This window comes from Nocardioides maradonensis (assembly GCF_054777115.1).
Genome location: NZ_BAAHAZ010000003.1, coordinates 1 through 55,336, shown reverse-complemented (window position 1 = coordinate 55,336; position 55,336 = coordinate 1). Strand labels below are relative to the sequence as shown.

Below are 55,336 nucleotides of genomic sequence, written 5' to 3'. Positions count from 1 at the left end.
GCTGGTGACCAAGGACGTGCTCAGCGCCGGGTCCACGCAGTGGGCCCAGGGCGGGATCGCGGCCGCGCTCGGGCCGGGCGACACCCCTGAGCAGCACGAGCACGACACCCTCGTCGCCGGGGCGGGCGTGTGTGACCGGGAGGCCGTCCGGGTGCTGGTCACCGAGGGGCCGAAGGCGGTCCGCTACCTGCTCAAGCAGGGCACCAACTTCGACCTCGACGCCGCCGGCGACCTGTCGCTGACCCGCGAGGGTGGCCACCACCGCGACCGGATCGCCCACGCCGGCGGCGACGCCACGGGCGCCGAGATCCAGCGCGCCCTGATGAAGGCCATCGCCGACGCCCCGCAGATCGAGGTCATCGAGCACGCGCTCGCCGTCGACCTGCTGCTGGACGCCGACGGAGCGGTCGCGGGCGTGACGCTGCACGTGCTCGGCGAGGGCCAGCGCGACGGTGTCGGCGCGGTGCACTGCCGGGCGGTCGTGCTCGCCAGCGGTGGCCTCGGCCAGGTCTTCGCGCAGTCCACCAACCCGGCGGTGTCGACGGGCGATGGGATGGCCATCGCGCTGCGCGCCGGCGCGATCCTGCGCGACCTCGAGTTCGTGCAGTTCCACCCGACGGTCATGTATGTCGGTCCCGACTCGCACGGCCAGCAGCCGCTGATCTCCGAGGCGGTGCGCGGCGAGGGGGCCTTCCTCGTCGACGACGACGGCAACCGGATCATGCAGGGCGTGCACGAGCTCGCCGACCTGGCACCCCGCGACGTCGTCGCCAAGACGATCATGAAGCGGATGCTCGAGACCGGCCGTCCGCACCTGTGGCTCGACGCGCGCCACCTCGGCGCGGAGTTCTGGGAGAGGCGCTTCCCCACGATCCTCGCGACCGCGCGCCGGTACGGCGTCGACCCGGTCACCCAGCTCATCCCCGTCGCGCCCGCCCACCACTTCGCCTCCGGTGGTGTCGCCACCGACCTGCACGGGCGTACGACGGTCCCGGGCCTCTACGCCACCGGCGAGGTGGCCTGCTCCGGCGTGCACGGCGCCAACCGGCTCGCCTCCAACTCGCTGCTCGAGGGCCTGGTCTTCTCGCGCCGGATCGCGAAGGTCCTGCCCGGGGAGCTGCGGCCGTGGGCCGAGCCCGCCGCGGACCCCCGCGCCGCGGGCCTGGTCTCGGGATCGGTGCGGGACGAGATGCAGGAGACGATGAGCGGACGGGTCGGCGTGCTGCGCACCGCCCCCGGCCTGACCGAGGCTCGTGCCGTGCTCGACAAGCTGGCCGGCGTGGCCGCCGACGAGGTGGGCCCCGACGCCTGGGAGACCACCAACCTGGTCACCATCAGCACCGCCTTGGCCGCGGCCGCCCTGCTCCGCGAGGAGACCCGCGGCTCGCACTGGCGCGAGGACTTCCCCGAGCGCGACGACGCCGACTGGGCCGGTCACTTCGACGTGGTGATGGCCGACGGCGCCACCGCGGTGTCCTTCCACCCGGCGCCCGCCACCGACGGGGAGGTCTGAGCATGGGGATCGCCCGGACGCCGTACGACGAGCTGCCCACCGCCCTCGTCGACGAGATCGCCGCCGCAGGGCTGGACCCGCGGGCGATCTACACGCACGTCGCGCTCGCGTTCGACGAGGACCTCCCCGGCGGCGTGGACGACGTCACCAGCGCGGCGATGCCGGACATGGGGGTCGCCGTCGGCGACTTCGCTGCCCGCGAGCCGGGCGTCGTCGCGGGGCTCGCGATCGCCGAGCTGGCGTTCCGCTACGCCCTCGGCGACACCGTCGAGCTGACCGGACGCATCCCCGACGGCACGCACGTGAAGCCCGGTGACGTGGTCCTGACCGCGACCGGCCCGGTCCAGGGCGTGCTCACCGCCGAGCGGACCGCCCTCAACTTCGCCTCGCACCTCTCCGGCGTCGCGACCGCGACCTCGCTCTGGGTCGAGGCGCTCGAGGGCACGAAGGCGCGGGTCCTCGACACCCGCAAGACGCTCCCCGGCTGGCGCGCCCTGCAGAAGTACGCCGTGCGCTGCGGCGGCGGGGTCAACCACCGGTTCAGCCTCGTCGACCGGGCGATGGTCAAGGACAACCACGCGGTCGCCGCGGGAGGTGTGGTGCCGGCGTACCGCGCCGTCGTGGCCGCCAACCCCGGCCTGCGGGTCGAGGTCGAGGTCATGGACCTCGACGAGCTGCGCGCGGTGCTCGAGGCCGGCTGCGTCGAGGTGCTGCTCGACAACATGTCGATCGACGCGATGACCGAGGCCGTCCGCATCCGGGACGGGCTCGCGCCGACCGCCACCCTCGAGGCATCGGGCGGCCTGACGCTGGAGCGGGCGCGGGCGGTCGCCGAGACCGGCGTCGACTTCATCTCGGTGGGCGCGCTCACCCACTCGGTCAAGGTCTTCGACCTCGGCCTCGACTTCAGAGACGGAACTCCGTGAGTTGGGGGTCTGGGGGCGGAGCCCCCAGCGGGGGGATCTCGGGGGCGCAGCCCCCGAGCGTCCTCCTGGCCGCCGACATCGGGAACGCGCACACCGTGCTGGGTCTGGTCAGCGACGGCGAGGTCGGCGCGCACTGGCGGGTGTCGACCGACGCCCGGCGTACCTCCGACGAGTGGGCCGTCCTGCTGCGCGGCGTCCTCGGTGCGGCCATGGGGCAGGTCGACGGGATAGCGGTGTGCTCCACGGTGCCGTCGGTGCTCAACGAGTGGCGCGACATGCTCTCCCGGCATTTCGCCGATATCCCGCAGGTGATCGTCGAACCCGGTGTCCGCACCGGGGTCGCGATCCAGGTCGACAACCCGCGGGAGGTCGGCAGCGACCGGATCATCAATGCGCTCGCCGCCGCCGATATCGCGACTCCGAGCATCGTCGTGGATTTCGGTTCGACGGCGACGACTTTCGATGTCCTCGACGCGCAGGGACGGTATGTCGGCGGCGCCATCACCCCCGGTATCGAGGTCTCCCTCGCCGCGCTGAGCCGCTCCGGCGCCCAGCTGCGCCAGGTCGAGCTGGTCCGCCCCAAGGGCGTGATCGGCAAGAACACCGTGGAAGCGCTGCAGTCCGGCATGGTCTTCGGCGTCGCCAGCCAGGTCGAGGGCATGGTCGCGCGCCTCACCGCCGCGCTCGGCGCGGAGCCGGGATCCGTCGCGATCATCTCCACCGGATATCTCGCGCCGCTGGTCGTTGACGAGTGCGACTGCTTCACGACGCACCGGCCCTTTCTCACCCTCGAGGGGCTGGCGAAGGTTTTCGCCCGCAACGCCCGCTGAAATCGTGGAGTGACGCCGACTTAGTTCTCCGAATTCGGTGGATATGACACTATTCATCGAAATGCGGTCACATATCGGGCCGCTGTCCTCAACGCATTCGAGCGGAGAAAAGCAGATGGCGCAGAAGGTCAACATCGTCCTCGTCGACGACATCGACGGCAGCGACGCCACCCAGACGGTCGTGTTCGGGCTGGACGGCAGCAGCTACGAGATCGACCTGAGCGACGCCAACGCCGCGGCGCTGCGTGAGGCGCTGGCGCCCTACGTCGGCCACGGCCGCAAGGTCGGTCGCGCCGCCCGTCGTACCGCTCGCGCGGCCGCCGCCTCCTCGACCGCCGGTGCCTCCGCGCGGGAGATCCGCGAGTGGGCGAAGTCCAACGGCCACTCGGTGCCCGAGCGCGGCCGGATCCCCGCCGACGTGCGCGAGGCCTACGAGAGCGCCAACTGAGCCTGTTCGCTGTGAGCGCACGCGGATAATCCCGCTGGCGGGAACGCGTAGGCTGCTCGTGGGGTTGTCTGGGAAGTGACCCCCGAGTCTGGAGGAGCGAATATGTTCGAGCGGTTCACCGACCGAGCCCGACGCGTTGTTGTGCTGGCCCAGGAAGAGGCCCGCATGCTCTCGCACAACTACATCGGCACCGAGCACATCCTGCTCGGCCTCATCCACGAGGGTGAGGGCGTCGCCGCGAAGGCGTTGGAGTCGCTCGACATCTCGCTGGAGGCCGTGCGCGCGCAGGTGGAGGAGATCATCGGCCAGGGCCAGCAGGCCCCGTCCGGGCACATCCCGTTCACGCCGCGCGCCAAGAAGGTGCTCGAGCTGTCCCTGCGCGAGGCGCTGCAGCTCGGTCACTCCTACATCGGCACCGAGCACATCCTGCTCGGGCTGATCCGTGAGGGCGAGGGCGTCGCCGCCCAGGTGCTGCAGAAGCTCGGCGCCGACCTCAACCGGGTGCGCCAGCAGGTCATCCAGCTGCTCTCCGGCTTCCAGGGCAAGGAGTCCGGCCAGCAGGCCGCCGGCGCCACGACCGGTGCCGGCACCGACGCCCCGTCGTCGTCGCTGGTCCTCGACCAATTCGGTCGCAACCTCACCCAGGACGCGCGCGAGGGGAAGCTCGACCCGATCATCGGTCGCCACCAGCAGATCGAGCGGGTCATGCAGGTGCTGTCCCGGCGTACCAAGAACAACCCGGTGCTCATCGGTGAGCCCGGTGTCGGCAAGACCTCGATCGTCGAGGGCCTGGCCCAGGACATCGTCAAGGGAAACGTCCCCGAGACGCTCAAGGACAAGCAGATCTACACCCTCGACCTGGGTGCCCTGGTCGCCGGCTCCCGGTACCGCGGTGACTTCGAGGAGCGCCTGAAGAAGGTGCTCAAGGAGATCCGCACCCGCGGCGACATCGTGCTGTTCATCGACGAGATCCACACCCTCGTGGGTGCCGGTGCGGCCGAGGGCGCCATCGACGCGGCGAGCATCCTCAAGCCGATGCTGGCCCGCGGCGAGCTGCAGACGATCGGTGCGACGACCCTCGACGAGTACCGCAAGTACCTCGAGAAGGACGCCGCGCTGGAGCGCCGCTTCCAGCCGATCCAGGTGCCGGAGCCGTCCATCGCGGACACCATCGAGATGCTCAAGGGCATCCGTGACCGCTACGAGGCGCACCACCGCGTCACCATCACCGACGAGGCGCTCGTCTCCGCGGCCACCCTCGCCGACCGCTACATCTCCGACCGGTTCCTGCCGGACAAGGCCATCGACCTGATCGACGAGGCCGGCTCGCGGCTGCGGATCCGCCGGATGACGGCGCCCGCCGACCTGCGTGAGTACGACGAGAAGATCGCCGAGGTCCGCCAGCGCAAGGAAGGCGCCATCGACGGCCAGGACTTCGAGGCCGCCGCGCGCCTGCGCGACGAGGAGAAGCAGCTCATCCTGAAGAAGGCCGAGCGCGAGAAGCAGTGGCGCGCGGGCGACATGGACGAGGTGGCCGAGGTCGACGAGGAGCTGATCGCCGAGGTGCTCGCCGTGGCGACCGGCATCCCGATCGTGAAGCTGTCCGAGGAGGAGTCCACCCGGCTGCTCAAGATGGAGGACGAGCTGCACAAGCGCGTCATCGGGCAGGACGAGGCCGTCAAGGCGCTGTCCCGCGCGATCCGTCGTACCCGTGCCGGCCTGAAGGACCCGAAGCGTCCCGGCGGCTCGTTCATCTTCGCCGGCCCGTCCGGTGTCGGAAAGACGTGGCTGTCCAAGACGCTCGCCGAGTTCCTGTTCGGCGACGAGGACGCGCTGATCCAGCTCGACATGAGCGAGTTCGGCGAGAAGCACACCGTCTCCCGGCTGTTCGGCTCGCCTCCGGGCTACGTCGGCTACGAGGAGGGCGGCCAGCTCACCGAGAAGGTGCGCCGCAAGCCGTTCTCCGTGGTCCTCTTCGACGAGGTCGAGAAGGCGCACCCGGACATCTTCAACAGCCTGCTGCAGATCCTCGAGGAAGGTCGCCTGACCGACTCGCAGGGCCGCGTCGTGGACTTCAAGAACTGCGTCATCATCATGACCACCAACCTCGGCACCCGCGACATCGCCAAGGGCATCAACCTGGGCTTCCAGCAGTCCGGCGACGCCGCGGGCTCCTACGAGCGGATGAAGGCGAAGGTGTCCGAGGAGCTCAAGCAGCACTTCCGCCCCGAGTTCCTCAACCGCGTCGACGAGATCATCGTGTTCCCGCCGCTGTCGCAGGAGCAGATCATCGCGATGGTCGACAACATGATCGCCGCGGTGGAGGTCCGGCTGAAGGACCGCGACATGCAGCTCGAGCTCACCCAGGCCGCGAAGAACCTGCTCGCCGAGCGGGGCTTCGACCCGGTCCTGGGCGCCCGCCCGCTGCGGCGTACCGTCCAGCGCGAGATCGAGGACATCCTCGCCGAGAAGATGCTGTACGGCGAGGTCGGCCCCGGCCAGATCGTGCTGGTCGACGTCGAGGGCGAGGGCCCGGCCGCGAAGTTCACCTTCAAGGGCCAGAAGATCGCCGAGCTGCCCGACCTGCCGCCGTTCGAGGCGGTGGCCGAGGGTGGCGAGGCGTCCGAGGAGAACCTGAGCTGACCTGCTGAAGCACCATCGCACCTGGCGATCTGGTCGAGGATCCTTGCGGATCCCAGCCAGAACGCCAGGTGCGATGTGCTTTTTCGATCAGTGGGCGGTGCCGGTGAGGTTCAGCAGCACGACGCCGAGCACGATCAGGCTCAGCGCGGCCAGCTTCATCGGGTCCAGCCGCTCCCCGAGGAAGAGCACGCCGACGACGGCGATGCCGGCCGTGCCGAGGCCGGCCCAGACGGCGTACGCGATGGAGATGGGGAGCTGCTTGACGACCACGGTGAGCAGCCAGATCGACAGCGCGTAGCCGCCGACGACCAGCACGGTCCAGAACGGGTCACGGAAGCCCTCGGTGCGGGACAGCGCTGCGCTGGCCGACACCTCGACCCCGATCGCCGCGAGCAGGAGCATCCAGGCGAACATTCACAACACCTCCTTCCGATGGGTTTGTAGCAACTGCTACAGAAATGTAGCACCTGCTACAGTGAAAGCCAAGCGGGAGGTGGCGACAGTGGCGAAGGACACGGAGAAGCGGGCGCGGCTCGCCGAGGCGGCGACGGACTACGCGCTCGACAACGGGCTGATCGGCCTCAGCCTGCGCCCCCTCGCGGCGGCGATCGGGACCAGCGACCGGATGCTGCTCTACCACTTCGCGGACAAGGACGACCTGGTCGCGACCGTCCTGCACACGGCCAACCAGCGCTCGATCGAGCTGGTCCGCGCACTCCCACGGGCTCGCTCGGTACGCCGTGCGGTGCTCGACCTCTGGGCCGCCTGGAGCTCGGGCCACCTCGAGCGGTGCCAGCGCCTGTACGTCGAGGCGGCCGCGCTCGGTCTCTTCGGCCAGGAGCCGTACGCCGGCGTCGTACGCTCCGCCAACGAGGTCTGGGTCCAGGCCCTCGGCGAGTGGCTGGTGGCCGCGGGCTGTCCGCCGAAGGTCGCGCCGCGCGCCGTGCTGCTGATGGACTCCGCGATGATGGGCCTCCACCTCGACCTGCCCCTGGACCGTGGCAGCCGGGAGCTCACCCGCGCCGTGGAGGACCTGGCCGACGCCGTCCACGCCATCGCGAGCCCGTGACCCTGACCCGCGAGTTCGGACTTCTGGTCAGCCGAATCCAGGGCTTCGGCTGACCAGAAGCCCGAACTCGCGGGTCAGACGGGCTGGAGGTCGGCGATCTTCCAGGTGTCGCCGGTGCGCTGCAGGGTGACCTCGACCCGGCTGCCGGAGACCGACTGGCGCTGTGCCTTGTTGGTGGTCGTCTGGGTGAGGAAGACCAGGACGACCACGCGGTTCGCGTCGCCGGAGACCACGCCGGCGGAGGAGACCTCCGCGTCGGTGCTGATGCCGTTCTTCGTGGCGGTCGGCTTGACGACGGTCGCGAGGATCTTGGCGTAGTCGGCGGCGAAGCTGCCCGTCGTCTGCTGGTTCGCGACGGCGAGGTCGGCGGCGAGGCTCTCGACGCGGTAGGAGAGCAGGGCCGGGACGCGGGTCGTCGCGGCCTCGAGCGCGGCGGTGCGGGCGTCGGCGGTCGCCTGCGCGCCGTGGGCGCCCACGAAGGTCGTGACGGCCGCGGCGAGCGCCAGCACCACCACAGCGGCCAGCACGAGGAGGCGGTTGCGGGGGTTGTTCATGACACCAGCTCCAGTCCCGACACCAGCCAGGTGCCGCCGGTCTTCTGCAGGCTGACCTGCACGCGGTAGTTGCGCGGTTGCGCCTGGGTGGTGCTGCGGTTCTTCACCGTGCCCGCCGCAGCGACGATGACGGTCGCCCTGTCGTCGCCGTACGACGTGATGCCGGCCGAGACGACCGAGCTGTTGGCCGTGACGTGGTTCTTGGTGAGCCCGTTCTTCAGCGTCTCCGACTGCTTGCCGAGGTCGGACTTGAAGCCGGCCGTGGCTCGGGCGAGCAGCGCGTCGATGTCGGCCTCGGAGCTGCCCGCGCTGAGGCTGGTCAGCCCGGTGACCTCCGCGGAGGCGACCGAGATCGCCGAGGCCCGATCGCTCTGCTGCTGTTCGAGGTGCCACCAGGTGGAGCCGCGCCAGGCGGCGACGGCGAGGAGCGCGACGGCGAGCACGCCGAGGGTGAGCTCGCGCCAGTGCGCGCCGAGCCGGGTGGAGACGGCGGCGGCGGCGGACGTGGTCAGGGGTTCGGTCATGGTGTCGCTCACGGGGTCAGTCCCAACGGTCCGAGGACGAGGATCTTCCAGCTGCTGCCGGAGGGGGAGGTCGCGGAGGAGGTGCCGCGGCCCAGGGCCAGGTCGTAGGCGGTCGTCGCGGACGGCGAGACGAGCTGGCGGGCGCCGCGGAAGCGGATCCCGCACGAGGACGGGAGCGGGCCGCGGGCCGAGGAGTTCGGGCACGGCAGGTTGCGTACGCCGCGGACGACCATCGGGTTCGACGGCGCGACGTTGCAGTGCGCGAGCGTGTCGACCCGCCGGGTGGTGCGGGCGGCGGGGCTGCGGCGGTCCTTCGACGGCAGGTAGCCGGTGGTGCACGTGGCCGGGTCGTCGAAGGTCGAGCGCAGGTCGAGCTGCACGTCGCCCTCGGACGCTCGCGGGTTGACCGCCGACTGCAGGGAGGCGACGGTCGCCGGGTAGACGACCAGGGTCTCCTTGAGCTCGGGGAGGTAGGTCCTCAGCACCGAGGCGTCCGTGGTCAGGTTCGTGAGCAGGGTCGGCAGGATCGGCTGCAGGCTGTCGATCGTCGAGCTCAGCGAGCTCAGTCCCGGAGCGCCGTGGGCGAGCAGCCCGCGCAGGTCGCCGTCGTGCGTGGCGACCGCGGTCGAGAGGGCGTTGAGGGAGCGGGCGTACGCACCGGTGAAGCGGCTCAGCGCGACCTGGGTGCCGAGGACCGGCTGCAGCGAGGCGATCAGCGAGGTCGTCGCGTCGATCTGCTGCTGGGCCGTCGAGAGCAGCGAGCCGGTCGAGTCGATGACCTGGCCGAGGTCGCGGCCCGAGCCCCCCAGCCCCTGGCCGACCTCGTTGAGGACCCGGGTCGTCTGCTGCTTGGGCACGGACTTCAGCAGCGCGTTGAGCTTGTCGAGCACGGGCGTGATCTGGGGCATCTCGATCGCCCTGTCCGGCGGGATCACCGCGCCGTCAGCCAGGTACTGACCCGTGCCGGTGCCGGTGAGGTCGACGTACTGCTCGCCGATCGCGGACGTGCTGTGCAGGTGCGCGACGGCGTCGGACGGGATCAAGGTGTCGTTGTCGATGCGCAGCACCGCGACCGTGCCGGTCGGCGACAGCTTGAGCGAGGAGACCTGACCGACCTTCACGCCCTGGTAGGTCACCAGGGCCTTCGGGTAAAGGCCGCTCGCGTCGCGGAAGTCGACCGAGACGTTGTAGACGCCGAGGCCGGCCATGGCCGGGATGCGAGCGTAGACGAAGACCGTCATGCCGATCGCGAACGCCGCCAGGACCGCGAAGATGCGCAGCTGGTTCTTGACGAGTCTGGTGAGGATCATCAGCAGAGTCCGATCAGCTGGAGGAGGCAGGACGAGCCCGACGAGGCGCTCGGCGACGCGCTCGGTGTCGGGGAGGCCGGGGACTGCGAGGAGCGGTGCTTCTTCGCGCCACCGCTCGTGCCGGTCGTGCCCGTGCCCGCGGAGAGAGGGGCCTGCACCGGGTCGGTGAGCTGGTTGGCGATGGGTAGGCCGCCGAGGAGCTGGCCGACGTCGGGGAGGCTCTGGGTCCGCAGGTCCAGGGTGAGGAAGAGGTTGGCGTAGTCACCACGGACCGCGTTCATCGACGTCATCACCGGGAACGGGATGGTGAGGCCGATCTTCAGGGCCTCGGGAAGCCTGCTGCTGGCCCTGCCGAGGTTGGTCAGGATCGGCACCAGCGCGTCGAGGTTGCCGAGCAGCGCCTCCCTGCTGGCGCGTACGACGCCCACGGCCCGCACGCTCGCGTGCCCGGCAGCCGTGACCGCCCGCACCAGACGCACCCGCTCCTGCTCGAGAACCCTCAGGCCCGGGGCGATCCGGTCGATGGCCGTGCCGATCCGGTCCTTGTCGTTGCGCAGGCCGCGGCTGAGCCGGTCGAGTGAGTTCAGGGCCGTGACGACGGCGCCCTTGTTGTGGTCCAGCACGGCGAGCAGCTGGTTGGCGTCGCGCACGAAGGCCCGGGTGTCGGGCACGCGGTAGTGCAGCGCGGTCGAGAGCTCGCCGGTGATCGTGCTGATCTGGGAGAGCCCGCCGTTGTTGAGCAGCAGCGCGACGCCGCCGAGGACCTGCTCGGTCGACGGGTAGCTGCCGGTCTGCGAGGCCGGGACGACGGTGCCGTCCGCCAGCTGCTTCGCGCTGCCGCGCGACGGGGCCGTGACATCGACGTACTGGGCGCCGAGGAGGGTCTTCTGCCCGATCGAGAACATCGCGTCGGCCGGGAGGTGCACGTCCTTGCGCAGCCGCAGGGTGACGACGGCCTGCCAGTCCTTCTCGTCGATGGAGGCGACGGTGCCGATGGTGACGTCGTCCTTCTGGACCGTGGAGTTCGGGACCAGGTTCTCGACCTGGTTGAAGTGCACGGTGACCGTGTAGCCGTCGCTGCCGACCGCCACCTGCCCGGGGAGGGTGTTGTCGTTGGGCTGGATCTGGCAGCCCGAGGCCGTCAGCCCGACCAGGACGGCACCCGCGGCGGCCCAGCGGCGCCAGGTGTGTGTGCGCTTCATCAGTTGCCTCCCGTGCCGAGCAGCCCGGACAGCAGGCCGTCGAGGCCGCCGGTGGTGCTCTGGACCAGACCGCCGAGGCCGCCCTGCTGGCCGCCCTTCGCGGTGCTGGTGCCCTTGGACGTCGTCGGGTGGGGGATCCCGGGGATCGTCAGGTTGGACAGGCCGAGCAGGTCCAGCAGCGGCTGGAGCGTCGCGCTGCACTGGGCGGCGGTCCCGCCCGAGCCGAGGATCGCGCCGCAGATCAGCTGCGGGACGTTGTCGAAGTTCGCCAGCGCGGCGCGGGCGGTGAGGGCCCGGTTCTGGATGATGTTGTTGAGGTCGACGAGCGAGTGGGGTGCGACGTGGAGGACGCCGGCGAGCTGGTTGGACCGCGACGCGACGGTGGCGGCCGTGGTGTTGAGCCCGCGCAGCGACCGCGTCAGCCGCGCGCGGTGGTGCTGGAAGAAGACCGAGGTGGTCCGCAGCACCGTGCTCAGGTCGCGCATCACGCCGGTGAGGTTCTGCCGGTTGTTCGCGAGCACGGCGCTGGCGCCGGTCAGCTGCTGGGTGAAGCCCCGCACCGCGGCGTCGTTGATCGCCAGGTTGCGGGTGAAGGTGTTCAGGTTGGCGATGGTCGAGAATAGGTCGCCCCGCCCGTTCGACAGGGAGCCGGCGGCCCCGCGCAGCTCGGCGATCGCCTGCCGCAGCTGGGTGGAGTTGCCGTGGTGCAGGCTGCGATCGATGGCGTTGATCGCCGTGGCCAACGACCCCTTCCGGCCACCCCGCGGACCGAGGGCGCCGGTGAGGTCGATGAGCTGCTGCTTGACCTCGTCGAAGCTGAGTGGCACGGCGGTGCGGGCCTCCGGGATCGCGTCGCCGTCGCCCATCTTCGCGCCACCGGCGTACGCCGGCGTCAGCTGGACGAAGCGGCCGCTCACCAGGCTCGGCGACACGATCGCGGCCTTGGCGTCCTCCGGGATCGGCTGGCCGGAGTCGACCGCGAGCGTGACGACCACGCCGTCGTCGGTGGGGTCGACCTGGGTCACCTTGCCGACCTTCACCCCGAGGACCTTCACGTCGTCGCCGACGTACAGGCCCTCGCCGGAGGCGAAGGTGGCCTTGATCGTGGTCGTGCTGCCGTCCTTGAACAGCTGCCACCCGACCGCGGCGACCAGGGCGATCACCACGATCGTGATGATCCGCTTCGGCGACAGGATGCTGGAGAGCGCGTTCACTGGGTCACTCCCGACAGGCCGGGCACCAGGGTCCCCGGTGAGGTGATGTTCTGGACGTAGGCGTCGAACCACGGCCCGCTGCCGATCGCGTCACCGAAGGCGGTGGCGTAGCCGCGCAGCCCGGTGATGGCCTGCTGCAGGTTCCTCCGGTTCCTGTTGAGTACGCCGAGCAGCTTGTCGAGCTCGTCGAGGGCCGGCCCGAGGCGGCCGTCGTTCTGGGACAGCACCAGCTGCAGCTGGTGGGCCAGGGTCCGGCCGTCGCGGAGCAGCGCGACGACCACGGACTGACGGGCGGTGAGCTCGGCGAGCAGCGCGCGTCCGGAGGTCAGCAGGGGAGTGATCTGCTTGTTCCGGCTGGCCAGCACCGCGGTCACCCGGTTGGCGTGGCCGAGCAGCGAGCGCAGGTTCGCGTCGTTGCCGGCGATCGCCGAGGACAGCGACGTGATGCCACGCAGCGCCGGTCCGATGCTGTGCTGCGAGGTGTCGAGGGTCGTGGACAGCTGCGCGAGCGCGTTCGTGAGCTTGGCCTTGTCGATCGCCGAGGTCTTCACCGTCAGCTCGTTCAGCGCGCTGGTGATGTTGTACGGCGACGACGTCCGCTCGACCGGGATCGTGTCTCCGGCCTTCAGGTCACCCGTGCCGGCGGGCGTCAGCTGGACACCCGCCCGACCGAGCAGCGTGATCGTGACGATCGCCGCCGTGGTGTCCTGGCCCAGCCGGAGCTTGCTGTCGGTGATGACGGCGTCGGCGACGACGTGGGTGCCCTCGATCTTGATCGAGCGGATCTTGCCCACCTGTGCGCCGGAGACCAGGACCACGTCGCCGGCCTTGAGCCCGCCGGCCTCGGCGAAGTCGAGGTGGATGACGTCGTTGTTGCCGATCAGCGGCAGCTTGTTGAGGTTCATGCTCGCGAGGACCGCCAGCACGATGACGAGGGTGCCGATGACGCCGCGGACGGCGAGGCTGCCGGCGCTCATGATCTTCATCGGGCGCACCTCGCCGCTCCGGAGGTCGTGATCGGGATCGTGCCGGTGACGTCGGTGATCACCTTCACCCCACAGAGGTAGAAGTTGAAGAAGCTGCCGAAGGACGCGGTGTCCTGGATCATCGCGTAGTGGTGCGGGAGCAGCTCGAGCACCTTGTTGAGCGTCGCGGAGTTCTTGTTGACACTCCGTGCCGCGACGGTGAGCTGGGTCAGGTCGGTGCCGAGGTCGGCGCGCGAGGACTGGAGCAGCGACGCCGCCTGCCGGGCGAGGGGCGCGATCTGCCCGGCCGCGTCGAGCACCTGCGTGTCCTGGTGGTGCAGCCCCTGGACGAGCTGGGAGAGGTTCGTGATCAGCTGGCCGAGGGTGCCACGGCGCTGGTCGACCGTGCCCAGCACGGCGTTGAGGTTGTCGATGACCTGGCCGACGACCTGCTCCCGGTCGCCGATGGCGGTCGTGAAGGAGCCGACGTGGCTGATCAGCGTGTTGACGGCCGACTCCTGGCCCTGCAGGACCTGGATGAGCTCACCGGACAGCTCGTTGATCTGCGCGGTGCTGAGCCCGGCGAAGAGCGGCTTGAAGCCGTTGAGCAGGTCGTCCAGGTCGAGAGCCGGCTTGGTGCGCGACACCGGGATGGTGCCGCCCGTCGGGAGCGCCGGGGCGTTGCGGTTGCTGGTGCTGAGCTGGACCACGCGCTCGCCGATCAGGTTCTTGTACTGGATGGTCGCGTCCGTCGCGGCGTTCAGGCCCTGCGACTGGGCGACGTTGAAGGTGACCTCGACGGTGTTGTCGGGCTGCACCTGGATGTCCTGCACCTTGCCGACGTCGACGCCCGCCACGCGGACCTCGTCGCCGACCTTCAGGCCGGACACGTCGTTGAAGATCGCGTGGTAGGAGGTCCGCGAGCCCGGTCGGTACGACGCGGTGATGATGCCCACCCACACGGTGAAGATGGCTGCGACGACCAGGAAGATCGTGAACTTGATCAGGTCCGCGCGTTCCTTCTTGCGCAGCGCGCTGCTACCCCTCATCGCGTGCTCCCTCCTGCCAGCTGGCCGAACAGGGCGCGGAGTGAGGCCTGCTTCGTGGCGGTCGACGTACCGGTGGCGTAGGGGTTGGCGCCGGTGTGGAACACCGGCTGCGGTCGCGATGCCTCGGCCGGCGTGACGTACGGCAGGCCGAAGCAGTGCGGGCCGCTGTCCTCGCCGAGCAGCGGCAGGTTCTTGGCGTAGGTGTACGGGTCGGCGCCGGGGACGAGGCGGGTGATGGTGGTGACGCCGGGGTTGGTGCCGCCGACTGCGCCCTCGGCCAGCTTGTTCGCCGAGGCGAGCCCGAAGACCAGGCAGGGGAGCTCGGGGGAGTAGCGGGCGAGCACGGCGCTGACGGGCTGCGTCGTGGTGAGCGCGGCGACGATGCCGTGCCGGGTCTGCTTGAGCAGCGTGTCGGCCTTGCCGCTGAAGGAGGTGAGGCTGAGCTCGAGCGCCTTCAGCGAGGCCTGCTGCTGCACGAGGGTCTGCGACGTCGTACCGAGGTTGGCGAAGGTGTCGACCAGGTCGTGCTCGGAACGCGCGTAGGTGTCGACCACGTCGTCGGTCCGGCCCAGGTCGGTGCTCAGCGTCTGCAGCGACGGGTTGAGCGAGCGCAGGTAGGTGTCGGTCTGCGTGATCAGGTCGCCGATCAGCCGCCCGCGGCCGTCGACCGCGCTGGCCACGGCGGTGAGTGCCTGGTTGACCTGCGCGGGGTGCGCGGCGTCGAGGACCTGGGTGAGGTTCTCGAAGGCGTCGTTGATCTCGACCGTCACCCTGGTCGCCTCGATGACGTCGCCCGCGGCCATCGGCGTCGCGGCCGCGTTGGTCGCCGACGTCAGCTGGACGTACTTGCCGCCGAACGCCGTGGGCGGCACGATCTGCGCCGTCACCGACGCGGGCACCATCCTCACGTCGCCGGAGTTCATGGCGAGCTTCACGTCGACGGTCCTCCCGTCGGTGGTGACCTCGTCGACGTGGCCCACCTGGACGCCGCGGTACTTCACCGGCGCTCCGTGCGCGAGCGTGAGGCCGGCCCGGTCGGTGTGCACGTCGACGGGGACCGTCGACTGGAAGGCGCCCTGGTAGCTGGCGATGGTCGCCGCGATGATCAGCGCGATGAGGCCCACGAAGATGACCCCGTAGGCGGTCTTGCGGTCGAGGAGATGCATCCGGATCACCCTGCGATGTGGACCGACGGACCGCCCCAGATGGCGATGCCGAAGACCAGGTCGACGAACATGGAGCAGATCAGCGCGGAGCGGACGGCGCTGCCGACCGCGCGGCCCACGCCGGCCGGGCCGCCCTTGGCCTGGAAGCCGTGGTAGCAGCAGATGGAGACGATGACGAGCGCCATGATCAGCACCTTGAGGATCGACAGGAACAGGTCGCTGGGGATCAGGAACGTGTCGAAGTAGTGCTGGTAGGTGCCGGGAGGCTGGTGGTAGCCGACCGTGACGACCAGCCGGGTGGCCAGCCAGCACGTCATCAGCGAGATGGTGAACAGCGGAACGACGGCGATCAGGCCGGCGAGGATCCGGGTGGTCACCAGGTAGGGCACCGACGGCACCGCCATGACCTCGAGAGCGTCGATCTCCTCCGACACCCGCATGGCGCCGATCTGGGCGGTGAAGCCCGCGCCGACGGTCGCGGTGAGCGCGACGCCGGCGATGATCGGGGCGACCTCGCGGGTGTTGAAGTACGCCGAGAAGAAGCCGCTCAGCGCCGAGACGCCGATGTTGTCGAAGGAGGTGTACGCCTGCAGGCCGACCTCGACTCCGGCCGCGGCCGTGAGGAACCCGACCACGAGCACGGTGCCGCCGATCAGCGCCAGGGCCCCGGACCCGAGCGCGACCTCGGCCAGCAGCCGGACGATCTCCTTCGGGTAGTGCTTGATCGCCAGCAGGAAGTGGCTGTAGGAGCGGAAGTGGAAGGCGAGCTGGTCACCGAGGTTCTGCAGCCCGCCCGCCGGCTTGCCGAGGACCTTCATCATCCGCCGGCCCACCGTCGGCCCGGTCGGCTCGATCGCCTGGTCAGCCATCTCAGGCCCCCAGCTTCAGCTGAAGGAAGAGCGCGCTCAGCACGCTGTTCGTGGCGAACAGCTGCATGAACGCGAACACCACCGTCTGGTTCACCGCGTCGCCCACGCCCTTCGGGCCGCCCTTCGCGTTCAGGCCCAGGTAGCAGGCGGTGAGTCCGGCCAACAGTCCGAAGACCGCGGCCTTGATCTCGGCCTCGAGGAAGTCCGGGAACTGCACCAGGAGGGTGAGGTCGTTGAGGTAGAGGCCGGGCGTCGCGCCCTGGAGGACCACCGAGAAGAAGTAGCCTCCGACCAGGCCGACGACCGTGACCATGCCGTTGAGGGCCACGCCCACGAGCGTCGAGGCCAGCACCCGCGGGACGACGAGCCGCTCGATCGGGTTGATGCCGAGGGTGACCATCGCGTCGATCTCCTCGCGGATCTTGCGCGATCCCAGGTCCGCGCAGATCGCCGTCGCGCCGGCGCCGGCGACGACGAGCACGGACACGATCGGCCCGATCTCGCGCACGACCGCGACCGCCGCACCGGCACCGGCGAGGTCGACCGCGCCGATCTGGATGAGCAGCTGGTTGACCTGGAAGATGATGACGACGCAGAACGGGATCGACACGAGCAGCCCCGGCACCATCGAGACCGTCGTGATGAACCACGCCTGGGAGATGAACTCCTGGAAGTGGAACTTCGTGGTGAACATCGTCTTGAAGGTCTTGCCGACGAAGCCGTAGAAGTCACCGAAGGTGCTGAAGGTCTTGAAGATCATCGTGCCCTGGAACGCGTCCTTCGCGATCGCGCGGGCACCCGGCGACATGCCGGACGGGCCGGGCCGGTCGGCGACCGGTGGCGTGGTGGTGGTCATGAACAGGTTCCTCCGCCGATGACGGTGAGCGGGAGCCGCAGGGCCGCGGGCGCGGTCGGCGGTACGACGGGGAAGCTCGGGCTGGTCGCGCGCACGGCGGCGTACGCCTCACCCAGGGCGGGGCGCGCGTCCGGCTCGCCGTGGTTGGGCCACAACGACATCGCCCTCTCGGCCTGGGCCGTGATGGTCAGGCTCGGGTTCACGCCGAGGTTGGCCGAGATCGCGGCGCCGTCGACGACGTGCAGGCCGGGCTGGCCGTAGACGCGGTGGTAGGGATCGATCACCCCGGACTTCTCCGAGTCGCCGATGGGGCACCCGCCCAGGAAGTGGGCGGTCATCGGGATGTTGAAGATCTCGCCGGTGGTGCTGTACGAGCCGCCGTCGATCTTCGCGCTGATCGAGCGGACCACCTGGTTGCCCACCGGGATCCACGTGGGGTTCGGCTCGCCGTGGCCCTGCCTCGAGGTGAGGCTGACCTTCGCCTTCCGGCCGAAGCGACGCTTCTTCGGGAAGACCGTGATCGAGTTGTCGCTGGTCTGCATGACCAGCGCGATGATGGTGCGCTCGGGCCAGCTGCCCAGGCCGCCGATCGTCGAGAGCAGCAGCAGTGGGTGCCGGAGGGCCTGGCCGATCCAGCGCAGCCAGCGCGGGACCCTGCCGCCGCCGTCGGTCATCAGCGTGAGCAGCATGCCCATCAGGCCGGAGCCGTGGCCGTAGCGGACCGGCTCGACGTGGGTCACGTCGTCGGGGTGGATCGAGGACGTGATCGCGACGCCGTGGTGGAAGTCGTACTTGCCCTTGTTCCGCATCTTCGTGCTCGACGCGCACAGCGCCTCGGAGTTGGTGCGGGTGAGGTAGCCGAGCCGCTCGGAGAGGTGCGGGAGGCCGCCGGAGCGGGCGCCGCCGTGCAGCAGCTCCTGGGTGCCCCAGGTGCCCGCGGCCAGGACGACCTGCGCGGCGGTGATCGTCTCCGTCGTACGACGTGCCGACGTGCCGCTGCGGTGGGTGACCACGTCGTAGCCGCCGCCGGGACGCTCCACGACCGCGTCCACCGTGGTCCGCTCGCGGATCTCGGCGCCGGCCTTCTCGGCGAGGTAGAGGTAGTTCTTCAGCAGTGTGTTCTTGGCGTTGTGCCGGCACCCGGTCATGCACTCGCCGCACTCCGTGCAGCCGGTGCGCTCGGGTCCGGCGCCCCCGAAGAACGGGTCGGGGAAGGTCGCGCCGGGCTGCTGGGTGCCGTCCGGGCCGAAGAAGACGCCGATCGGGGTCGGGCGGTAGGTGTCGCCCACGCCCATCTCGTCGGCCACCTGCTTCATGATCTCATCGGAGGCCGTGACCGTCGGGTTCGTGACGACGCCGAGCATCCGCTTCGCCTGGTCGTAGTGCGGCGCCAGCTCGGCCTTCCAGTCGGTGATGTGGGCCCACTGCGGGTCGTTGTAGAAGGCGTCCGACTTCGGCTCGTAGAGCGTGTTCGCGTAGACCAGCGAGCCCCCGCCGACGCCCGCGCCGGCCAGCACCACGACATCGCGCAGCAGCCGGATCCGCTGGATGCCGAAGCAGCCGAGCGCCGGTGCGTAGAGGAACTTGCGGACGTCCCAGGAGGTCTTCGCGAACTCCTCGTCGGCGAACCGGCGGCCCGCCTCGAGGACCAGGACGCGGTAGCCCTTCTCCGTCAGCCGCAGGGCGGTGACCGAGCCCCCGAATCCCGAGCCGATCACGATGACGTCGTACTCGTGCTTCGACATGGGTCGCCTCCTGGTTCGGGCTGTGCGGAACGCTCATCCCACCAGTGGCGGTCATCACACCGCTTGGGGCGAGCGGCCAAACATCGGGGGCGGGGTTGTCCGCTCGCACAGGCGGCGCCGCGGGCTGTACCTCCGTCTCCGCAGGGTGTCGGATTGCACAGTGCCGGCCGCGTGGTCCGCTAGCGTGAGCAGAACGGTTCGGAACGGATCCGTCGGTTCGCCGGCGGGAGAGTGGGTGTCGTGGCGATCGGTCCAACGCCGCACGGGCTGGCCGAGTGGCTGCCCGGCTTCGTGGCCAACGAGGCCCGACCGGAGATGGTCGAGCAGTGGGCGGACCGCACCACCCGGGCCATCGAGGCCGAGGTGCCCGAGATCGCCCGGTTCGACGGGATGCTCGACGAGATCCGCGACACCGTGCGGCAGCACTGGCTGGCCTTCCTCGCGGAGTTCCCGCAGCCCACGTTCACCTTCCGCATGGTGTCCGGCGCACGGGAGCTGGCCGGCGAGCTCGCGCGGCTCCAGGTCCCGCTCGAGACGCTGATCCGGTTCTACCGCGTGGCCCAGCGCACGACCTGGGACTACCTCACCGGCCTGGTCAGCACGATCCCCGCCGAGCAGATCGACCACGCCGCCGTCCTCGTCTACTTCTGGGACCGGGCGAGCAGGTGGATCGACCAGTCGATCACCGTCTCGATCGAGATCTACCAGGCGGAGCGGACCAAGCTCGTCGCCGGTGTCGACGCCCAGCGGTACGAGACGGTGCAGGCCGTGCTCGACGGCCAGATGGACGACGTACGCCGGATCTCCTCGGCCCTCGGCGGCTACCCGATGTCCGCGCACCACACCGCGATGGTGCTGGCCTGCGAGGACGACGACGCCGTCGCGCGGCTCGAGCAGACCGCCTTCGACCTCGCCCGCAGCGTCGGCTCGGGCAACCCGCTGCTCGTGCGTCCCGGCGGTCGCCGGCTCTGGGTGTGGGTCGCGACGCGCGACCCGATCAGCACCGACACCCTGGTGGAGACCTTCGACGGCGCCAAGCGCGGCACCACCGTGGTGGGGGTCGGTACGCCGTCGCACGGCGTCCGAGGCTTCGCCGACAGCCACACCGAGGCGCTCGGGGCGCTGCAGGTCATCGGCACCCGCGACACCGCCCGCATCAACGTGTACGCCGACGTGGAGCTGCTCGTCCTGCTCGGCTGCAGCCCCGAGGTGGACCGCTTCGTGGTCCGCACGCTGGGTGGTCTCACCAGCGACGAGGAGAGCGCGCAGCGGATCCGTGAGACCGTCGACGCGTACCTGTCCAGCGGCGGGAGCGTCGACGAGGCCTCGCGCCAGCTGATGGTCCACCGCAACACGATCCGCTACCGGCTCGGTCAGGCCGAGGAGCTCCTCGGCCGCCCGGTCGGCAAGATCAGCACGGAGGTCGCGCTGGCCCTGCGGCACCTCAGCGCCTTCCACGCCGACGGCTCGCTCGGCGCGAGCGGCGCCAGCGGGAGGTGACGGAGCCGGCCGCGACAGGGGTGTGAACGCGGCCGGCGCGTCCCAGCATGGTCCGGTCACGCCCCCGGTCGCTCGGGGGTTCGAGCCAAAAAGCCGACGGGCCGCTGTGCAGATCGCACAACAGCCCGTCGCTGGTCGCAGGCGTCAGTCGTCGTCGACGTCCTGGCTCGCGGCCTCGGCCTCGAGCTCGGCCGACTTCTCCTTGAGCAGCAGCGTCACGGCGGCCGTCAGCTCGGAGACCTGGCCGCGCAGCTCGCGGATCTCCGCCTGCTGGCGGCGCATCAGCTCCTCGGGATCCTCGGCGTCGGCCTTGGCCTTCTTCGCCTTCGGCTTGCCGCCGGACTTCGACGTGGCCTTGGTCTTCGCGCCGGACTTCTTCTTGGGCTTCGGCTTGGTGGCGGTCACGTCGTCCTCGAGCTCGACCTTGACCTTGTCGCGCGAGCCGGAGCCGGTGAGCCTGGTCGGGTCCCCGAGCGTGCCCGCGACCTCGACCGCGATCTGGGCGGGAGCGCGCAGCAGGCCGGCGAGCAGGTCGGTGCCGCCGGGGGTCCTGCTGACCCGCCGCCCGAGCACCTGGCCGAGGATCTCGTCGGTCCGGTCGGCGCCGGTGCTGTGGTCGCGGACGACGACCTGGGTGCCCTGCTCCAGGAGCTTGGCGATGTCGTCGAGCGTGGTGAAGCGCCGGAGCACGGTGTCGTAGAGCTTGCGGTTGGCGTAGCGCTTGACGACGTACGGGTCGATGCCGGACATGTCTCCCTCTGGCTCTGGTCGACGGCTACTTGGACTTCTTCTCGCGCAGGCGGGCCAGCTTCTCGACCTGGTCGGTGAGCTCCTTGGCGCGCTTGCGGAGCCTCTTGATGTCCGCGTCGGACGGGATCAGCTTGTCGCGGGCCTCCTTGGAGCGGGTGCGCGCGGACGTCTCGACCTTACCGGCGCTCTCGAGCAGGTCGTCGACGACGTTCTTGGTGGTGTCGATCAGGTCGGAGAGGTAGTTGGTCAGGTGCGCCTCGGAGGGCTGGGCGGTCTTCTTGGCGGGCGCCTTCTTCGCGGTGCTGGTCGTGGTGGTGGTCTTCTTCGCGGTCGCCATGACGGCTCCTTCGGGTCGTGGGTGCGGTGCACCGGAGTGACGTCAGTTTTACGCACCGCAGAACGCGCGTGCCATGTGCCGATGTACAAATCCGTGCGGGTTTTCTTGGCCACGGCGCTCGCTTCACGGGCATGATGCGTCTGTGACGCTGGTCTCGCTCCGGACCGGCCGGTGCGTTCGGAGGTGCAGCCGTGCAGTCCTGGTCAGAGATCTCCCACGACGTGAGCACGAACTGGCCGATCTACGTGTCGATGCCGTTCATCGCGGCGATCATCGGCTGGTTCACCAAGCTCGTCGCGATCCGGATGATGTTCCGGCCGCAGAAGTTCAAGGGGATCGGGCGGCTCGGCTGGCAGGGCATCATCCCGAGGCGCGCTCCCGAGATGGTCGAGGTCCTGTGCAACACCCTGACCGGACGGTTGATCTCGGCGGGGGAGATCATCGACCGGATCGACGGTGACGAGCTCGCGCGACGCATCGACCGGCCGTTGCGCAAGGAGATCGCGGCCCTGGTGCCGAAGGTCGCCGAGGAGTACCAGCCGGCGATCTGGAACATGCTGCCGAAGGCGGGCCGCGACGCGGTGATCCAACGGGTGCAGGAGATCGCGCCGGTCATCATCATCGAGTTCGTCGGAGCCCTGCGGGAGAACATCGACCAGGTCTTCGACCTGCAGGAGATGGTCACCCACGAGTTCCTGTCCGACCCCGACATCCTCGAGTCGATGTTCCTCGACGTCGGCAAGCGCGAGTTCGCGTTCATCCGGCGCAGCGGTCTGGTCTTCGGCTTCGCGATCGGCTGCGTCCAGGCCGGGATCTGGGCGTTGTTCCACCAGCCGCTGGTGATGCCGATCTTCGGTCTGTTCATCGGTTGGTTCACCGACTGGTCCGCGCTGCGGCTGATCTTCAACCCCAAGGAGCCGACGAAGTACCTGGGCCTGATCACCTGGCAGGGCCTCTTCCTCAAGCACCGCATCCCGGTGTCGGAGGAGTACGGCGTCCTCATCGCCACCCGGGTGCTCACCTCCGAGCGCCTGGTCCGCTCGGTGCTGACCGGGCCTCGCTCCGACGAGGTGGCGGCGCTGCTGGCGCCGATCATCGAGGACACTGTGCGCGACGAGTTCGTCGACATCGACAAGACGCTGCGGCGGGAGCTGCGTGGCATCAACCCGGCGCTGGGCGAGGTCGGGGACGCGGTGGGGTCGCTGTTCGGGGTGCTCACCGGGGTGGCGAAGGCGCCGCTGCGGGAGGTGGGCTCGGTCGGGTTGGCGATGGCGCAGGTCGGCGCCATGTCGAAGGCCGCGGCCGGCGACCTGCTGCAGGTGCTGCCCGGCATCCTGGAGCCGTCGATGTCCTACCTGGACCAGGCGCTGGACATCCAGGACACGATGTCGACCAAGATGGTCGCGATGACGCCCGAGGAGTTCGAGGGCGTGCTGCGACCGGCGTTCCAGCAGGACGAGCGGACCCTCATCATCGTGGGCGCGATCCTCGGATTCCTGGTGGGCGAGCTCCAGGTCACCCTGGTCGAGCACCTCTCCCGGTAGCCGCGGGTCAGGGGAGTCCGTACCAGCCGTCGTCCTCGGCCGCGAGCCCGTCCGCAAGGAGCGAGGCCAGGCAGCGCTCACGCTGCTCGGCGTCGTCCCAGACCTGGTCCAGCCGCCCCTTCGGGACGCTGCCCTCGCTGTCGCGCAGCACCGCGAGCAGCCGGCCCCGGACCATCCGGTCGGTGCCGGCGTAGGTCTGGACGGGTCGCGGCGGTCCGTCGTACGCCGGACGCCCGGAGCCGTGCCACGCGCACAGGTCGAGGACGGGGCAGTCGGCACAGCGCGGTCGGTCGGCGGTGCACACGAGCGCGCCGAGCTCCATCACCGCGACCGACCAGGTCGCTGCCGTGGCCTCGTCCTCCGGCAGCAGGGCGGCCGCCGCGTCGCGCTCGGCCCGGGTCACCGAGCGCGCTGGGAACTCCTCCCCCGCCACGGCACGCGCGATGACCCGCCGGACGTTCGTGTCCAGCACGACGTGGCGGCGCCCGTGGGCGAAGCTGGCGATCGCCGCTGCGGTGTAGTCGCCGACGCCGGGCAGCGCGATGAGGTCGTCGTACGCCGCCGGAACCTCGCCGCCGTGCCGCTCGACGATCGCCTGGGCAGCGGCGTGCAGCCGCAGCGCGCGCCGCGGGTAGCCGAGCCGTCCCCAGGCGCGCACCGCCTCGCCCGACGACTCGGCCGCGAGATCCGCGGGCGTGGGCCAGCGCTCGAGCCATGCCTCGTGCACGGGCAGCACGCGCGCCACCGGCGTCTGCTGCAGCATGAACTCCGAGACCATGACCGACCACGCCGAGGCATCGGTACGCCGCCAGGGCAGGTCGCGCGCGGCACCGGCGTACCAATCGAGGATCGGCGCGACGATCGGCGATGTGGTCATGCCCGCATTCTGCGGGTCCGGCGCGCGTCCGCCGATCGGCGGGTCGGTGTGGTTAGCGTGATCGCATGCAGGCCGGCACGACGCTCACGCGAGGACCCCTGCCTCCGGGGGTCTACTGGCGACGTCGTCTCCTGCTGCTGGTCCTCGCCGCGGTGCTGGTGTTCCTGATCGCCCAGCTGCTCGGTGGCGGGAGCAACGGCAAGGGCGGCGGCCCGGTCGCACAGCAGGCCGGAGCCGTCTACTCGACCTCCACCGGTTCGACGTCCCCCACGACTCCGGTCACCACGAGCACGGCGGTCGCCGGGCCGACGTTCTCGGCCCCCACCGGACGTACGACCTCGACGACGCCGCTCACCCTCGCGGCCCCGACCGGCCCCTGCACCCCCAGCGACATCAGCGTCGTGCCGACGGTGTCCAAGGCGGTCGCCGGCAGCGACGTCACGATCGACCTGGCGCTGCAGACCAAGAAGACCGCCGCCTGCACCTGGAACGTCGACCAGCACGACATCGCCGTGAAGATCGCCCGGCACGGCAAGGTGCTGTGGACCTCCCAGCAGTGCCCGGGAGCGCTCCCGGTGCGTTCGGTCGTGATCCGCAACGTGGTGCCGAGCATCGTGACGATGGTCTGGAACGGCCAGATCTCGACGGTCGGCTGCCGCAGCCGCGCAGGGTACGTCTCCCCCGGCAAGCTCTACGTCTACGGCACCACCCTCGGCGGAGAGCCCGGGCACTCCGCCTTCACGATGGTGCTGCCGGCGACGCAGACCGTGACGGCCTCCCCGACGCAGACCGCGACGACGAGGGCGACGTCCACGAGCACCGCGAAGGCGACCTCCACCGCGAGCCCGAAGGCTCGCTAGACGTATCTCTCGAGGATCGTCGACTCCGCCAGGCGGGACAGGCCCTCGCGGACGCTCCGGGCGCGCAGCTCGCCGACACCCTCGACGGCCTGGAGGTCGTCGATGCCGGCGGAGAGCAGCTTCTGCAGCGTGCCGAAGTGGTCGACGAGGTTCTCGACGACGACGCCGGGCAGCCGTGGGACCTTGGCCAGCAGCCGGTAGCCGCGCGGGGCGATCGCGCCGTCGAGGTGCTCGCCGCCGGCGAGGCCGAGGACCTTGGTCACCGAGGCCGGATCCACCAGCTCGGTCGACGACAGCTCGCCGAGCTTGCCGAGCAGCTCCTGCGGATCGCGGCTGCGCTTGCGGGACGGCACGTAGTCGCGGATCACCAGCTCGCGCTCGACGTCGACACCGGTGACGAGCTCCTCCAGCTGCAGCGAGAGAAGCCTTCCGTCGGTGCCGAGCTCGAGGACGTAGTCCTCGATCTCCCGGGCGATCCGGGTGACCATCTCGAGCCGCTGGGCCACGACGGCGACGTCGCGGACGGTCACGAGGTCCTCGATCTCGAGGGCGGACAGGGTCGAGGACACTTCGTCGAGGCGCAGCTTGTAGCGCTCGAGCGTCGCGAGCGCCTGGTTGGCGCGGGACAGGATCTGGCCGGAGTCCTCGAGGACGTGCCGCATCTCGCCGACGTACGCCGCGATGATCTGCATCGACTGGGACACCGAGATCACCGGGTGGCCGGTCTGCTTCGCAACCCGGTTGGCGGTGCGGTGCCGGGTGCCGGTCTCCTCGGTGTGGATGCTCGGGTCCGGCATCAGGTGGACGGCGGCGCGGATGATCCGCGAGACGTCGCCGTCGACGATGATCGCGCCGTCCATCTTGGCGAGCTCGCGCATGCCGGTGGCGGTGAAGGGGACGTCGAGCTGGAACCCGCCGCTGGAGATCTGCTCCACGAGGCGGTCGTGGCCGAGCACGATGAGCGCCCCGGTGCGGCCGCGCAGGATGCGCTCCAGCCCGTCGCGGAGCGCGGTGCCGGGGGCGATGGCGGCGAGGGTCTCGCGCAACCGCTCCTCGTCCGTGCGTTCGGTGATCACGCCGTCACCCTACCGATCTCGCCCCACGTCCATGCCCGGATTTCAGGTGACGCTGTGCAGGTGGGCGCCGGCCTTGGGCGTCGCCGGGCGCGGCTCGCGCTCCTGCCCCATGCGCAGGCCCTCCAGGGTCTGGCGCAGGTCGGGCGCCTCGATCACCCGCAGATTGTCGACCCGTCGCTCGCGGATGCCCCGGCGATCGCGAGCGCTGGCGGGCACGATCGCGACGGAGAACCCGAGACGGGCGGCCTCGGCGATGCGCTGCTCCGCGTCGCGCACCGGTCGCAGCTCGCCGGAGAGGCCGATCTCGCCCATCGCCACGACGCCGGCCGGCGGCGGGCTCCCCAGGTACGCCGACGCGAGCGCGATCGCCAGCGCCAGGTCGCTCCCGGGGTCGGTGAGCTTGGCGCCGCCGACGGTCGATGCGAAGACGTCGTACTTGTGCAGGACCAGGCCGCAGTGCTGCTGCAGCACGGCCATCACCATGGCCAGCCGCGAGCCGTCGAGCCCGGAGGTGGTCCGCCGCGGCCGCTCGGCGGGGGAGAGCGTCACGAGCGCCTGCACCTCGGCCAGCAGCGGGCGCCTGCCCTCCATGGTGACTGCGATGCAGGTGCCGGGGACCCGGCCGTGGTGGCGCTCGACGAAGAGACCGGTCGGGTCCTCGACCGCGTGGATGCCGTCGGGGCCGAGGTCGAAGCAGCCGACCTCGTCGACCGGACCGAACCGGTTCTTGATCGCCCGCACCATCCGGAAGCGGGAGTCGCGGTCGCCCTCGAAGTGCAGCACCACGTCGACCAGGTGCTCCAGCACCCGCGGACCGGCGATGGTGCCGTCCTTGGTCACGTGGCCGATCAGGACCACGGTGATGTTGCGGGTCTTGGCCACCCGCACGAGTGCCTGCGCGACCTCACGCACCTGGGTGACGCCGCCGGGCACCCCCTCGACCCCGGACGCTCCGATCGTCTGCACCGAGTCGACCACGAGAAGCGTCGGCCGCACCTCCTCCACGTGCGTCAGCACGGCGCCGAGGTCGGTCTCGGCCGCGAGGTAGAGCTGCTCCTGCACGCCGCCGGTGCGGTCGGCGCGCAGCCGGACCTGGGCCGCGGACTCCTCGCCGGTCACGTAGAGCGTGCGCTGGCCGGCCTCGGCGGTGCGGGCGGCGACCTCGAGCAGCAGCGTGGACTTGCCGACCCCGGGCTCGCCGGCCAGCAGCACCGCCGCGCCCGGGACGAGTCCGCCACCGAGCACCCGGTCCAGCTCGGCGACGCCCGACGCCGTGTGCGCGGCGCGCTCGGCGGACACCGACCCGATCGGGACCGCGGGCGAGGTGACGGCCGCGCTCGGCGTACGGCCTCCGGGGGAGACGGCCGCGACGGCCTGCTCGGCGACCGATCCCCAGGCCTGGCACTCGCCGCAGCGGCCCACCCACTTGCCCGTGGTCCAGCCGCACTCCGCGCAGCGGTAGACGGAGCGGGGAGCCTTCGCCGATGCCATGGGGCCAACGGTAGGTGGAGGTACCGACACGTCCGGGCGGGCACGCGGGACAGCCGTCACCATTCCGTAAGCCCGCACCCCTGTCGGTACGCCGACGCCGCGAGCAGCATGGGAGCCATGACCGACGACCACGACTTCACCGGCCTGCGGGCCGTCTTCGTCAACTGCACCCTCAAGCGCTCCCCGGAGCCCAGCAACACCCAGGGCCTGGTCGACGCCAGCGCCGCGATCATGCGCAAGCACGGGGTCGAGGTGGACGAGATCCGGCTCGTCGACCACGACGTCGCGACCGGTGTCTATCCCGACATGACCGAGCACGGCTGGACGAGCGACGAGTGGCCCGAGCTCACCCCGCGGATCCTCGACGCCGACATCCTGGTCGCGGCCGGGCCGATCTGGCTCGGCGACAACTCCAGCCAGATGAAGGTGCTCATCGAACGGATCTACTCGCTGTCGGGGATGCTCAACGACAAGGGTCAGTACCTCTTCTACGGCCGGGTCGCCGGCTGCCTGATCACCGGCAACGAGGACGGGATCAAGCACTGCGCGCAGAACATCCTCTACAGCCTGCAGCACGTCGGCTACACGATCCCGCCGAACGCCGACGCGGGCTGGATCGGCGAGGCGGGCCCGGGTCCGTCGTACCTCGACCCCGGGAGCGGCGGCCCCGAGAACGACTTCACCAACCGCAACACCACGTTCATGACGTGGAACCTGATGCACCTCGCGAAGCTGCTCAAGGACGCGGGCGGGGTGCCGGCGTACGGGAACCAGCGCTCGGAGTGGAACGCCGGCACCCGCTTCGACTTCGAGAACCCCGAGTACCGCAGCTGAATCGCCCTTCCGTCGCGTGCCGCCGCGCGCCACGATGGAGGGATGGCTGACACATCGGGAGAGCCCGTCCAGGAGATCGTGGTCGTCGGTGGCGGGCTCGCGGCCGCCAAGGCCGTGGAGGCCCTCCGCGACGAGGGGTACGCCGGCGGGATCACCGTCGTCAGCGGCGAGCAGGAGCCGCCGTACGAGCGACCTCAGCTGTCCAAGGAGTACCTCTTGGGCGACAAGGACTTCGCGCTGCTCCACGACGAGCAGTGGTACGCCGACCGCGACGTCACGCTGATCAGCGCCACCCGCGCGACACGGATCGACCTCGACGCCGGCACGGTCCACCTCGAGGACGGGACCGACCGGCCCTTCGACCGGCTGCTGCTGGCGACCGGCGCGACGCCGCGGCAGCTCGACCTGCCCGGCGCCGACCACGCCGTCACGCTGCGCACGATCGAGGACGCCCGCCGGGTCCAGGAGGCCCTCGAGCCCGGGCGCCGCGTCGTGCTGATCGGCGGCGGCTGGATCGGGCTGGAGGTGGCCGCGGCCGCGCGCTCGCGCGGAGCCGAGGCCGTGGTGCTCGAGGCCGGCCCGCTGCCGCTCGGCAACGTCCTCGGGCCGGAGCTCGCCCAGCACCTGGTCGACCTGCACCGCTCGCACGGCGTCGACGTGCGGACCGGCGTGAAGGTCGAGGCGATCGAGCCGGACGGTGTCGTCACCTCCGACGGCAAGGTCGCGGCGGACCTCGTCGTGATGGCGGTGGGGGCGGCACCCGCCACCGCCCTCGCCGAGGCGGCCGGGCTCGCGGTCGACAACGGCGTCGTGGTCGACCAGCACCTGCGCACCGCCGACCCGCGGGTGTTCGCGGCCGGCGACGTGGCGCGCGCCGAGAGCTCGCTGTTCGGGCCGCTGCGGGTCGAGCACTGGGACAACGCGATCCGCCAGGGCCGGCTGGCCGCGCGGGCGATGCTGGGCCGCGAGGGCGAGTACGACTGGGCGCCGTACTTCTACACCGACCAGTTCGAGTTCTCCATGGAGTACGTCGGACACGGCGCCCCCGACGACGAGGTGGTCGTCCGCGGCGACCTCGCGGGCAACGCCTTCATCGCCTACTGGCTGCGCGACGGCACGGTCACGGCCGGCATGAACGTCGGCATCTGGGACGTCAACGACAGGCTCCGGGCGATGGTCGGGACCAGGGTCGAGCCGGACCAGCTCACCGACCTGCGCTGATCAGAACCGCTTCCACCACAGGTTGACCGCGTAGTCGACATCGAGGCCGTCGTGGTGCCGCAGCACCTGGGCGGCGGTCTCGGGGTTCAGCTCGATGCGGACCACGTCCTCGAGGTCGGCGCGGCTTTCGAAGCGCCAGCCCATGTCGACGCGCTCCAGGGTCCAGCCGTGCGTGGTCCAGAACCGCTCGATCGTGGTGGGCGGGTCGAGGTGGGGGTAGCCGCGCCGGAACCAGGCCCCGAACGTCGAGCGCGACCCGTCGTTGTCGATCACCATCGCGGTGCCGCCCGGGCGGACGACGCGCGCCAGCTCGGCGAGGCCCGGCTCGCAGCCGGGCCCGAAGAAGTAGGCCCACCGGACGTGGACGACGTCCACGCTGCGGTCGGGGAGCGGGATCTGCTGGGCGGTGCCCTGGTGCAGCGTGACGTTGCCGAGGTCGCGGGTCCGTCGGCCGGCCAGCCGCAGCAGTGCCGGGTGTGGCTCGACGCCGATCGCGCGCGCGGCCGTCTCCGCGAACCGGGGCAGGTGGAAGCCGGTGCCGCAGCCGAGGTCGAGCACCACCCGGTCGCGCCAGTCGGCGTGGCGTTCCAGCGCGGACCAGAGCCGGCCGTCCGGATCGGCGGCCCGGTTCTCGATCTCGTACGTCGCCGTGTGCCGCCAGATGTTGGGGCTCTCGATCGCGCCCCGGGCGATCCCGGTCAGATCCGGACCAGGCCGTTGGGGGTGAGGATCTGCGCGGCGAGGAGACCCGGGGTGCCGTGCGGGGCGACCCACTCGACCTTGACGTCCTCCAGCGGGGACTCGACGGTCTCGCCCAACCACTCGCTGACCCGCTGCGGGTCGCCGGCGATCTCGAGCGCGACCAGGCTGGCCTCGCCGTCGGCGTCGGACGACGGGTGCAGCGCCGCGTCGGACTCCCACTTGATGAAGAACGGGAGCTGCGGGTCGGCGATGAGGCCGTTGACGCCGATCTGCTGCCAGCGCAGCTCGGTGCCGTCGGGACGGTGCCGGCTGCCCTGCGCGGCGTTGCGGCCGAGCCGCTGCTCGACGACGGTGATGTCGGGGACCGCGACGACCCAGCCGAGCCAGCCGCCACCGAGGGCGGACCGCGTCTTCACGGCCTGGCCGAACGGCGCCTTGTCGGAGGCCGGGTGGTCCAGGGCCTCGACGACCTCGAGGTAAGTGCCGTTGGTCATCGGCAGGATGCGGTTGCGGGTGCCGAAGCGCGGGTGGACACCTCCGTCGCCGAACTCCACCCCGAGCGCTGCACCGAGTCGCTCGGCGGTGCTGTCGAGACCATCGGGACCGGCGGCGTAGGAGAGGTGATCCAGGCGCATGACGACATTGTTCTCCGGTGCCTCGGTGGCACCGAATCGGGGGTCCGGATCTCTTGACGTCGAGGGACCTGTCGAGGAGCTCAGCGCGGGTCGGCGGGGTGCAGCGCCAGAGCCGACCGCGACCGGAGGTGCGCCTCGCAGTGACGGACGAGCTCGTCGTACGCGCCCTGCCCCATGAGCGCGACCAGCTCGGCCTCGTTGGTGACGTAGACCGGCTCCACGCCGACGTGCGCCTCGGTGTTGCCCGAGCAGTACCAGTCCAGGTCGTGGCCGCCGGCGCCCCAGCCGCGCCGGTCGTACTCACCGATCGAGACCTCGGTGTACGTCGTGCCGTCGGTCAGCTCGACGTTGCGGAAGGTACGCCGGATCGGCAGCTGCCAGCACACGTCCGGCTTGGTCTCCAGCGGGTTGCGTCCCTGCTCGAGCGCGAGCAGGTGCAGCGCGCACCCGGCACCGCTGGCGAAGTCGCCGCGGTTGTGGAAGACGCACGCACGCTGTCCGCCCACCTCGTGGGCGCGGGTCTTGCGGTCGCCGTCCTCGTCCTTCTCCACCCAGTCCCGGCGCTTGACCGCCCGCCCGGGGTGGAACTGCCACTGCTCGGGCGTGAGCTGGTCGACGAAGCCCGCGACCCGCTCCTCGTCCTCCTTGCCGGAGAAGTGCGCGCCGAGCGTGCAGCAGCCGACGTCGGGGGAGTCCGCGTAGATGCCCTTGCAGCCGCCGCCGAAGATGCAGGTGTACGACGAGGTCAGCCAGGTCAGGTCGCAGCGGAGCCGTTCGGTCGCATCGTCGGGGTTGACGAATTCCACGAACGCACGGGGGAAATCCAGGTCGACCTCGGGCACTGCGCAACTGTAGTGCCCCCTCCGCACTATCGTGGATCCATGCGGCTGGGCGTGCTCGACATCGGTTCGAACACCGGACATCTCCTGGTGGTCGACGCTCACGACGGAGCGGCGCCGCTCCCGGCGTACTCCTACAAGCAGCCGCTGCGGCTCGCCGAGCACCTGGACGCGGATGGCGACGTCTCCCAGACCGGCATCGACGCGCTCACCTCCTTCACCGCGGAGGCGCTCGTCGTCGCGGAGGAGAAGGGGTGCGAGGACATGCTGAGCTTCGCCACCTCGGCCGTGCGGGACGCGGGCAACTCCGAGGACGTGCTCAGCCACGTCAAGGACCGGACCGGCGTGGGGATCTCCGTGCTGTCCGGTGAGGACGAGGCCCGGCTCACCTTCCTCGCGGTACGCCGGTGGTTCGGCTGGTCCGCGGGGCGGCTCATCGTCTTCGACATCGGCGGCGGCTCGCTCGAGATCGCCGCCGGCAGCGACGAGCGGCCGGACGTGGCGCAGTCGCTGCCGCTGGGGGCGGCCCGGCTCGCGACCCGCTACTTCGGCGCTCCGCAGGTGGGGGTCGGCGAGGACGGCCTGCGGCAGATCCGCCGCCAGATCCGCGCGGACCTGGCCAAGGACGCCGGCCAGGTGCTCCGTGCCGGAAGCACCCACCGCGCTGCGGCGACGTCGAAGACGTTCCGGTCGTTGGCGCGGATCTGCGGCGCGGCCCCGTCGGGCGACGGTCCGCTGACGCCCCGGGCGCTGCCGCTCGACGAGCTGCGCCGGTGGATCCCCAAGCTGGTGGAGATGACGCCCGCCGAGCTCGCGGCGCTCCCGGGCGTCTCGCCGAGCCGCACGCACCAGATCGTCCCGGGTGCCCTCGTGGCCGAGGCCTGCATGGACATCTTCGACGAGGACCGACTCGAGATCTGCCCGTGGGCCCTGCGCGAGGGCGTGATCCTCGAGACCATCGACAAGCTGAGCGTCGCCGACGAGGTGTGACGAGGCGATGACGAAGGTCGGCCTGTCGACGGTCTCGGTCTACCCCGAGTCGACGGCGCACGGCTTCGCGTACGCTGCCCACCTCGGCTACGACTCGGTCGAGGTGATGGTCGGCACCGACGCGCTCTCCCAGCAGACCACCGCACTCCTCCAGCTCTCCGACCACCACCAGATCCCGATCAGCGCCGTGCACGCGCCGTGCCTGCTGTTCACCCAGCGGGTCTGGGGGATCGAGCCGTGGGGCAAGCTGCAGCGCTCCGCCGAGATGGCGCGCGAGGTCGGCGCGGACGTGGTGGTCGTGCACCCCCCGTTCCGCTGGCAGAAGGAGTACGCCGCCGACTTCGTCAACGGGATCGCTGCGCTGGAGGAGTCGACCGGCATCGCGTTCGCGGTCGAGAACATGTACCCCTGGCGGGCCTCGCGCCGGCACATGCCGATGTACCTGCCCGGCACCGACCCGTCGCAGGAGTCCTACGCGAACGCCACCATCGACCTGTCGCACGCGGCCATCGCCGGTGACGACGTGATCGAGATGGCGAAGCGGCTGGGCCCGCGCTTGCGACACATCCACCTCACCGACGGCACCGCCAACGCCCGCGACGAGCACCTGGTGCCGGGCCGCGGCGAGATGCGGGCGGGTGCCTTCCTCGAGCACCTCGTCGCGACCGGGTTCGGTGGCGAGGTGATCGTCGAGATCAACACCCGGCGCTGCCCGACGGTCGACGAGCGGGAGGCGGACCTGGTCGAGTCGCTCGCCTTCGCGCGGGCGCACCTGGCCGTCGGGGCCGAGCCGTGAGCGCCCCGATCGAGGTCACCGGCCTGCTCGTCGTCCGCGGCGGTACGCCGGTCCTCGACGGCGTCGACCTCGTCGTCGAACCCGGCGTCACCGGTCTGCTCGGGCCGTCGGGCTGCGGCAAGTCGACGCTGCTGCGCTCGATCGTGGGCGTGCAGCGGGTGGCCGGCGGCAGCGTCACCGTGCTCGGTGCGCCCGCGGGCTCGGCGCCCCTGCGGACCAGGGTCGGCTACCTCACCCAGGCCTCCAGCGTGTACGACGACCTCTCGGTCACCGAGAACCTCCGCTTCTTCGCGCGGGTGCTCGGGCGCCCTGCCGCCGTCGTCGACGAGGTGATCGAGCTGGTGGACCTCGGCCGGCACCGCGACCAGGTGGTCGGCCGGCTCAGCGGCGGCCAGCGCTCGCGCGTCGGGCTGGCGGCCGCGCTGCTCGGGGGCCCCGAGCTGCTGGTCCTGGACGAGCCGACGGTCGGCCTGGACCCGGTGCTGCGCCGTGACCTGTGGGAGGTGTTCCACCGGCTCGCCGCCGACGGCAAGGTGCTGCTCATCTCGAGCCACGTGATGGACGAGGCCGACCGGTGCGACCGGCTGCTGCTGATGCGCGAGGGCCGGATCATCGCCCACGACACTCCTGCGGCGGTGAAGGCGGCAGCCGGTGTCGACTCGGTAGAGGAGGCTTTCCTCGCCCTCGTCGAGGGGCAGGGTGCGCGATGACGCCGCGGATCACGCTCGCCATCACGGCACGGGTCCTGCGGCAGCTGGTCCGCGACCGTCGTACCCTCGCGATCCTGCTGGTCCTGCCGTGCCTGCTGCAGACCCTGCTCTGGTGGATCTTCACGGACGCCCCGTTCGTCTTCGACCGGGTCGGGCCGGCGCTGCTAGCGATCTTCCCGTTCTTCGTGATGTTCCTGGTGACCAGCGTGACGACGCTGCGCGAGCGCTCGAGCGGCACGCTGGAGCGGCTGTTCACCCTGCCGATGGGCAAGCTGGACTTCCTCCTCGGCTACGCGCTCGCGTTCGGCCTGGTGGCGATGGTGCAGGCGGTGCTCGCCGTCGGCGTCGCCGTCGGCCTGCTCGGCATGGACGTCGGCGGACCGGTCGTGCTGCTCGGTGTCGTGGGCGTCGCCGACGCTGTGCTGGGCACCGCGCTGGGGCTCTTCGTCTCGGCCTTCGCGCGCACCGAGTTCCAGGCGGTGCAGTTCCTGCCGGCCGTGGTGGTGCCGCAGATCCTGCTGTGCGGTCTGCTCACCCCACGCTCGGCGATGCCCGGGGTCCTGCACGCCATCTCCGACGTGATGCCGCTGACCTACGCCGTCGACGCGATGTCCCGCCTGGCGACGGGCGATCCGCTCGCGCACGTGTGGGGTGACCTGGCGGTCGTGGTCGGCTTCGCGCTCGCGGCGCTCGCCCTCGGCGCTGCGACCCTGCGGAGGCGCACCGAGTAGATTTCCCGCCCATGACGCAGATTGCCGTGATCGGTGCCGGGATGATGGGCGAGGCCCTGCTCGCGGGGCTGCTCCGCGCCGGCCGGCCCGCCGACTCCGTCCTGGTGGGGGAGAAGCGGCCCGAGCGCGCGGCCGAGCTCACCGAGCGGTACGCCGTGCGGGTCGTCGACAACCTCGGCGCGGCCGCCGCGGACACCGTGCTGCTCGTGGTGAAGCCGCAGGACGTGCCCGCGGTGCTGGCCGAGATCGGGCCGTCGCTGCGCCCCGGCCAGCTCGTCGTGTCGCTCGCGGCCGGTGTCACCATCGCGGCGATCGAGGCGCTCGTGCCGGCCGGCGTCGCGGTCATCCGGGTCATGCCGAACACCCCCGCCCTCGTCGGTCAGGGCATGGCGGCGCTGTCGCCGGGCACGCACTGCACCGACGCGCAGCTGGCCGAGGCCACCGAGCTGCTGTCGGCGGCGGGTCGCACCGTCGTCGTACCGGAGAAGCAGCAGGACGCCGTCACCGCGGTGAGCGGCTCGGGTCCGGCGTACGTCTTCCTGGTGGCTGAGGCGATGATCGAGGCCGGTGTCCACCTCGGTCTGCCGCGCGCCACGGCGCACGAGCTCGCCGTGCAGACGCTGCTCGGCGCCGCCACGATGCTCAGCGAGAGCGGCGACCACCCCGCGATCCTGCGGGAGAACGTCACCTCCCCGGCCGGCACCACCGCCGCCGCCCTCGGCCGGCTCGAGGCCCACGGCCTGCGGGCCGCCTTCCTGGACGCGCTGCGCGCCGCCCACGACCGCTCGGTCGAGCTGGGCGGCTGACCCTCTCCTGCTCTTGCTTGCCGGCAGGTAAGCACTTACCTGCCGGCAAGCAAGTGGCGGCGATCAGGCCCAGCGCAGGGTCGCCAGGTCCCGCACCCGGGCGACCTCGGCCCCACCGCGCGCCCAGCCGTGCCGGTCCAGCAGCACGCCGGTCAGGCCCGCCCGGCGCGCGCCGAGGACGTCGTGGCGCAGCGAGTCGCCGACCATCAGCGTGCGCCCGGGGCGCACCCCCAGCGCCGCGCAGGCGGCGGCGTACGAGCGTGGATCGGGCTTGGCCGCCGGCAGCTCGGAGGAGGCGAAGACGGGTACGTCGCGACGCAGCAGCCCGGTGCGGCGCAGCTTCTCGGTCTGGATCGTGGCCTCGCCGTTGGTGAGGATGCCGACCCGAAGGCCGTCGGTCAGCGCCCGCTCGATCGCGGCGGCCGCGTCCCCGAAGGCCCGCCAGGCCGACTGGTAGCAGCCGAGGTAGCCGGCGAAGACGTCATCGGCGAGGGCGTCGTCGGCGAGGTCCCAGCTCGGGAGGAAGTCACGGATCCGTGCGCGGCGCTGCTCCACGTGGCTGATCTCGCGGCGCTGGTAGCGCTCGTGGTGCCGCGCCTCGAGCGCGAACCACCGGTCCACGAGCTCCTCGAGGTCGCTCGCCGACTGGCCCAGACCGAGCCCCGCGAGCCAGGCGCGCACGCCCCGTTCAGCGGCGCCCCGGTGGTCGACCAGGGTGTCGTCGAGGTCGAACAGAACGCCCTCGAACCCGGTCATGCCTGCAGTCTTCCAGCGACCACCGACAGCCCCGGGACCGACATCACCGCCATCGGGTCCGTCGAGCGCGATGTCCACGGGTCAAGCCGACACGCCGGATCCCCAAAAGTTGCACAGGTGAATCTCTTCCCCACGAGTCACATCAGGCCCTATTGTCACCAGAGTCCGGTGGATTCACGGCTGGGGAAGGCCGGGGACGGACGCAGCAGAAAGCGTGGTTTGCCATGGCTCCCTCGTCGCGCGAGCGCACCGAGTCCCTTCCGGACCCCAAGTTCCTGACCATCGCCGAGGTCGCATCCATGATGCGCGTCTCGAAGATGACGGTCTACCGGCTGGTGCACGACGGCACCATCCCCGCGCACCGCGTCGGCCGCTCCTTCCGGCTCACCGAGGACGACGTCAACGAGTACCTGCGCAGCTCCTTCTACGACGCCGGCTGAGCCGGCCGAGGCCCCCGCCGCGCCGCACCCGGCGGCCGCTTCGTGACCTGTGTCCCATTCGTAACCGCTGATTCACCCACCTTGCTCGGCCACCGATAGGCTGGTCCGGTCCACCGGCGTCTGCCGCGTGGCGAGTGACGAGGCCGGATGGTCCGGTCGTTGGAGAGGCACACGTGGGTTCTGTCATCAAGAAGCGGCGCAAGCGCATGGCCAAGAAGAAGCACCGCAAGCTTCTGAAGAAGACGCGCGTCCAGCGCCGCAAGCTCGGCAAGTGACCGAGCTTCCGCCAGGAACGACATGAGCAGCGGCCGCACGGTCCTGATCACCGGGGTCTCCCGGGACCTCGGTCGTGCCTTCGCGCGTTCCTTGGCGGAGCACCCGGGCGTCGCCCGGGTCGTCGGTGTCGACGTCACGCCGCCCCGCGGCGACCTCGGCGCCGCTTCGTTCGTCCGTGCTGACATCCGCAACCCGGTGATGGCCAAGATCATCGCCAAGGAGGATGTCGACACCGTCGTCCACATGAGCGTCATCGCCACGCCCGGCTCGGCCGGCGCGCGCGGCACGATGAAGGAGCTCAACGTCATCGGCACGATGCAGCTGCTCGCTGCGTGTCAGAAGTCCGACCGGGTCCAGCAGCTGGTCGTCAAGTCGTCCACGACGGCGTACGGCGCCAGCAACCGCGACCCGGCCATGTTCACCGAGGACATGGAGCCGCGGAGCGTCGCGCGCAGCGGCTACGCCAAGGACGTCGTCGACGTCGAGGGGTACGTCCGCGGCTTCGCCCGGCGCCGTCCCGACGTGGCGGTCACGATCCTGCGCTGCGCGAACGTGATCGGCCCGCAGGTGGTCAGCCCACTGACGTCGTACCTGAGGCTGCCGGTCATCCCGACGGTGCTGGGCTTCGACCCGCGGCTGCAGTTCCTGCACCAGGCCGACCTGCTCGGCGTGCTCACCCACACGGTCGACAACCCCGTGCCCGGCACCTTCAACGTGGCCGGCGACGGCGTGCTGATGCTGTCCCAGGCGCTGCGCCGGATGCAGCGGCCGAGCCTGCCGCTGCCGTCCTTCGCCTTCGGCGGCGTGGGATCCGCCCTGCGTTCCGCGCGCCGGGCCGACGTCTCGCCCGAGCTGCTCGCGTTCCTCACCTACGGCCGGGGCGTGGACACCACGCGGATGAAGTCCGAGCTGGGCTTCGAGCCGGCGTACACCACGGCCAGCAGCTTCGCGGAGTTCGCCGCGACCCTCAGCCCCACCGGTGGTCGGTCCCAGCGTGCCGTCGGTGCGCTGGCCGATCGCTTCCCCGTGCGGCCCGCCGCCCCCGCGGGCCTGCTGACCCTCGCCGGAGGCGACGATGGCTGACGCCGAGATCATCCCGATCGGCACCCGCGGACGTCCCGGCCGCGGCACCGGCACGCGGCCCTCTTCGGCCGCGCGCAACCTGGCCCAGCCCAAGCCGAAGGCGAAGCCCGCGGCGCCGTCCGACGCGACCAGCTCGGGCGAGCCCCCCGCCGAGGACGTGATCCGGCTCCCCGAGGACACGATCATCCCGCTGCCGGCCGACACGACCAGCCAGCTGACCATCCCGCCGACCGCGTCCGGCCTCGAGGTGGTCGAGCGGGAGCCGTCCAGCGGCATCCCCGTCGCCGACTGGCTGATGGCCTTCCAGCACGCCGCCCGCGAGCTCTTCGGTGAGCAGTGGGAGCCGCAGCTGGCGCGTTTCCTCGCGTTCCTGCGTCGTCGCCTCACCGGCGAGTACGTCGTCGACGAGTACGGCTTCGACCCCGAGATCACCGAGCGCTTCCTGTTCGCGGCGCTGCGCCCGATCGCCCAGAAGTGGTTCCGGATCGAGACCCGCGGGATCGAGAACATCCCGACCGACGGCGGCGCCCTGGTGGTCTCCAACCACTCCGGCACCATCCCGGTCGACGGCCTGATGACGATGACGACCATCCACCACGAGACCGGCCGCTTCCTGCGCCCGCTCGGCGCGGACCTCGTGTTCCGGCTGCCCTTCGTCGGCAGCGTCGCCCGCAAGGGCGGCGCCACGCTCGCGTGCAGCGAGGACGCCGAGCGGATGCTGCGCGGGGGTGAGCTCGTCGGTGTCTGGCCCGAGGGCTTCAAGGGCATCGGCAAGCCGTACGCCGAGCGCTACAAGCTCCAGCGCTTCGGGCGCGGCGGCTTCGTGTCGGCGGCGGTCCGCACCGGCGTACCCATCGTGCCGCTGTCGGTCGTCGGCGCCGAGGAGATCTACCCCCTGGTCGGCAACATCCCCGCGCTCGCGCGGGTGCTCGGTGTCCCGTACATCCCGATCACACCGCTGTTCCCGCTGCTCGGCCCGCTCGGGCTGGTGCCGCTGCCGTCGAAGTGGATCCTGGAGTTCGGCGAGCCGATCCGCACCGACACCTACGACGCCGGCTCCGCCGACGACCCGATGCTGACCTTCAACATCACCGACCAGGTCCGCGAGACCATCCAGCAGACGCTCTACACGCTGCTGCGCCAGCGGGAGTCCGTCTTCCGCTGAGCGGCCGAGCGCCGCGGTCCTCGCCCCGGCTAGGGTGAATCCATGCCGATCGCCACGCCTGAGAAGTACGCCGAGATGCTCGCTGCCGCGAAGAGCGGCTCCTACGCGTTCCCGGCCATCAACGTCTCCTCGTCGCAGACCCTCAACGCCGCCCTCAAGGGCTTCGCGGACGCCGGGTCGGACGGCATCATCCAGATCTCCACGGGCGGCGCGGAGTACCTCTCCGGCCCGTCGGTCAAGAACATGGTCACCGGCTCGGTCGCGTTCGCGGCTTTCGCGGCCGAGGTCGCGAAGAGCTACCCGGTGAACATCGCCCTGCACACCGACCACTGCCCGAAGGACAAGCTGGACGCCTTCGTCCGTCCGCTCGTCGACATCTCCGCGGAGCGGGTCGCGCGCGGCGAGGCGCCGCTGTTCCAGAGCCACATGTGGGACGGCTCCGCCGTACCGCTGGACGAGAACCTGCAGATCGCCGAGGAGCTCCTCGCCAAGTGCGCGGCCGCGCGGATCATCCTCGAGATCGAGGTCGGCGTGGTCGGCGGCGAGGAGGACGGGGTCGTCGGCGCCATCGACGAGAAGCTGTACACCACCCCGGAGGACGCCCTCGCGACCGTCGCGGCGCTCGGCCTCGGCGAGCAGGGCACCTACCTGACCGCGCTCACCTTCGGCAACGTCCACGGCGTCTACAAGCCGGGCAACGTCAAGCTGCGCCCGGAGATCCTCAAGAACGCCCAGGAGGCCATCGTCGGCAAGTACGGCGACATCGCCGGCGACAAGCCGCTGAACCTGGTCTTCCACGGCGGCTCGGGGTCGACCGAGGAGGAGATCGCCGCCGCGGTGTCCTACGGCGTGGTCAAGATGAACGTCGACACCGACACCCAGTACGCCTACACCCGCCCGGTCGCCGACCACATGCTGCGCAACTACGACGGAGTGCTCAAGGTCGACGGCGAGGTCGGCGACAAGAAGACCTACGACCCGCGGGCCTGGGGCAAGGCCGCCGAGGCCGGCATGTCCGCACGGGTGGTCCAGGCGTGTGCCGACCTCAGCGCGGCGGGCAAGTCGATCGGCTAGCACCGGTGGTCGAGCCTGTCGGGACCGCGGTGGTGTCCGCCGTCGGCGGCACGCCCCTGCAGCGGGCTCCCCGCCTCTCCGAGCTGACCGGCCTCGACGTCTGGCTGAAGCGGGAGGACCTCACCCCGGTGCGGTCCTACAAGGTCCGCGGCGCGTTCAACGTCGTCTCGTCGCTGTCGCCGGAGGAGCGGGAGGCCGGTGTGGCCTGCGCGTCGGCCGGCAACCACGCGCAGGGCGTCGCGTTCGCCTGCGCCCGCGCCGGTGTCCGGGCGACGATCTTCCTGCCCGGTACGACGCCACGGCAGAAGCGGGACCGGGTCGCGGCGCTCGGGGGTTCGTACGTCGACGTCGTCATCGCCGGTGAGACCTACGACGACTCGGTGGTCGCCGCGGCCGAGTTCGCGGCCGCCTCGGGCGCCACGGTGATCCCGGCCTTCGACCACCTCGGGGTCATCGCCGGACAGGGCACCGTCACCGCCGAGATCCTCGACGAGCTCGGTGCCGCCGGCATCGCCCTGGACGCCCTGGTGGTGCCTGTGGGCGGCGGCGGCCTCATCGCGGGAGCGCTCGGCCGGCTGCGCGAGCAGTCACCCGGCACGGTCGTGGTGGCCGCGGAGCCGGCGGGCGCGGCCTCGCTGGCCGCGGCCCTCGAGGCCGGCGGGCCCGTCGACCTCGACCAGGTCGACCAGTTCGTCGACGGTGCCGCGGTACGCCGGGTCGGCGACCTCACCTACGCCGCCGTCGCCGCCGCGCGTGCGGAGATCGACGTACGTCCCGTCGGTGTGCCGGAGGGGCTGATCTGCGTGGAGATGCTCGACATGTACCAGTCCGACGGCATCATCGCCGAGCCCGCCGGGGCGCTCGCCGCCGCGGCGCTGCGGCTCCCCGAGCTCGGGCTCGCCCCCGGCTCCACGGTCGTCGCGGTCGTCTCCGGCGGCAACAACGACGTCTCGCGCTACGCCGACATCGTCGAGCGGGCGCTGGTCTTCGAGGGCCTCAAGCACTACTTCCTGGTGGAGTTCCCCCAGGAGCCCGGCGCGCTGCGCCGGTTCCTCGACGAGGTGCTCGGCCCCGACGACGACATCACCCTGTTCGAGTACACCAAGCGCAACAACCGCGAGACCGGCCCCGCCCTGGTCGGCATCGAGATGCAGCGCGCCTCGGACCTGGACGGGCTGCTCGCCCGGATGGAGGACTCCCGGCTACGGGTGGAGCGGGTCGCGCCCGACAGCCCGCTGTTCGGGTTCATCCACTGACCCTGTGGAGAGCCGTTCGCGGCTGGTTCTCCGATCGGCCACGCGCATCGTCTATCGATACGATCGGCCAGCTCCTCGACGTGCGGTTCGAGGAGCGGTCGCACGACTTCTGGCCGTACACGTGACCTGTCGGTCCTGGTCACTCACATGTGAGTGAACAGGATTCACTCACATGTGAGTGAACAGAACCGACCCCGTCGGTTCGGCGCTCCTCGGTGGCCGCTCAGTGCCCGCCGTACCCGACGTGCTTCGGCTTCTCGTAGAACATGACCGCGACCAGCCCGACGAGGTACGCCGCGGCGGGGAGCCACATCGACTGCTGCATGGCCTTGCTGAACAGGTCGGCGACGTGCGGGTCGGCGATCCGGCCGACATGGGCCTCGCTGGCGGAGCCCGCCCCGGGGAGGTTCGCCGCGAGCCGGCTCGCGATCAGCACGGCGATCGCGGCGGAGCCGAGGACCGAGCCCACCTGACGGGTCGCGTTGTAGACACCCGCGCCCGCGCCGGCCAGGTGCAGCGGCAGGTTGCGGTTGGCGGTGGCGGCGGTCGGGGCCCAGATGAACGCGTTGCCGATGCCGACCAGGACCATCGGGATCGCGATCTCCCACACCGCGGCCTCGGGCCGGATCTCGGCCATGAGGTAGAGGAAGCCGACCAGGCTGACGGCGAAGCCGATCCCCGTGACGATCCGCGGGTGCAGGGTGTCGGTCAGGCCGCCGACGAACTTCGCCAGGAAGATCGACATCACGGCCATCGGCAGCATCAGCAGGGCGGCCTGTGTGGGCGAGTCGCCGCGCACGCCCTGGGCGTAGAACATCAGCGGGAAGCCGAAGGCGGCGCCGATCGATCCCATGCAGGTGATCGCCACGTTGGAGACCGAGAAGTTGCGGTCCTTGAACAGGCTGAGCGGCACCAGCGGCTCGGCCTTGTTGACCGCCTGCCAGAAGACGAAGAGGCCGAGCGTCACCAGACCGCCGACGATCATCGCGACGATCCAGCCGGCCCAGTGGTGCTGGTGACCCTCCTGGATGCCGAAGCAGAGCAGGAACATCGCGATGCCCGAGAGGGCGACGCCCAGCCAGTCGAACTTGTGCTCGCGGGTCGGCAGTGCCGGCACGAGCCGCCAGGCGGCAGCGAACGCGATGACACCCACGGGCACGTTGACGATGAAGATCCACTCCCAGCCCGCGAGGTCGGTCAGGACGCCACCGGCGATCGGGCCGACGACCATCGCGACACCCGCGGTCGCGCCCCACACGGCCATCGCCGAGCCGCGCTTGGCGGGCGGGAAGATGCGGGTGATGATCGCCATCGTCTGCGGCGTCATCATCGAGGCGCCGAAGCCCTGCACGACCCGGGCGAGCACCAGCGCGCCCACCGTCGAGGTCAGGCCGCACCACAGCGACGCGAGCGTGAAGACGGTCAGGCCGCCGAGGTAGAGGTACTTGGAGCCGAAGCGGTCACCGAGCCGTCCGGTGATGAGCACAGGAACGGCGTACGCCAGCATGTAGGCGCTCGTCACCCACAGGACGTCGGTCTCCGAGGCGTGCAGGTCGTCCATGATCGTCGGCGTCGCGACGGTCACGATCGTCATGTCGACGAGGATCATGAAGAACCCGATGACCAGGGCCCACAGGGCGGGCCACGGGTTGGTCTCGGCGGTGGGTGCGGCGGGCGCCGCGATCTCGCTCTGGGTCACGAGAACAACTCAACACCCGACCACCGACATTCGTTCCCGTTCGCAACCAACCGCTTTCAGACGGCGGGGGGCAGCGGCTGGACCCGGGGGTCGCCCGCGTCCGCGTGGTAGTCGCCCGCCGACGTCGCGTCCGACCCGTTCGGCACCTTCAGCGCGTTCAGCAGCGCCGACCCGAGGACCGCGACGACCACGTTGAGCACGAACGCGGTGAGCGCGATGTAGCCCATCTCGCCGATGCCCGGGATGTCGGCCAGCGAGCCACCGAAGTGCTTCGTGGTGGGGCCGACGACCCGGTAGGCAGCGATCGTGCCGTAGCCCATGGCGACGGCCCAGCCGGCGAGCAGGGCCCACCGGTGGAACCAGCGGGTGTAGAGGCTGAACACGACGGCCGGGAAGATCTGCAGGATCCAGATGCCGCCGAGCAGCTGGAAGTTGAGCGCGTTCTGCTTGTCCATCGTCAGCACGAACACGAGCGCGAAGGCCTTCACGACCAGCGACATCAGCTTGGAGACCTTCGCCTCCTCCTGCGGTGTGGCGTCCGGCTTGAGCCACTCCTTGTAGATGTTGCGGGCGAAGGTGTTCGCCGCGGCGATCGACATGATCGCGGCCGGCACGAGCGCGCCGATCGCGATCGCGGCGAACGCGATCCCGGTGAACCAGGACGGGAAGGCGCTCTCGAACAGCTGCGGGATCACCAGCTGCGGGTTGCCGCCGAGGTCCTTCTTGAGGTCGATCCCGTAGGCGATCGCCACCCAGCCGAGCAGGGCGAGCAGCCCCAGCAGGAAGGAGTACGCCGGCAGGATGGCCGCGTTGCGTCGGATGGTGTTGCGGCTCTTCGACGACAGCGACGCGGTGATCGAGTGCGGGTACATGAACAGCGCCAGGGCGGAGCCGAGCGCCAGCGTGGCGTAGGCCCAGTGCGTGGCGCCGACCGAGACGAAGGTGCCGGTGGGCTTGCCCGTCGCGGCGTTGACGGTGGCCATCTTGTCGTGTGCCGCCGAGAACACGTGCGCCCACCCGCCGACGTGGTGCGGCAGGTAGATCACCGCGACGATGATGACCAGGTAGATCAGGACGTCCTTGACGAACGCGATCACCGCAGGGGCCCGCAGCCCGCTGGTGTAGGTGTACGCCGCCAGCACGGCGAACGCGATGAACAGCGGCAGGTCCTTGGCCAGCCAGCTGCCGCTGCCGCCGAGGCCGGCGACCTGGAGGACCGCCTGGATGCCGACGAGCTGCAGCGCGATGTAGGGCATCGTGGCGAGGAAGCCGGTGACCGCGACCGCGAGGGACAGCGGGCGGGCGTCGTACCGCCCTCGGACGAAGTCGGCGGCCGTGACGTAGCCGTGCCGGTGGCTCACCGACCAGAGCCGGGCCATGAAGACGAAAACGATCGGGTAGAGCACGATCGTGTAGGGCACGGCGAAGAAGCCGGCCACGGCGCCGGTCGCGAACATCGCCGCGGGCACGGCCACGAAGGTGTACGCCGTGTAGAGGTCGCCGCCGAGCAGGAACCAGGTCACGATCGTGCCGAAGCTGCGTCCGCCGAGCCCCCACTCGTCCAGGTTGTCCAGCGAACCCGCGTGGCGGAACCGGGTGGCCATGAAGCCGGCCACCGTGACGAGGACGAACAGCGCGACCAGGACGGTCAGGGCGGTGCCGTTGACGCCGGCGTCGGCGGTGAGCGGACGCATCACTCACCGTCCTTGTGGCGTGCCGCGAGGGTGAGCCGGTAGGCCGCGTAGGTCATGCCGGAGCAGAGGAACACCCAGAGGAACTGGTACCAGAAGAAGAACGGGAAGCCCCACAGCGCCGGCCCGGTCCTCGCGTACGTCGGCACCGCCATCAGTGCGATGACGGGGATCGCGAGCAGGATGCCGGCCAGCACCAGCTTGCCGGTGTCGGTGCGAGGGGTCTGCGGAGCTCTGTGGTTCCCGAGTGCCATGTCTCGCAGGTTAGTGCGATGTGACGCCGATCACCTGTCGACGCACCCGCGCTGCGCCGAGCGGTCGGGTCCCGGCGCCGAACGGTCGCCGAAGCGCACGCGCCAGAATGGGGCCATGACCGGAATCGACCTGATGGCTGGCCCGCCTCCCACGCACCTCCCCGAGGACCCCGCCGCCGCGGTGCTCGCCCACGCCACGGACGCCGCGGCCGTCGTCCGCCAGTTCCCGGCCTCGCCGGTGGCCTGGGCCGCCCTCGCGTCGCAGGCTGCCGTGCAGCACGCCGACCCGGTGACGGTCTACGCCTACGCGCGCGTCGGCTACCACCGCTCGCTCGACGTGCTGCGCCGCAACGGCTGGAAGGGCCACGGCCCGGTGCCGTGGGAGCACGCGCCGAACCGGGGCTTCCTGACCTGCCTCGCGATGCTGGCGAAGGCCGCCCGGGCGATCGGCGAGGACGACGAGTGGGAGCGCTGCTCGACGTTCCTGCGCGAGTCGAGTCAGACGGCGTACGTCGAGCTCCTGGGCTGACTCCGGGGCTCGGTCGGCCGGTAGGTCCGGTGCCGGTCGCGTCCGCCCCGCTTGGCGGCGTAGAGGGCCTCGTCGGCGCGGACCAGCAGCGCCTGCTCGGTGCGCCCGTCGCGGGGCAGGTCCGCGAACAGCGCGACGCCGACGGACGCGGTGACGAGGGCCGTCCCGGCGTGCACCGAGGCCTCGCGGACGGCCTCGATCGCGGCCGCGGCCAGGCGCTCGATGCTCACCCGGTCGCCGCGGGGCACGACGACGGCGAACTCGTCCCCGCCGATCCGGCTCACCGACGCCGGCTCGGGGACCGCGCCGACCAGGGCGCGGGCCACGGCCACCAGGACCCGGTCGCCGGCCTGGTGGCCCGCGGTGTCGTTGACCGTCTTGAAGTGGTCGACGTCGACGACCAGGAGCGCGCCGCCGGGCTCCTCGGACTGGTGGCCGAGCACGGTGCGCAGCTCCGCCTCGAACCAGCGGCGGTTCCAGATGCCGGTCAGCGGGTCGCGCTCGGCGAGCTGGCGCGCCCGCTGCTCGGCGTCGCGCAGCGCCTGTTCCGCCCGGGCCCGGTCGACCTCCACGCGGTGGATGGACTGGGCCGTCACCGTCACGACCACCACCAGCAGGACCATCATGCTGCCCGCGAAGGTCGCCGTGCCGAGGTTGAGGTTGTGCGCCAGCACCGGCACGAGGCCCAGCGTCGGCGGCGCGACGATCACCCACGGCAGCAGGCGGCGTACGACGGTGCCGGCGGGCCCGCCGTCCCACAGGTAGACCAGCGGCCGGCGGTCGGCGTGCAGGCCCGCGAGGCCCAGCGCGAGCAGGGCGATCGACGTCGCCGACGGCACGGCGATGCCCGGGCCGCCGTTGAGCGAGGCGAGCTCGGGGGCCCGGAAGAGCCAGCCGAGCTCGAGCACCAGGACCAGGCAGGCGTACGCCGCCGTCAGCAGCCCACCGACGTGCGCGAGCCGCGGCCGCCCGGCCGACAGCACCCGGGCCAGCGCGAAGACCACCAGCGACGTCGCGGCCTGCGGCGAGCTGCGTCCCGGGTTGAGCGAGGCGAACGGGTCCTGGACGAGCAGCTCGTCGATGCCGAGCGCGTGCCCGGAGATCCACTCGACCAGCGTCGCGGCACCGATCGCGAGCGGGACCAGCGCCAGCCAGCGCCCCCATCGACCATGGCCGACGAGCGAGAGCCCGGAGAACGTGGCGGCGAGCGCGGTGTTCGCCTTCATCGTCGGGAGCGCGGGGATGACCGGCGCGAGGACGGAGAAGTGGCGGAACCAGCCGACCAGCATGGCCACCCCGATCGCGCACACCAGCCCGCCGGCGTACGACGGGATGCGGCGTGCCCAGGCCGGGGACGGTGCGGTGAGCTGCGGTGGGGTCGGCATGGTGGGGATCAGGCGTCCAGCGTGTGCGGGATCCGGGCCGCGTCCCCGAGCGGCACGCCCCTGCCGTACCGGTAGCCCTGGACCTGGTCGCAGCCGTGGCTGCGCAGGTACTCCTCCTGCGCCTCGGTCTCCACGCCCTCGGCCACGACGACCATGCCCAGGGCGTGCGCCATGCCGATGATCGCGTCGACGACCGCGGCGTCATCCTCGACGGAGCCGATCGGCGCGACGAAGGACCGGTCGATCTTGATCTTGTCGATGGGGAACCGGGTCAGGTAGGCGAGGCTGGAGTAGCCGCAGCCGAAGTCGTCGACGATGACCTGCACGCCGAGCGCCCGCAGCGCCTGCAGCGAGGCGACCGCGACCCCGTTGTCCTCGAGCAGGATGCCCTCGGTGATCTCGATCCCGAGCTGCCACGGCTCCAGGCCGGAGTCGGCCAGCGCCGACGACACCTGGTCGACCCATCCGGTGCCGTGCAGCTGGCGCGGGGAGGCGTTGACCGCCAGCCGCAGGGGCATCCGCACCGCCCGCTGCAGCACGGCGATGTCGGCGCACGCGGTGCGCAGCACCCACTCGCCGAGCTCGACGATGAGCCCGCTGTCCTCGGCGACCGGGATGAACCGGTCGGGGGAGACGGTTCCCAGCTCGGCGCTGTGCCAGCGGGCCAGCGCCTCGAAGCCGATCAGCCGGCCCTCGGTGAGGTCGAACTGGGGCTGGTAGACGACCGCGAGCTCGCCGTGCGCCAGCGCGTTGCGCAGCGCCCCGGACAGGGCCAGCTTCTCGTTGACCTCCTCGACCATGGCCGCGTCGAACCAGGCCAGGCTGTCGCGGCCGGACGCCTTGGCGCGGTACATGGCGACGTCGGCGTGCCGCAGCAGCGTGGCCGGGGTGTCGCCGTCACCGGGGAACACGGTGCCGCCGACGCTGGCGGTCACCACGACGTCGTACCCCTGCACGCGGATGGGGGCCAGCAGGGACGCGAGCATCCCGGAGATGCGCTCCGAAAGGTCGGTGCCGGGGGTCAGGTCGTCCATCACGATGGCGAACTCGTCGCCGCCGAGCCGGGCGACCAGGTCCGAGCCGCGCACCCAGGAGCGGAGCCGGTCGGCGACGGCCAGCAGCAGCTCGTCGCCGATGTGGTGGCCGAGGGTGTCGTTGATCCGGTTGAAGTGGTCGAGGTCGAGCAGGAGGAGCGCGACCTCGCTGCCGTCGCGGCGCGCGCGGGTCATCGCCCCGTCGAGCTTCTCCACCAGCTGGGTGCGGTTCGGCAGGTCGGTGAGCTGGTCGTGGTGGAGGATGTGGTCGACCGCCTCACGCGCCTCGATGCGCTGGGTGATGTCGAAGGCGACGACGAGGTAGCCGGTGGGCGTGCCGTCGTCCTCCTTGAGGACGACCACCTCCTCGCTCACCGGTACGACGCTCCCGTCCTTGCGCCGGTAGGACCACTCCACCGCCGTACCGGTGTCGCGCAGCACCGGGATGTCGACCTCGGCGCCGCGGCGGCGCTCGGCGTCGATGGCGGTGAGCGAGCTGCCGACGAGCTCCTCCTGCCGGTAGCCGACGAGCTCCTCGGCCGCCGGGTTCGCGGTGACGATGCGACCGGTCAGGTCGGTCGCGATCACCGAGAGCGGCAGCGTCGCGAGGATCGTCCGCAGCTGCTGGGCCTGGCGCTGCGCATCGGCCTCCGCCTGGCCGCGGCGGCGCTCGGTGATGTCGATGATGGATGCGAGGACGTGCGGGCGCTCGTCGATGGTGATCGGGTTGAGGCCGATCTCGATGGGCAGCTCGGTGCCGTCCTTGCGGACGCCGTACAGCTCACGGCCGACGCCCATGCCGCGCCGGCTGGGGTGCGCCAGGTAGTTCTCCCGGGCGTGCACGTGGGCGTCGCGCGCGCTCGCGGGGACGAGCGCGTCGACGTTCATCCGGAGGAGCTCGTCGCGGGTGTAGCCGAACGAGCGCTCGGCCTCGCTGTTGACCAGGACGATCCGGCCGGCGCCGTCGACGAGGATCATGGCGCTCGGCGACGCCTCGATGATCAGGTGCATCTGGTCGTCGTGCACGCGTGCCCCCTGCGGCTCGACCTGCATCAGGTCGTGGTCTCTCGGATCGCCGTCCATGGCACTTCCCGTCGTGGTCGGCTCGGCCGACCTCCTGAATGCTGGGGGAGGACGCCACTCGGGCGGCGCCGTTCGGAAGGCTGCGGGACTTCGTCCCGAATGGTCCGTCCGAACGCACCGAGCAGGCGGTTTCTCCTCCAACGATGGTTGTTCCATCCGTACCTTCGGGCGTGTGGAGGGCAGCATGAGGGGATTGCAGCGTCTGGTCGGCCTGCTCATCGCGGGTGCGGCGCTCGCGGGCGCCGGGCTCCTGTGGTGGGCGGTCTCGGGCTCCGGCGACCGGTACGCCGGACCGGCGCGGTCTGGCCTCCTGCTCGGCACCTGGCGCGTCCTCTACGACACCGAGGCACCGGGCACGGCCACGATCCTGGCCGCCGTCGGCCTCGCGCTGCTCGTCGCGGCGGCGGTGGCGACCGTCGAGACCCGGATCGCCAACCGCTCCCGGCGCAGCGTCGACGAGGTGCACCTGCCGCTCTCGCCGCGGGTCGTGATGGCCGAGACCCGCGGTGTGTACGCCGGTCCGGTGACCCTCACCGTCCTCATCCCCGCCCACAACGAGGAGCGCGGCATCGGCCTGACCCTGTCCTCGCTCCAGAACCAGTCGCATCCGCCGGAGCGGATCGTCGTCGTCGCCGACAACTGCACCGACGGGACCATCGCGGTCGCGCGGTCCCACGGCGTCGAGGTGGTCGAGACCGTCGGCAACGACCGCAAGAAGGCCGGCGCGCTCAACCAGGTGCTGGCCCAGGTCCTCCCCGCGCAGGGCGACAACGACCTGGTCATGGTCATGGACGCCGACACGATCCTCGACCAGGGGTTCCTGGCCAGCGCCGTGCGGCGGATGACCGCGGACCGCGGCCTGATGGCGGTCGGTGCGCTGTTCTACGGCGAGGATGGCTTCGGCCTGCTCGGGCAGTTCCAGCGCAACGAGTACACCCGCTACGGCCGCGACCTGCGCCGCCGCCGCGGGAAGGTCTTCGTGCTCACCGGCACCGCCACGGTGTTCCGGCCCCGTGCGCTGCGCACCGTCGCCGCCGAGCGCGGCCGCAGCATCCCCGGGGTGCACGGCGACGTCTACGACACCCTGGTGCTGACCGAGGACAACGAGCTCACCCTGGCGCTGAAGAGCCTCGGTGCGCTGATCATGTCGCCGTCGGACTGCACCGTCGTGACCGAGGTGATGCCGACCTGGGGCAACCTGTGGACCCAGCGGCTGCGCTGGCAGCGCGGCGCCCTGGAGAACCTCGGCGCGTACGGCGTGCGTCCGCAGACGTTCCGCTACTGGGCCCAGCAGCTCGGCATCGGGTACGGCGTGATCGCGCTGCTCAGCTACCTGGCCCTGATCGCGGTCACGGCGATGGCCAGCGACGGCTGGGTGTGGTTCCCGTTCTGGCTGGGGGTGGGCTCGCTGTTCGTCGTCGAGCGCGTCATCGGGGTGTGGGCCGGCGGCTGGCGCGCCCGGCTGCTCGCGATCTGCCTGTTCCCCGAGCTCTTCTACGCGATATTCCTCGACGTGGTCTACGTCAAGGGCGTCATCGACATCTCCCGTGGCCGCCAGGCCACCTGGGGCGCGGGCCACACGGCGGCCGTCGACCGCGAGCCGGTGCGCGCATGAGGCCGCTGCTCTCGGCGTACGGCGTGCTGCTGCCGACCTCCACCATGCACAGTCACTGGTTCGGCGTCCTGGCCGCGTTCGTCGCGGTCAACACCGTCGTCTACGTCGCCCTGGCGGTGGCCAAGGCGATGCCGAAGGTCTACGTCCGCGACTGGCTCCCGCGGGGCTACCAGCGCGCCGAGACCCGCTCGATCCACCCCGACGACCCGGCCTGAGGCCGGCCCAGGCCGGGCTCAGGACAGCAGCGAGCGCACCTTCTCCGCACCGAGCGCGGCGAACAGGGTGGGCAGGCGCGGGCCGCGCTCGGCGTCGACCAGCAGGGCGTAGAGCAGGCCGAAGAACGCCTTCTGGCCGGCCTTCACCTCGTCGGTGGGGGCATCGTCGAGGCCGAGCCCGAGGGCCAGCTTCGGCACGCCGTAGATGACCGACGTGAGCGCGTCGGCGTCGGTGAAGTCCGCGGGCAGGTTCGCGAGCAGCAGCTCGAGCCAGCGGATCTCCTCGGCCGTCAGCGCCGCGAGGCGAGCCGCGTCGGCGACCTCGCGCACGGTGGTGCGGTCCTCGGGGTCGACGTACTGGGTGATCCAGGTGGCGGCCTTGGTCAGCCGAGGCTCGAGGTCGGCCTCGGGGGCGCCGACGGTGCGCGCGATGACCTCGCGGTTGCCCGCGGTGACGTCGGCGACCGACGACAGCATCCGGAACGGTACGACGACGGCCGGGGTCGGCAGCGTGCCCGCCGCGGCCGTGGCCGAGGCTCGCTCCCAGGCCAGCACGGCGGCGTCGCGCTTCTCGGGGATCGCAGCCTTCTTGGTGAGCGCGTCCCACTCGTCGTACAGCCGCAGGACCTCCTGGCCGAAGTCGACGTTGAACGCCTGCTTGGGCTGCCGGCGCACGTAGAGCCAGCGCAGGATGGGCGCCTCCAGGATCCGCAGCGCCTCGGCCGCGGTCGGGACGCCGCCCTTGGACGAGGACATCTTCGGCATGCCGGCGACGCCGACGAACGAGTAGCCGACGAAGCTCGGCGCGGTGCCGCCGAAGACCGGGCCGACGAGCTCCTTGCCGACGGTGTAGCTGGAACCGGGGGAGGCGTGGTCCACACCGCCGGGCTCGAAGTGCACGCCCTCGAAGGTCCAGCGCATCGGCCAGTCGACCTTCCACACCAGCTTGCCCTCGTCCTGGGTCGCCACGTTGGTCACGTGCGACTCCCCGCAGGCGTCGCAGGTGTAGGACAGGTCGGTCGTCGCGTCGTCGTACGCGGTGATGGTGACGGTGTCGCGTCCGCACCCGCGGCAGTAGGGCTTGTACGGGAAGCGCGCGAGCAGGTCGGCGCCGGTGGCGTCCTCCTCGGCGGTGCCCTCCTCGGCACCCTCCACCTTCTTGGTGCGGTAGCGCCCCATGACCTCGTCGATCTCGGCGCGCTTCGCGATCGCGGTGAGGATCTGCTCGCGGTAGGCGCCGGACCGGTACATCGCGGTCTGGTCGACCTCGACCATCTCGCAGCCGAGCTCCTCCAAGGCGGCCCGCAGCGGCGCCTTGTAGCGCTCGGCCCAGCTGGAGAACTCCCCGGTCGGGTCCGGTACGGCGGACAGCGGCTTGCCGATGTGCTCGCTCCAGCTCGGGTCGACACCGGCCGGCACCTTGCGGAACCGGTCGTAGTCGTCCCAGCTGTGCAGGTGGCGCACGTTGATGCCGCGGCGGCGGATCTCCTCGGCCACGAAGTGGACGGTGAGGAACTCGCGCAGGTTGCCCAGGTGGATCGGGCCGGACGGGCTGATGCCGGACGCGCAGGTGACCAGGTCGGGAAGCGTGCCGCCGTTGACCTGCTCGGCGTGCCGCAGCGCCAGGTCGGCGGTCCGGCTCACCCAGTCGGTGGGTTCCTGCTGGTTCTGCTGTCCTCGTGCCACGGCCGCCAAGCCTAGGGCGCTAGTCCACCGGCAGCACCATCGAGTACGCCGCCGGCTCGACCCGCCACTCGCGGGCCGTGACGGGCCCGTCGATCTCGCCGTCGCTGTTGCAGTCGAACGGCTCGCCCTTCACCTTCACGCTGCGTCCGCGGATGATCTTCGAGTCGGTGTGGCCGTCGTGGATGCCGAGCGGGAGGCGGACCAGGTACTTCAGCTGGTCGAGGGTGCTGACCGCGGTGACCACGAGGATGTCGGCGAGCCCGTCGGACGGGTCGGCGTCCGGGGTCACCGGCGTACCTCCTCCGACGGAGGCGCCGTTGCCGACCGCGATCATCAGGATCTCCTCGTCCTTCTTCGCCACGACCTTGCCGTCGATCTCGACGCGCAGCCGCAGCATCGGCGGGTAGATCGCGGTCTTCAGGGTGCCCAGCGGGTAGCCGAGCTTGCCGAGCGTCGAGCCGCCCACGCCGACCTTCTTGCCGACCTTGTGCAGCCGCTTCTTCCAGCGGGCACCCTCCTCGCCCGCCTCCGCGCCGGCGCCGATGTGCACGTTGTTGACCGTGATCTGCTCGCGGTCGTCGACGATCACGTCGATCGGCCTCGGCGTGCCGGTGAGCACGACCTCGGCGGCCTTCTTCGGCCGTCGGGGGATGTCGAGGGTGCGCGCGAAGTCGTTGCCGGTGCCCATCGGCAGCAGCGCCAGCGTGCTCGTCGCGAGCTCGCCCCGGTCGTGGAGGGACTGCACGACCGCGTGCAGGCTGCCGTCCCCGCCGGCCACCACGATGGTGCGTCCGTGCGCGTCCGCCAGCGCGTCCGACAGCTCCTCCGGGCTGCTGGTGCCCCGCACCTCGACCCACGCCTGCTCGCGGAGGACGTCGAGCGCCTCGTTGAGCGCGTCCTTGTCCGCACTGCCCGCCTTGCTGTTGGTGATCACGAGCAGCCGTTTCGACATGGCGCAACACTAGTGTTGCGCCCCATGGGGACGATCCGACGTTGGACCGCACGTGAGCTGATCGACCTCGTCATCGACGAGGGCAGCTACGAGTCGTGGGACGAGCCGATCGACATCACCGGGCACTCGGAGGCCTACCAGGCGGAGCTGCGGGCGGCGGCGGAGAAGGCCGGCACCGACGAGTCGGTCCTCACCGGCCACGGTCTCGTCCACGGCCGGCCCGTTGCGTTCGTGGTCAACGAGTTCCGCTTCCTGGCCGGCTCGATCGGGATGGCGGCGGCCCAGCGGATCGCCGCCGCCGTACGTCGGGCCACGGCCGCTGGCCTGCCGGTCCTGGCCAGCACCAGCTCCGGCGGGACCCGGATGCAGGAGGGCACGCCCGCGTTCCTCCAGATGGTCGAGATCTCGCGCGCGCTGATGCAGCACCGTGCGGCCGGGCTGCCCTACCTCGTGCACCTGCGGCACCCCACCACCGGCGGTGTCTACGCCTCGTGGGGCTCGCTCGGCCACGTCACCGTCGCCGAACCCGGCGCCCTGGTGGGCTTCCTGGGCCCGCGGGTCTTCGAGGCGCTCAACGGCGAGCCGTTCCCCGAGGGGGTCCAGGTGGCCGAGAACCTCGCCGCCAAGGGGGTCATCGACGCGGTCGTCTCGGCCGAGGACCTGCCGGAGCTGGTCGACCGAGCGCTGGGCGTGCTCGTCGATGCGGCGGACCCGCCGACGCTGCCCCGCCGTGAGCCGGTCGCCCCCGGCACCCGCCGCGACCACCCGGTCTGGGACGACATCGAGACCACCCGTGGCGAGCGGGCAGGCGTCCGCGAGCTGCTGCGGTACGCCGGCGCGAGCACCCTGCGGCTGCGCGGCACCGACGAGGGCGAGCGTGACGACTCGGTCCTCATCGCCCTCACCCGCCTGGACGGGCAACCCTGCGTTCTCGTCGGCCAGGACCGTGCCCGCCAGACGTCGGCCACGCCGATGGGACCGGGTGCGCTGCGCGAGGCCCGGCGGGCGATGGAGCTCGCCGAGGAGCTGCGGCTGCCGCTCGTGACGATCGTCGACACCCCCGGTGCCGAGCTGTCACGGGCCGCCGAGGAGGGCGCGATGGCCGGCGAGATCGCCCGCTGCATCGCCGGCCTGGTGACCATGACCGTGCCGACCGTGTCGGTGATCCTGGGGCAGGGCTGCGGCGGGGGCGCCCTCGCGATGCTGCCGGCGCGCACGATGCTGTCCGCGGAGCGCGGCTGGCTCTCCCCGCTGCCGCCGGAGGGTGCCAGCGTGATCATCCACGGCGACACCTCGCGGGCCGCGCAGATGGCCGAGGCGCAGGGCGTCGGCGCGCTCGACCTGCTCGCGGGCGGGAGGTTGCACGGCGTCGTACCGGAGCAGGAGGGGGACACCGCCGAGGACCTTGCCCGGGCCGTCGCCGCGGAGATCGCGCACCGGCTCCACGGATAGCCGGGTCTAGTGCTTCCGAATCACGGGTCGGGGTGACAGGTCGACGTCTCTGACTGCTTGACCGCGGTTGGTCAGGCAGCAGTCTGTCGGATGCGGCGCTTTAGTTCCT

Annotated in this window: 54 protein-coding genes (1 of these 54 cut by a window edge); 26 read left to right on the top strand and 28 right to left on the bottom strand. The window is 71.1% G+C overall.

The features are described 5' to 3' along the window. From ACYVAQ_RS03775 to ACYVAQ_RS03755, 5 genes are all read left to right on the top strand, one after another. Positions 1-1,513, top strand: partial view of an L-aspartate oxidase gene (locus ACYVAQ_RS03775; RefSeq protein ID WP_460787127.1) — the 3' portion only. Its footprint begins 134 nt before the window's first position; 1,513 of the gene's 1,647 nt are visible here — the last part of the coding sequence; its start codon lies beyond the left edge, outside the window; the stop codon is at positions 1,511-1,513. Between the two features lie 2 nt (positions 1,514-1,515). Beyond that, positions 1,516-2,439, top strand: coding sequence for a carboxylating nicotinate-nucleotide diphosphorylase (gene nadC, locus ACYVAQ_RS03770; protein ID WP_460787126.1), 924 nt, complete (start codon positions 1,516-1,518; stop codon positions 2,437-2,439). A gap of 35 nt (positions 2,440-2,474) precedes the next feature. Then, positions 2,475-3,269 (top strand): type III pantothenate kinase, encoded by a 795-nt coding sequence (locus tag ACYVAQ_RS03765; RefSeq protein WP_460787413.1) that lies wholly within the window; start codon positions 2,475-2,477, stop codon positions 3,267-3,269. A 115-nt stretch (positions 3,270-3,384) separates the two neighbouring features. Continuing rightward, on the top strand, positions 3,385-3,717 hold the full coding sequence (locus tag ACYVAQ_RS03760; RefSeq protein ID WP_460787125.1) for a histone-like nucleoid-structuring protein Lsr2: 333 nt from the start codon (positions 3,385-3,387) through the stop codon (positions 3,715-3,717). Between the two features lie 102 nt (positions 3,718-3,819). Then, positions 3,820-6,360, top strand: coding sequence for an ATP-dependent Clp protease ATP-binding subunit (locus ACYVAQ_RS03755; protein WP_460787124.1), 2,541 nt, complete (start codon positions 3,820-3,822; stop codon positions 6,358-6,360). Between the two features lie 87 nt (positions 6,361-6,447). On the opposite strand, the gene ACYVAQ_RS03750 is transcribed toward ACYVAQ_RS03755, so the two are convergent. Next, positions 6,448-6,774 carry a DMT family transporter gene (locus ACYVAQ_RS03750; protein WP_460787123.1) on the bottom strand — a complete coding sequence of 109 codons (327 nt, stop codon included), beginning with the start codon at positions 6,772-6,774 and terminating at the stop codon, positions 6,448-6,450. Positions 6,775-6,862: 88 nt separating this feature from the next. Here ACYVAQ_RS03750 and ACYVAQ_RS03745 point away from each other — a divergent pair, with 88 nt between their 5' ends. Then, the gene (locus ACYVAQ_RS03745; RefSeq protein ID WP_460787122.1) at positions 6,863-7,429 is read left to right on the top strand and encodes a TetR/AcrR family transcriptional regulator; all 567 of its coding nucleotides are present in this window, start codon (positions 6,863-6,865) and stop codon (positions 7,427-7,429) included. A 74-nt stretch (positions 7,430-7,503) separates the two neighbouring features. On the opposite strand, the gene ACYVAQ_RS03740 is transcribed toward ACYVAQ_RS03745, so the two are convergent. Genes ACYVAQ_RS03740 through ACYVAQ_RS03690 form a run of 11 tightly spaced genes read right to left on the bottom strand, consistent with a single transcriptional unit; the run spans position 7,504 to position 18,883 of the window. Continuing rightward, positions 7,504-7,983 (bottom strand): hypothetical protein, encoded by a 480-nt coding sequence (locus ACYVAQ_RS03740; RefSeq protein ID WP_460787121.1) that lies wholly within the window; start codon positions 7,981-7,983, stop codon positions 7,504-7,506. Beyond that, complete coding sequence (locus ACYVAQ_RS03735) at positions 7,980-8,519, bottom strand: hypothetical protein (RefSeq protein ID WP_460787120.1); 540 nt, start codon at positions 8,517-8,519, stop codon at positions 7,980-7,982. Before ACYVAQ_RS03735 ends, ACYVAQ_RS03740 begins: the two co-directional genes overlap by 4 nt. Beyond that, a complete protein-coding gene (locus ACYVAQ_RS03730; RefSeq protein WP_460787119.1) occupies positions 8,516-9,817 on the bottom strand; it encodes an MCE family protein in 1,302 nt (433 codons plus the stop codon). Before ACYVAQ_RS03730 ends, ACYVAQ_RS03735 begins: the two co-directional genes overlap by 4 nt. Further along, on the bottom strand, positions 9,817-11,019 hold the full coding sequence (locus ACYVAQ_RS03725; protein ID WP_460787118.1) for an MCE family protein: 1,203 nt from the start codon (positions 11,017-11,019) through the stop codon (positions 9,817-9,819). The genes ACYVAQ_RS03730 and ACYVAQ_RS03725 overlap by 1 nt, the downstream gene beginning before the upstream one ends. Beyond that, on the bottom strand, positions 11,019-12,233 hold the full coding sequence (locus tag ACYVAQ_RS03720; RefSeq protein WP_460787117.1) for an MCE family protein: 1,215 nt from the start codon (positions 12,231-12,233) through the stop codon (positions 11,019-11,021). Before ACYVAQ_RS03720 ends, ACYVAQ_RS03725 begins: the two co-directional genes overlap by 1 nt. After that, positions 12,230-13,219 (bottom strand): MCE family protein, encoded by a 990-nt coding sequence (locus ACYVAQ_RS03715; RefSeq protein ID WP_460787116.1) that lies wholly within the window; start codon positions 13,217-13,219, stop codon positions 12,230-12,232. The genes ACYVAQ_RS03720 and ACYVAQ_RS03715 overlap by 4 nt, the downstream gene beginning before the upstream one ends. Next, positions 13,216-14,247: an MCE family protein gene (locus ACYVAQ_RS03710; RefSeq protein ID WP_460787115.1), complete on the bottom strand. Its 1,032-nt coding sequence runs from the start codon at positions 14,245-14,247 to the stop codon at positions 13,216-13,218. The genes ACYVAQ_RS03715 and ACYVAQ_RS03710 overlap by 4 nt, the downstream gene beginning before the upstream one ends. Then, positions 14,244-15,413, bottom strand: coding sequence for an MCE family protein (locus ACYVAQ_RS03705; protein ID WP_460787114.1), 1,170 nt, complete (start codon positions 15,411-15,413; stop codon positions 14,244-14,246). Before ACYVAQ_RS03705 ends, ACYVAQ_RS03710 begins: the two co-directional genes overlap by 4 nt. A gap of 5 nt (positions 15,414-15,418) precedes the next feature. Continuing rightward, on the bottom strand, positions 15,419-16,234 hold the full coding sequence (locus tag ACYVAQ_RS03700; protein WP_460787412.1) for an ABC transporter permease: 816 nt from the start codon (positions 16,232-16,234) through the stop codon (positions 15,419-15,421). Positions 16,235-16,283: 49 nt separating this feature from the next. After that, entirely contained in the window at positions 16,284-17,138 is an 855-nt protein-coding gene (locus ACYVAQ_RS03695; RefSeq protein ID WP_460787113.1) for an MlaE family ABC transporter permease, read from the bottom strand. Next, positions 17,135-18,883: an FAD-dependent oxidoreductase gene (locus ACYVAQ_RS03690; RefSeq protein ID WP_460787112.1), complete on the bottom strand. Its 1,749-nt coding sequence runs from the start codon at positions 18,881-18,883 to the stop codon at positions 17,135-17,137. The genes ACYVAQ_RS03695 and ACYVAQ_RS03690 overlap by 4 nt, the downstream gene beginning before the upstream one ends. Before the next feature lie 240 nt (positions 18,884-19,123). Here ACYVAQ_RS03690 and ACYVAQ_RS03685 point away from each other — a divergent pair, with 240 nt between their 5' ends. Continuing rightward, positions 19,124-20,383, top strand: a complete 1,260-nt coding sequence (locus ACYVAQ_RS03685; protein WP_460787111.1) for a PucR family transcriptional regulator — start codon at positions 19,124-19,126, stop codon at positions 20,381-20,383. 144 nt (positions 20,384-20,527) lie between these two features. On the opposite strand, the gene ACYVAQ_RS03680 is transcribed toward ACYVAQ_RS03685, so the two are convergent. Continuing rightward, entirely contained in the window at positions 20,528-21,133 is a 606-nt protein-coding gene (locus ACYVAQ_RS03680) for a polyhydroxyalkanoate synthesis regulator DNA-binding domain-containing protein (RefSeq protein ID WP_460787110.1), read from the bottom strand. A 25-nt stretch (positions 21,134-21,158) separates the two neighbouring features. Beyond that, positions 21,159-21,470, bottom strand: a complete 312-nt coding sequence (locus ACYVAQ_RS03675) for a hypothetical protein (protein ID WP_460787109.1) — start codon at positions 21,468-21,470, stop codon at positions 21,159-21,161. Between the two features lie 191 nt (positions 21,471-21,661). Here ACYVAQ_RS03675 and ACYVAQ_RS03670 point away from each other — a divergent pair, with 191 nt between their 5' ends. After that, the gene (locus ACYVAQ_RS03670) at positions 21,662-23,014 is read left to right on the top strand and encodes a DUF445 domain-containing protein (RefSeq protein WP_460787108.1); all 1,353 of its coding nucleotides are present in this window, start codon (positions 21,662-21,664) and stop codon (positions 23,012-23,014) included. A gap of 7 nt (positions 23,015-23,021) precedes the next feature. Here ACYVAQ_RS03670 and ACYVAQ_RS03665 read toward each other — a convergent pair whose 3' ends face one another. Next, the gene (locus ACYVAQ_RS03665; RefSeq protein ID WP_460787107.1) at positions 23,022-23,891 is read right to left on the bottom strand and encodes an HhH-GPD family protein; all 870 of its coding nucleotides are present in this window, start codon (positions 23,889-23,891) and stop codon (positions 23,022-23,024) included. 65 nt (positions 23,892-23,956) lie between these two features. Here ACYVAQ_RS03665 and ACYVAQ_RS03660 point away from each other — a divergent pair, with 65 nt between their 5' ends. Next, positions 23,957-24,751: a hypothetical protein gene (locus ACYVAQ_RS03660; RefSeq protein WP_460787106.1), complete on the top strand. Its 795-nt coding sequence runs from the start codon at positions 23,957-23,959 to the stop codon at positions 24,749-24,751. On the opposite strand, the gene disA is transcribed toward ACYVAQ_RS03660, so the two are convergent. Both disA and radA read right to left on the bottom strand, forming a co-directional pair. Further along, positions 24,748-25,827, bottom strand: coding sequence for a DNA integrity scanning diadenylate cyclase DisA (gene disA, locus ACYVAQ_RS03655; RefSeq protein ID WP_460787105.1), 1,080 nt, complete (start codon positions 25,825-25,827; stop codon positions 24,748-24,750). The genes ACYVAQ_RS03660 and disA overlap by 4 nt on opposite strands. Before the next feature lie 42 nt (positions 25,828-25,869). Continuing rightward, positions 25,870-27,318: a DNA repair protein RadA gene (gene radA, locus ACYVAQ_RS03650; protein WP_460787104.1), complete on the bottom strand. Its 1,449-nt coding sequence runs from the start codon at positions 27,316-27,318 to the stop codon at positions 25,870-25,872. 117 nt (positions 27,319-27,435) lie between these two features. On the opposite strand from radA, the gene ACYVAQ_RS03645 reads away from it, so the two are divergent. Continuing rightward, positions 27,436-28,152: a flavodoxin family protein gene (locus ACYVAQ_RS03645; RefSeq protein WP_460787103.1), complete on the top strand. Its 717-nt coding sequence runs from the start codon at positions 27,436-27,438 to the stop codon at positions 28,150-28,152. Between the two features lie 42 nt (positions 28,153-28,194). Then, complete coding sequence (locus tag ACYVAQ_RS03640; RefSeq protein WP_460787102.1) at positions 28,195-29,373, top strand: NAD(P)/FAD-dependent oxidoreductase; 1,179 nt, start codon at positions 28,195-28,197, stop codon at positions 29,371-29,373. Here ACYVAQ_RS03640 and ACYVAQ_RS03635 read toward each other — a convergent pair whose 3' ends face one another. The 3 genes from ACYVAQ_RS03635 to ACYVAQ_RS03625 form a co-directional block, all read right to left on the bottom strand. After that, positions 29,374-30,147, bottom strand: a complete 774-nt coding sequence (locus ACYVAQ_RS03635; protein ID WP_460787101.1) for a class I SAM-dependent methyltransferase — start codon at positions 30,145-30,147, stop codon at positions 29,374-29,376. Further along, positions 30,072-30,710 (bottom strand): VOC family protein, encoded by a 639-nt coding sequence (locus ACYVAQ_RS03630; protein WP_460787100.1) that lies wholly within the window; start codon positions 30,708-30,710, stop codon positions 30,072-30,074. The genes ACYVAQ_RS03635 and ACYVAQ_RS03630 overlap by 76 nt, the downstream gene beginning before the upstream one ends. Positions 30,711-30,790: 80 nt before the next feature. Next, a complete protein-coding gene (locus ACYVAQ_RS03625) occupies positions 30,791-31,552 on the bottom strand; it encodes a hypothetical protein (RefSeq protein ID WP_460787099.1) in 762 nt (253 codons plus the stop codon). Between the two features lie 39 nt (positions 31,553-31,591). Here ACYVAQ_RS03625 and ACYVAQ_RS03620 point away from each other — a divergent pair, with 39 nt between their 5' ends. Genes ACYVAQ_RS03620 through proC form a run of 5 tightly spaced genes read left to right on the top strand, consistent with a single transcriptional unit; the run spans position 31,592 to position 35,582 of the window. Further along, complete coding sequence (locus ACYVAQ_RS03620) at positions 31,592-32,539, top strand: Ppx/GppA family phosphatase (RefSeq protein WP_460787098.1); 948 nt, start codon at positions 31,592-31,594, stop codon at positions 32,537-32,539. A 7-nt stretch (positions 32,540-32,546) separates the two neighbouring features. Then, positions 32,547-33,335: a sugar phosphate isomerase/epimerase family protein gene (locus ACYVAQ_RS03615; protein ID WP_460787097.1), complete on the top strand. Its 789-nt coding sequence runs from the start codon at positions 32,547-32,549 to the stop codon at positions 33,333-33,335. Next, the gene (locus ACYVAQ_RS03610) at positions 33,332-34,045 is read left to right on the top strand and encodes an ABC transporter ATP-binding protein (protein WP_460787096.1); all 714 of its coding nucleotides are present in this window, start codon (positions 33,332-33,334) and stop codon (positions 34,043-34,045) included. Before ACYVAQ_RS03615 ends, ACYVAQ_RS03610 begins: the two co-directional genes overlap by 4 nt. After that, positions 34,042-34,776: an ABC transporter permease gene (locus ACYVAQ_RS03605; protein WP_460787095.1), complete on the top strand. Its 735-nt coding sequence runs from the start codon at positions 34,042-34,044 to the stop codon at positions 34,774-34,776. The genes ACYVAQ_RS03610 and ACYVAQ_RS03605 overlap by 4 nt, the downstream gene beginning before the upstream one ends. An 11-nt stretch (positions 34,777-34,787) precedes the next feature. After that, a complete protein-coding gene (proC, locus tag ACYVAQ_RS03600) occupies positions 34,788-35,582 on the top strand; it encodes a pyrroline-5-carboxylate reductase (RefSeq protein WP_460787094.1) in 795 nt (264 codons plus the stop codon). 63 nt (positions 35,583-35,645) lie between these two features. Here the strand turns inward: proC and ACYVAQ_RS03595 are convergent, their stop codons facing one another. After that, positions 35,646-36,338, bottom strand: a complete 693-nt coding sequence (locus ACYVAQ_RS03595) for an HAD family hydrolase (RefSeq protein WP_460787093.1) — start codon at positions 36,336-36,338, stop codon at positions 35,646-35,648. Between the two features lie 224 nt (positions 36,339-36,562). Here ACYVAQ_RS03595 and ACYVAQ_RS03590 point away from each other — a divergent pair, with 224 nt between their 5' ends. The 6 genes from ACYVAQ_RS03590 to ilvA all read left to right on the top strand — a co-directional run bounded on the left by ACYVAQ_RS03590 (position 36,563) and on the right by ilvA (position 41,632). Further along, positions 36,563-36,778: a helix-turn-helix domain-containing protein gene (locus ACYVAQ_RS03590; protein ID WP_460787092.1), complete on the top strand. Its 216-nt coding sequence runs from the start codon at positions 36,563-36,565 to the stop codon at positions 36,776-36,778. A 173-nt stretch (positions 36,779-36,951) separates the two neighbouring features. Continuing rightward, positions 36,952-37,053: a 30S ribosomal protein bS22 gene (locus tag ACYVAQ_RS03585; RefSeq protein ID WP_008356322.1), complete on the top strand. Its 102-nt coding sequence runs from the start codon at positions 36,952-36,954 to the stop codon at positions 37,051-37,053. Positions 37,054-37,075: 22 nt separating this feature from the next. Continuing rightward, a complete protein-coding gene (locus ACYVAQ_RS03580) occupies positions 37,076-38,137 on the top strand; it encodes an NAD-dependent epimerase/dehydratase family protein (protein WP_460787091.1) in 1,062 nt (353 codons plus the stop codon). Beyond that, complete coding sequence (locus ACYVAQ_RS03575; RefSeq protein ID WP_460787090.1) at positions 38,130-39,302, top strand: lysophospholipid acyltransferase family protein; 1,173 nt, start codon at positions 38,130-38,132, stop codon at positions 39,300-39,302. The genes ACYVAQ_RS03580 and ACYVAQ_RS03575 overlap by 8 nt, the downstream gene beginning before the upstream one ends. A gap of 42 nt (positions 39,303-39,344) precedes the next feature. After that, on the top strand, positions 39,345-40,376 hold the full coding sequence (fbaA, locus tag ACYVAQ_RS03570) for a class II fructose-bisphosphate aldolase (protein WP_460787089.1): 1,032 nt from the start codon (positions 39,345-39,347) through the stop codon (positions 40,374-40,376). 5 nt (positions 40,377-40,381) lie between these two features. Then, on the top strand, positions 40,382-41,632 hold the full coding sequence (ilvA, locus tag ACYVAQ_RS03565; protein ID WP_460787088.1) for a threonine ammonia-lyase IlvA: 1,251 nt from the start codon (positions 40,382-40,384) through the stop codon (positions 41,630-41,632). Positions 41,633-41,855: 223 nt separating this feature from the next. Here the strand turns inward: ilvA and ACYVAQ_RS03560 are convergent, their stop codons facing one another. Genes ACYVAQ_RS03560 through ACYVAQ_RS03550 form a run of 3 tightly spaced genes read right to left on the bottom strand, consistent with a single transcriptional unit; the run spans position 41,856 to position 45,276 of the window. Beyond that, positions 41,856-43,331, bottom strand: coding sequence for a DHA2 family efflux MFS transporter permease subunit (locus ACYVAQ_RS03560; protein WP_460787087.1), 1,476 nt, complete (start codon positions 43,329-43,331; stop codon positions 41,856-41,858). A 56-nt stretch (positions 43,332-43,387) separates the two neighbouring features. Then, positions 43,388-45,025: a monocarboxylate uptake permease MctP gene (mctP, locus tag ACYVAQ_RS03555; protein WP_460787085.1), complete on the bottom strand. Its 1,638-nt coding sequence runs from the start codon at positions 45,023-45,025 to the stop codon at positions 43,388-43,390. Beyond that, a complete protein-coding gene (locus ACYVAQ_RS03550; RefSeq protein WP_460787084.1) occupies positions 45,025-45,276 on the bottom strand; it encodes a DUF3311 domain-containing protein in 252 nt (83 codons plus the stop codon). Before ACYVAQ_RS03550 ends, mctP begins: the two co-directional genes overlap by 1 nt. A gap of 115 nt (positions 45,277-45,391) precedes the next feature. Between ACYVAQ_RS03550 and ACYVAQ_RS03545 the strand changes: the two genes are divergently transcribed. Further along, positions 45,392-45,805, top strand: coding sequence for a DUF3151 domain-containing protein (locus ACYVAQ_RS03545; RefSeq protein WP_460787083.1), 414 nt, complete (start codon positions 45,392-45,394; stop codon positions 45,803-45,805). On the opposite strand, the gene ACYVAQ_RS03540 is transcribed toward ACYVAQ_RS03545, so the two are convergent. Next, the gene (locus ACYVAQ_RS03540) at positions 45,775-47,190 is read right to left on the bottom strand and encodes a GGDEF domain-containing protein (RefSeq protein ID WP_460787081.1); all 1,416 of its coding nucleotides are present in this window, start codon (positions 47,188-47,190) and stop codon (positions 45,775-45,777) included. The genes ACYVAQ_RS03545 and ACYVAQ_RS03540 overlap by 31 nt on opposite strands. 8 nt (positions 47,191-47,198) lie before the next feature. Further along, complete coding sequence (locus ACYVAQ_RS03535) at positions 47,199-49,307, bottom strand: putative bifunctional diguanylate cyclase/phosphodiesterase (protein ID WP_460787080.1); 2,109 nt, start codon at positions 49,305-49,307, stop codon at positions 47,199-47,201. A 184-nt stretch (positions 49,308-49,491) separates the two neighbouring features. Here ACYVAQ_RS03535 and ACYVAQ_RS03530 point away from each other — a divergent pair, with 184 nt between their 5' ends. Next, on the top strand, positions 49,492-50,922 hold the full coding sequence (locus ACYVAQ_RS03530) for a glycosyltransferase family 2 protein (RefSeq protein WP_460787078.1): 1,431 nt from the start codon (positions 49,492-49,494) through the stop codon (positions 50,920-50,922). Then, positions 50,919-51,137 (top strand): hypothetical protein, encoded by a 219-nt coding sequence (locus ACYVAQ_RS03525; protein WP_460787077.1) that lies wholly within the window; start codon positions 50,919-50,921, stop codon positions 51,135-51,137. Before ACYVAQ_RS03530 ends, ACYVAQ_RS03525 begins: the two co-directional genes overlap by 4 nt. An 18-nt stretch (positions 51,138-51,155) precedes the next feature. Here the strand turns inward: ACYVAQ_RS03525 and lysS are convergent, their stop codons facing one another. Together lysS and ACYVAQ_RS03515 are read right to left on the bottom strand one after the other, a co-directional pair. Then, positions 51,156-52,823, bottom strand: a complete 1,668-nt coding sequence (lysS, locus tag ACYVAQ_RS03520) for a lysine--tRNA ligase (protein ID WP_460787076.1) — start codon at positions 52,821-52,823, stop codon at positions 51,156-51,158. A 19-nt stretch (positions 52,824-52,842) separates the two neighbouring features. After that, on the bottom strand, positions 52,843-53,775 hold the full coding sequence (locus ACYVAQ_RS03515; protein WP_460787075.1) for a diacylglycerol/lipid kinase family protein: 933 nt from the start codon (positions 53,773-53,775) through the stop codon (positions 52,843-52,845). 24 nt (positions 53,776-53,799) lie between these two features. On the opposite strand from ACYVAQ_RS03515, the gene ACYVAQ_RS03510 reads away from it, so the two are divergent. After that, entirely contained in the window at positions 53,800-55,227 is a 1,428-nt protein-coding gene (locus ACYVAQ_RS03510; RefSeq protein WP_460787074.1) for a carboxyl transferase domain-containing protein, read from the top strand. Positions 55,228-55,336 lie beyond the last annotated feature (109 nt).

What these genes read in the sequence shown, in the direction of transcription:
- ACYVAQ_RS03695 (WP_460787113.1), bottom strand. Translation starts at nt 17,138, where the DNA reads ATGACCACCACCACGCCACCGGTCGCCGACCGGCCCGGCCCGTCCGGC.
- ACYVAQ_RS03725 (WP_460787118.1), bottom strand. Translation starts at nt 11,019, where the DNA reads ATGAAGCGCACACACACCTGGCGCCGCTGGGCCGCCGCGGGTGCCGTC.
- ACYVAQ_RS03580 (WP_460787091.1), top strand. Translation starts at nt 37,076, where the DNA reads ATGAGCAGCGGCCGCACGGTCCTGATCACCGGGGTCTCCCGGGACCTC.
- ACYVAQ_RS03700 (WP_460787412.1), bottom strand. Translation starts at nt 16,234, where the DNA reads ATGATGAAGGTCCTCGGCAAGCCGGCGGGCGGGCTGCAGAACCTCGGT.
- ACYVAQ_RS03640 (WP_460787102.1), top strand. Translation starts at nt 28,195, where the DNA reads ATGGCTGACACATCGGGAGAGCCCGTCCAGGAGATCGTGGTCGTCGGT.
- ACYVAQ_RS03630 (WP_460787100.1), bottom strand. Translation starts at nt 30,710, where the DNA reads ATGCGCCTGGATCACCTCTCCTACGCCGCCGGTCCCGATGGTCTCGAC.
- ACYVAQ_RS03755 (WP_460787124.1), top strand. Translation starts at nt 3,820, where the DNA reads ATGTTCGAGCGGTTCACCGACCGAGCCCGACGCGTTGTTGTGCTGGCC.
- ACYVAQ_RS03605 (WP_460787095.1), top strand. Translation starts at nt 34,042, where the DNA reads ATGACGCCGCGGATCACGCTCGCCATCACGGCACGGGTCCTGCGGCAG.
- ACYVAQ_RS03705 (WP_460787114.1), bottom strand. Translation starts at nt 15,413, where the DNA reads ATGCATCTCCTCGACCGCAAGACCGCCTACGGGGTCATCTTCGTGGGC.
- ACYVAQ_RS03750 (WP_460787123.1), bottom strand. Translation starts at nt 6,774, where the DNA reads ATGTTCGCCTGGATGCTCCTGCTCGCGGCGATCGGGGTCGAGGTGTCG.
- fbaA (WP_460787089.1), top strand. Translation starts at nt 39,345, where the DNA reads ATGCCGATCGCCACGCCTGAGAAGTACGCCGAGATGCTCGCTGCCGCG.
- ACYVAQ_RS03710 (WP_460787115.1), bottom strand. Translation starts at nt 14,247, where the DNA reads ATGAGGGGTAGCAGCGCGCTGCGCAAGAAGGAACGCGCGGACCTGATC.
- nadC (WP_460787126.1), top strand. Translation starts at nt 1,516, where the DNA reads ATGGGGATCGCCCGGACGCCGTACGACGAGCTGCCCACCGCCCTCGTC.
- ACYVAQ_RS03575 (WP_460787090.1), top strand. Translation starts at nt 38,130, where the DNA reads ATGGCTGACGCCGAGATCATCCCGATCGGCACCCGCGGACGTCCCGGC.
- ACYVAQ_RS03680 (WP_460787110.1), bottom strand. Translation starts at nt 21,133, where the DNA reads ATGTCCGGCATCGACCCGTACGTCGTCAAGCGCTACGCCAACCGCAAG.
- proC (WP_460787094.1), top strand. Translation starts at nt 34,788, where the DNA reads ATGACGCAGATTGCCGTGATCGGTGCCGGGATGATGGGCGAGGCCCTG.
- mctP (WP_460787085.1), bottom strand. Translation starts at nt 45,025, where the DNA reads ATGCGTCCGCTCACCGCCGACGCCGGCGTCAACGGCACCGCCCTGACC.
- ACYVAQ_RS03525 (WP_460787077.1), top strand. Translation starts at nt 50,919, where the DNA reads ATGAGGCCGCTGCTCTCGGCGTACGGCGTGCTGCTGCCGACCTCCACC.
- ACYVAQ_RS03690 (WP_460787112.1), bottom strand. Translation starts at nt 18,883, where the DNA reads ATGTCGAAGCACGAGTACGACGTCATCGTGATCGGCTCGGGATTCGGG.
- ACYVAQ_RS03730 (WP_460787119.1), bottom strand. Translation starts at nt 9,817, where the DNA reads ATGATCCTCACCAGACTCGTCAAGAACCAGCTGCGCATCTTCGCGGTC.
- ACYVAQ_RS03590 (WP_460787092.1), top strand. Translation starts at nt 36,563, where the DNA reads ATGGCTCCCTCGTCGCGCGAGCGCACCGAGTCCCTTCCGGACCCCAAG.
- ACYVAQ_RS03760 (WP_460787125.1), top strand. Translation starts at nt 3,385, where the DNA reads ATGGCGCAGAAGGTCAACATCGTCCTCGTCGACGACATCGACGGCAGC.
- ACYVAQ_RS03715 (WP_460787116.1), bottom strand. Translation starts at nt 13,219, where the DNA reads ATGAAGATCATGAGCGCCGGCAGCCTCGCCGTCCGCGGCGTCATCGGC.
- ACYVAQ_RS03550 (WP_460787084.1), bottom strand. Translation starts at nt 45,276, where the DNA reads ATGGCACTCGGGAACCACAGAGCTCCGCAGACCCCTCGCACCGACACC.
- ACYVAQ_RS03660 (WP_460787106.1), top strand. Translation starts at nt 23,957, where the DNA reads ATGCAGGCCGGCACGACGCTCACGCGAGGACCCCTGCCTCCGGGGGTC.
- ACYVAQ_RS03535 (WP_460787080.1), bottom strand. Translation starts at nt 49,307, where the DNA reads ATGGACGGCGATCCGAGAGACCACGACCTGATGCAGGTCGAGCCGCAG.
- ACYVAQ_RS03545 (WP_460787083.1), top strand. Translation starts at nt 45,392, where the DNA reads ATGACCGGAATCGACCTGATGGCTGGCCCGCCTCCCACGCACCTCCCC.
- ACYVAQ_RS03530 (WP_460787078.1), top strand. Translation starts at nt 49,492, where the DNA reads ATGAGGGGATTGCAGCGTCTGGTCGGCCTGCTCATCGCGGGTGCGGCG.
- ACYVAQ_RS03515 (WP_460787075.1), bottom strand. Translation starts at nt 53,775, where the DNA reads ATGTCGAAACGGCTGCTCGTGATCACCAACAGCAAGGCGGGCAGTGCG.
- ACYVAQ_RS03740 (WP_460787121.1), bottom strand. Translation starts at nt 7,983, where the DNA reads ATGAACAACCCCCGCAACCGCCTCCTCGTGCTGGCCGCTGTGGTGGTG.
- ACYVAQ_RS03620 (WP_460787098.1), top strand. Translation starts at nt 31,592, where the DNA reads ATGCGGCTGGGCGTGCTCGACATCGGTTCGAACACCGGACATCTCCTG.
- ACYVAQ_RS03540 (WP_460787081.1), bottom strand. Translation starts at nt 47,190, where the DNA reads ATGCCGACCCCACCGCAGCTCACCGCACCGTCCCCGGCCTGGGCACGC.
- ACYVAQ_RS03615 (WP_460787097.1), top strand. Translation starts at nt 32,547, where the DNA reads ATGACGAAGGTCGGCCTGTCGACGGTCTCGGTCTACCCCGAGTCGACG.
- ACYVAQ_RS03675 (WP_460787109.1), bottom strand. Translation starts at nt 21,470, where the DNA reads ATGGCGACCGCGAAGAAGACCACCACCACGACCAGCACCGCGAAGAAG.
- ACYVAQ_RS03645 (WP_460787103.1), top strand. Translation starts at nt 27,436, where the DNA reads ATGACCGACGACCACGACTTCACCGGCCTGCGGGCCGTCTTCGTCAAC.
- ACYVAQ_RS03595 (WP_460787093.1), bottom strand. Translation starts at nt 36,338, where the DNA reads ATGACCGGGTTCGAGGGCGTTCTGTTCGACCTCGACGACACCCTGGTC.
- radA (WP_460787104.1), bottom strand. Translation starts at nt 27,318, where the DNA reads ATGGCATCGGCGAAGGCTCCCCGCTCCGTCTACCGCTGCGCGGAGTGC.
- ACYVAQ_RS03665 (WP_460787107.1), bottom strand. Translation starts at nt 23,891, where the DNA reads ATGACCACATCGCCGATCGTCGCGCCGATCCTCGATTGGTACGCCGGT.
- ACYVAQ_RS03510 (WP_460787074.1), top strand. Translation starts at nt 53,800, where the DNA reads ATGGGGACGATCCGACGTTGGACCGCACGTGAGCTGATCGACCTCGTC.